The organism is Nocardioides deserti, assembly GCF_014266025.1.
Taxonomy (GTDB): domain Bacteria; phylum Actinomycetota; class Actinomycetes; order Propionibacteriales; family Nocardioidaceae; genus Nocardioides; species Nocardioides deserti.
On record NZ_JACMYC010000021.1, the window covers coordinates 1 to 47,174 of the forward strand.

The following is a 47,174-nucleotide window of genomic DNA, read 5'->3' on the forward strand; positions in this document are numbered from 1 at the left end:
CGGCCGGCGCAGTCCGCGCAGCCGGCCTCGCCGCGCGGCCAGCAGCGGCCCGCCCCAGCGCCTGGCCAGACACCCGGCCCTACACCCGCCACGCCGCCGCCCACGCAGGGACGCGGCGGGCGCGGCTTCCGGTTCCCGCGGCCGCGGGTGCGCTGGGTGTTCCTGCTGCTGCTCGCGTGGATCGCCTACCTGGTCGTCGTGCCGGTGCTGGCGTGGAACGACGTCGACAAGGTCGACTTCGAGCCCGACGGCGACCGTCCGGGCGACCAGCCGGGCACGACGTACCTCCTGGTCGGCAGCGACTCGCGCGGCGACCTGTCCCCGGAGGAGCGCAAGCGGCTCGGCACCGGCGGCGCACAGGGCCAGCGCACCGACACGATCATGCTGCTGCACACCGGCTCCGGGCCGAACCTGCTCATGTCGATCCCGCGCGACTCGATCGTCGAGGTGCCAGGGCACGGCACGACCAAGGTCAACGCGGCGTACGCGTTCGGCGGCCCGAAGCTGCTGGTGCGCACCATCGAGAACGAGACCGGCATCCGGGTCGACGACTACGTCGAGATCGGCATGGGTGGCCTCGCCGGCGTCGTCGACGCGGTCGGCGGCATCGAGATCTGCCCCGAGAACGCGATGAAGGACCCGCAGGCGAAGCTCGACATCGAGGCCGGCTGCCAGGAGGCCGACGGCGCGACCGCGCTCGGCTACGCCCGGTCGCGCAAGACCTACGCCCGCTTCGGCGACACCCAGCGCGCCCAGGCTCAGCGCGAGGTCGTCTCGGCGGTCGGCAAGAAGGTCGTCTCGCCGTGGACGGTGCTCAACCCGTTCCGCTACTGGGACCTCAACCAGTCCGTGCCGGGCTTCTTCGCCTTCGGCGAGGGCACCGGCCCGGTCCGCGCCGGCCTGTGGGCGATGGCGATGACGCGGGTCAACGGCGAGTCCGGGCTGACCTGCGGCGTCCCGATCAGCGACCTCGCGGTGAACTGGGACCCCGAGCGGTCGAAGCAGATGTTCGACGCCATCATCGAGGACGACACCGACTCGATCCCGCGGAAGCTGTGCACGCCGACGGGCCTGCCGAAGGAAGTGACCGGATGACCTCCTACGAGACCCTGCTGTGGGACGTCGACGACCACGGCGTCGCGACGCTCACCCTGCACCGCCCCGACCAGCTCAACGCGTTCAGCGTGACGATGGCCCGCGAGCTCGAGCAGGTCTTCCGGACCGACGCGCTCTCCGACGACGTGCGGGCGGTGGTCGTCACCGGCGCCGGCCGCGCGTTCTGCGCCGGCATGGACCTCTCCGCCGACGGCAACGTGTTCGGTCTCGACGAGTCGCTGCGCCCGGACCCGGCGGAGTTCCGCGCGGCGTACGACCGGGCGCCCTACGACGACGGCGTCCGTGACACCGGCGGCAAGGTCACGCTGGCGATCCACGCGCTGCCCAAGCCCGTCATCGCCGCCATCAACGGCCCCGCGGTCGGCATCGGCGCGACGATGACGCTCGCGATGGACCTGCGGCTGGCCTCGTCGAAGGCGCGCATCGGCTTCGTCTTCGGCAAGCTCGGGATCGTTCCGGAGGCGGCGTCGTCGTACTTCCTGCCCCGCATCGTCGGCATCCAGCAGGCGCTCGAGTGGGTCTACTCCGCCGAGATCCTCACCGCCGACCAGGCGCTCGCCGGCCGGCTGCTGCGCTCGGTGCACGAGCCCGAGGAGCTGCTGCCGGCCGCGCAGGAGCTGGCGCGCTCGTTCGTCGACGGCCGCTCTCCTGTCGCGCTCGCGCTCGCCAAGCAGCTGCTGCACCGCGGCGCGGCCGCCGCCGACCCGCTCGAGGCGCACCTCAACGACTCGCTGGCGATGTACTGGACCTCGCTCGGCGACGGCAAGGAGGGCGTGGCCGCCTTCCGCGAGAAGCGCGCGCCGGAGTTCACCGGCCGGGCCTCGGACCTCCCGCCGGTCTTCTGATGGCCGCCCCCGGCGCCGCGTCGGCCGGTCCCCCGCCCCGCGGGTTCGGGGGTCGCGAGAAGTGGGGTGCGGTCGTGGCCAACCTGGTCCTCGCCCTGCTCGCGGCGGCCGCGGTCGCCGGCGTCCTGGCGGCGGTTCCGCGCGACGTCACCGCCGTCATGCTGCTGGTCGGCTACACGGCGTACGCCGGGTTGCTCACGCTGGGGCTCGCGGTCGCCACGGCGCTGACCGACCGGCTCCCGGTCGTCGGCGCCGGCACGGTCGACGGCGAGCCCGCCGTGGGCGTCCGGGCCCGCCCGGCGGAGTGGTGGTACGCCGTCGCCCTCGACGTGGGACTGCTGGTGCTGGGCTGCGCGCTGGTCGGGGTCGGCCTGGCCGCCGGCGGCGAGTGGGCGCTGTGGTCGCTGCCGATCGGGCTGGTCGGCGCCTGGTTCGGTGTCCGCGCCCTGCTGGCGATCACCGGCCGGCGGCGGGTCGAGGCCCTGTGGCTGACGGCGGACCACGTCGTGCACGACGCCCCCTGGGGCCGCGAGCGCGTCGGCCGGGACCAGGTCAGCGAGGTGCGGCCGATCAGCGGCACGAGCTACGTCCTGGTGCGGGTGGACGGCCCGGTCGAGCGGACGCTGTGCCCGCGCTGGTGGCGCGGTCCGGACCGCCGGGCGCGACCGGCCGACGACACTGGCGGTGGCACCGGGCGCGTCGAGCTCCGCTGCGCGGACGTCGGGCACGAGCCCGCGGACCTCGGGGCGTGGCTGCGCGACGAGCTCGGCCTCGAGGCGGGGCGGAGGCGCACCACGCGCTGAGCCGCGTCCGGGCACTCCTCGGCGGCCCGGGGTTTTCGGGACGGCGCAGCCGGTCAGACTGCCGGGCATGACCACGACACCCGCCGAGGAGCAGCCGTCGCGTCCGACGCTGCCGCCGGTCGTCTACGTGCCAACGACCGACGACCCCGAGCCCACCGCCCGCAGGGTCGTGCTCCACCAGGTCGCCGACGGGCGCACCGCCCTCTACACCTACTCCGCGCTCGACCGGCTGCACGACCACTACCTGCCCGACAGCTCGTGGGTGCTCTGCGACGGGTCGGCGCTCCAGCGCATCCACGAAGCCACGCCCTACGACCTGCTCTTCGTCGACGTGGACCCGGGCCTGCGCGCGGACCGGATGGACGAGGGCCGGGTGGACGGCAGCGGGGCGCCGGCATGAGCGACGTCTACGTCGACCTCGCCGCGCTGGGCAGGATCGCGACCGCCCTGGACAACGGGGCGTCGGGCCTGGAGGACCTGGCCGACAGCGTGCCGAGCGGGATCGACGCCGGCCCCATGACCGGCGTCATCGCGAGCATGATCGCCCAGGTCACCGACAGCGCCGGCGAGGTCTCGACCTCGCTGACCTCGGCCGCCGAGCTGGTGCGTCAGTGCCGCACCTACTACCGCACCGTCGACGAGGACTCCGCCCTCGGCCTGGCCGAGATCCGCGAGGTGATGACGCCGTGAGCGTCGACACCGAGATCCAGGGCTCGCCGGCGTCGATCGAGTCCGCCGAGACCTGGCTGCGCGACCAGCTAGCGACGGCACTGTCCGACGCCTCCGACCGCCTCAACGACGCCCGCCGGGACGCGGAGTCGTCGTGGGACAGCCTCGCGGGCGACCAGTTCGCGACGGCGGTGCGCACCGGGCGCGACACCACCGACGACCTCGAGACCGCCACCAAGAAGATGGCGGACGACCTCGGGGACTTCGCCGAGAAGCTGCGGACCTGCCAGTCCGACATGGCCACCATCCGCACCGACGCGCGGGCGGCCGGCCTGTCGGTCAGCGGGTTCGTCATCGCCGACCCGGGCCCCGGTCCCGCCCGCCCGCCGGACGGGTTCACCGGCACCGAGGCCGAGGTCGCCGCGCACGACCGGGCCGTGGCGGCGTACGACGCGCACCAGGACCTGGTCCGCGCCTACAACCACGCCTCGAGCGAGGCCGACCGCATCGACCGGAAGTACGCCACGGCGTGCCGGGAGCTGCAGGACGAGTACACGGTCGGCCAGCACGCATCGTGGATCGTCACCATGGGTGACGTCCTCGGCGACCTCGCCGCGGGCGTGATCGGCGTCAGCATCGCGCGCAACCAGTCGGCGCTGCACGGCCGCGCCCGCGACCTCCTCGGCGAGGCCGAGCGCGCCATCCGCGACCTCCAGGCGAACCCGGACCGCTACATCAAGCGCAAGTGGTTCTTCTTCCGCACCCTCGACGAGGCCCGGCTCGAGGCGGACCGGCTGGCGATCCAGGGCAAGCTGGACGAGGCCGAGGACCTGCTCCGGCGCGCCGACGACCTCGACGGAGGACGCCTGCCGCGCTACCTCGGACGGGCCGGGAAGGTCCTCGGTCCGCTCGGGCTGGGCCTCGGCGTCTACAACGACTACCAGGAGGGCGAGAGCGCCACGCAGATCGCGGTCTCGCAGGGCGGCTCCCTCCTCGCGGGCGTCGGTGCGGGCGCCGCCGTGGGTGCTGCGGTCGGGTCGGTCGTCCCCGTGGCCGGCACCGCCGTCGGTGCGGCCGTGGGTGCTGTCGTCGGCGCCGGCGTGTCGATCTTCGCCGACGGCGCGATCGACTCGCTGTTCGAGAACGGCCCCGACGTCGGCGAGGCCTTCGAGGAGGGCCTCGACGCGCTCGCCGACACCGGTGACGCGATCGCCGACGGCGTCGGCGGCGCCATCGACACCGTGGGCGGCTGGTTCAGCTGAGGCCGGGGCGCGCGACGCGGCCCGGCAGCGTCGCGGAGGTGCGCGGTCTCAGGCGGCGAGGCTGCGGCGCAGCCGGGCGAGGATCTGGGTGATCAGCCGGGAGACCTGCTCCTGGGTGACGCCGACCTCGTCGCCGATCTGGGTCTGCGTGCGGTTCTCGAAGAACCGCAGCTCGATGATACGTCGCTCCCGCTCGGTCAGCTCCTCCATGAGCGGGCGCAGGGCGAGCCGCGCCTCGGCCGAGGCGAAGGCCGGGTCGAGGTCCCCCATCGACCGGGTCGGGTCGTCCTCGCCGTCGAGCCCCGGCGCGTCGAGCGAGACCGGCGTGAAGCAGCCGGTGGCGTTGAGCGAGTCCAGCACCAGCTGGAGCGGTACGTCGAGGTGCGCGGCGACCTCCGCCGGGCGCGGCGCGCGGCCCAGCCGCTGGGTCAGCTCGCCCTCGGCGGCGGTGACCCGCGCCTGGACCTCCTGCACCGACCGGGGCGGGCGGACCGTCCAGCCGGCGTCGCGGAAGTAGCGGCGGATCTCGCCGCGCAGCGTCGGCACCGCGAAGCTGAGGAAGTCGTCACCGAGGGTCGGGTCGAAGCCGCGCACGGCCTTGACCAGTCCGAGGTAGGCCACCTGGTCGACGTCCTCGTCGGGGATCCCGCGGCCGTGGTAGCGCCGCGCCACGTCGGAGGCGACGCCCATGTTGAGCGCGATGACGTCGTCCTCGTAGCGGGTGCGGAGCTCCCCCTGGCTGGCGCGCGCCCGGGACAGCAGCCGGGCGGTCTCCATCCGCCGGCGGCTGTCGGTCAGGGCGGGCGGGTGCGGTGGGAGCGGCCGCGCGCGCGGCGTCGAGGGCGGCGTCGAGGGCACGGCCGCGTCGAGCGGTCCGCCCTCGTCGTACGTCCACGCGCTTCCGGCCACCACGACTCGTCCTCCGTCATCGGCTGACCCCCCAGCCAACGCCCGCATCGTCCCACGGAGCCGCGGGCACGGCCACCGGATCGGGTGGATCGGTCCAGACGTGCGAGACCGGGGCGCGGACCTCGCGGTCCTCGCCCCGGTCGAGGGGTGCTGTCGGGTGGTGCTGCTGCGCTGCGGTCAGCTCGCGGCGCTGGCCGCCTCCGCCTCGGAGGTCGCACCGGCGGTGCTGAGGTTGCCGGCCTTGTCCTCGAGGTGGGCGCGGACGAACCAGTGGAACAGCTCGATCTGGTTGGTCTGGGAGATGAACATGTCCTCGGTCACCGGGTCGAGCTCTCCGAGCTCCTCGATGCCCTTGCGGTAGTCCCCGATGACGCCGGCGTAGACGAGGTCGAGCGCACCCAGGTGCTCCTGGGTGGTGGCGCGACCGATGCTGTACTCCTCCCAGTGCCGGTTCTCCACCAGCTTGCCGGGGGTGCCGCACGGCGAGCCACCGAGGGTCGCGATCCGCTCGGCCAGCTCGTCGGCGAAGCCACGGACCGCCTCGACCTGCGGGTCGAGCATCTCGTGGACGGCGATGAAGTGCGGACCCACGACGTTCCAGTGGATGTGCTTGAGCGTCAGGTGCAGGTCGTTGGTGGCGTTGAGCCGGCCCTGGAGCAACTCCACGACGCGCTCGGCGTCGGACTCGCTCATGCCGGGAACGGTGTAGCGGAGCTTGTTGGTCATGGCGCGCAGGTACCCACCACCCGCTGGGGTGAATCGCCGTACGCCGTGGTCCGGGGCACGTCCGGACCACGTGCGAGCGCCCGGCCGGTCGAGTGTCCTCGACCGCCCGGGCGCCCTTCCGCCCGCCCTCAGGGGCGGCGGTGCGTCACTTCTTGACGGTGACCTTGACGGTCTTCTTGGCCGTCTTCGTGGAGGCGTTGCCGAGGTACTTCACGACGATCTTCTTGGTGCCCTTGCCGAGCTTCTTGACGGCGAGGGTCGCGCGGCCGCCCTGGAGCTGCTTGGTCGCGACCCGCTTGCCGCCGACGATGGCGACGACCTTGCCGGTGGCGGCCTTGCCGTCCTCGCGGACGACCGCGGTCGCCACCTTGGCGGGCTTGCCCTTCTTGATCGTGGCCTTCTTCGCCTTGGCGGCCATCGCGGCCCTCTGCTTGTTGACCTTGACCGTGCCGACGACCGCGCTCTCGCCGGGCTTGATCTCGCACGGGAGCAGGTCGATGGGCAGGGGCAGGTTCGCCAGCGGCGACATGCTGAAGGCGCTCGGCAGCTTGACGTCGTACACGCCGGCCTTGGCCGGGGTCCTGAAGCCGCCGAGGTTGCCCGCGAGGCCGGCGACATCGGACAGAGCACCCAGGGGCGCGGCGAGGTTGTCCAGCGGCAGCGGCAGGTTGCCGAGCAGCAGGTCGAAGCCGGGCAGGTTCGCGCCCAGCTGGTTGACGCCGGGGATCAGGTTGAGCAGGCCGAGCAGGCCGCCCACCTGGAGGTCACCGACGATCGGCAGGCCGGCGGGAACCTCGAAGTCGGCCAGCAGGTCGGTCGGCAGGTCGGCGCCCGACAGCGACAGCGGCACGTCGATCGCGCCGACGATCGGCAGCGTGCAGCTGAACGTCGCGCCGCCGCCGATCGCCTTGGCCGAGGCCGGCGTCGCGGCGCCGGCGGAGCCGGCACCGCCGGCGACGAGCGCGCCGGTGGTCAGGACGGTCGCGAGGCCGGTGGCGGCCAGGCGCTTGGTGACAGCAGAAGTCGTCATGTGTAGAGCTCCCTCCCAGAAGCAGACGGCGCTGCCTCCCTGCAGCGGCCACCGAGAAACGTAGGGGGCTGTGGCCTGGCTCGCAGCGGATTGGGGCAACCGGTCGGTCAGGCTCCGGTGGTTCACTGGGGCCATGACCAGCTGGCAGGATCCCGAGGCCGTCCGGTTCATGCTCGACGACTGCGAGACGTGGGCGGTGGTGGGCCTCTCCGGCGACCCCGGCCGCACGGCGTACCAGATCGCGCAGCTGCTCCAGCAGCGCGGCAAGCGCATCGTCCCCGTCCACCCTTCGGCCGAGACCGTGCTCGGCGAGCAGGGCTACGCGACGCTCGCGGACGTGCCGTTCCCCATCGACGTCGTCGACGTCTTCCGCCGCTCCGAGGCTGCCGGCGAGTTCGCCGACCAGGCCGTCGCCGTCGGCGCGAAGGCGGTGTGGTTCCAGCTCGGCGTCGTCGACGAGGCCGCCTTCGAGCGCACCACCGCCGCCGGCGTCCCCATAGTCATGGACACCTGTCCCGCCATCGAGTGGCGCCGCCGCTGACCCCCGTCCCCGCTGTGGTCGCGGCGAAGGCAGCCTGCGTCTCGGCTGGTTGAGGAGGGCCGCCGGGCCCGTCTCGAAACCCGCCGAGCAGCTCCTCAACTGGTTGTCCCGAATGGTGGTCTGACCTGGGGAAACAGCAGCCTCACAGTCGGTGGTCACTGCTTGAGTAGACCCATGGCCAAGGACTCCCGACACAGCGCACACCCGGTGTGCCGCGCGGTCGCGAAGTCCCGCAAGAAGACCCGCTCGGCATGCAGCTCCCAGCTGTGGCAGATGTCCGACGACGAGGTCTCGGACACCCTCCTCGAAGCCACGCGACTGCGTGCCCAAAGGTCGAGGCGCTCGAGCTGCGTCTCGCCGCCGAGGCCGACCGCCGGACGGTCGGGGACCGGGTCGGCGCGACCGACACAGCGTCCTGGTGGAGCCACGAGACCCGCCAGGACAAGCCGGCTGCCAAGCGCCGGATGCGGCTCGCCGAGTCCCTCGACCGCCACACGCCGACCTCGGCGGCTCTGGCGGAGGGCGCGATCAGCGTCGACCACGCGCGTGTCATCACCGACTGCGTCGATCGGCTCCCGGGCGACCTTCCCGACCCGTCGATCCCAGAGCGGGCCGAGAAGCACCTGCTGACCGAGGCGCTCGACCTGGACCCCAGGTCGTTGGCGATCCTCGCGAAGCACGTCCTCACCGTGGTCGCCCCCGAGATCGGCGAGGATCGAGACGCCCGAGCGCTGGAGCGCGAGGAGCGCGAAGCACGGGCCAACGCGTGGCTCACCATGTGCCCGGACGGGAAGGGCAGCTACCGCGGGAAGTTCTCCATCCCGACCATGCAGGGCGCCATGCTGCGCAAGATGCTGCTCGCGTTCGCCGCGCCCAAGCACCAAGCCGCCACCAAGGACGGCGACGCGGAGCAGGATCAGGTCGAGCGACGGCCCTCACCGGAACGCATGGGGGACGCGTTCTGCGAGCTCATCGAACGCCTCCCCGCCCACGAGCTCCCGAAGCTCGGCGGGCTCAACGCCTCCATCATCGTCCTGCTCGACTTCACCGGCCTCAAGAGCGACATCGGCCGCGCGGTCCTCGAGACCGGCGAACCCATCTCCGCCTCCCTGGCCCGACGCATGGCTTGCGAGGCCGGCCTGATCCCCGCCGTCCTGGGCAGCCGGTCCGAGCTGCTCGACCTCGGCCGCACCGCCCGCCCGTTCAACGGCGCACAACGCCTCGGCCTCGTCCTCACCCAACGGGTCTGCACCGCCATCGGCTGTGACTGGCCGGCACACCTGTGCCACGCCCACCACGACGACAGCTGGCTCTCCGGCGGCGAGACCAACATGGACAAGGCCCGGCTGCTGTGTCCCCGCCACCACGCCCGGATCCACGACCCACGGTTCGAGACCATGATCCACCCCGACAACCAGGTCACCTTCCACATGTGGACATGACGCTGGTCGGGCAAGGAGGCTCGGATCACCGGGTCTCGTCGACCCTCGCTTGCGCTCGCTGCTCGACCAACGATCAGGGCGGAGTGGATCGGTGGGCGTGGGTACCGCGTCGCCATGGATGCGGAGATCAGCCTGACCGTGGACGGGGTGCGGCGCACCGTCATGGTCGACACGCGGACCACGCTGCTCGACGCGCTGCGGGAGCGGCTCGGCGTCACGAACCCGAAGAAGGGGTGCGACCACGGGCAGTGCGGGTCGTGCACGGTGCTGCTCGACGGGCGGCGGCACCTGACGTGCCTGTCGCTGGCGGTGGCGAACGACGGCGCTGAGGTGACGACGGCCGGCGGGCTGCGGGGCAGCGACGGTGGGCTGCACCCGGTGCAGCAGGCGTTCCTCGACCAGGACGGCTACCAGTGCGGCTACTGCACCCCAGGCCAGGTGTGCTCGGCGGTCGGCGTGCTCGACGAGATCGAGCAGGGACACGTCAGCCACGTGAGCGACGACCTCGAAGCCGATCCGGAACTCACCGACGACGAGATCCGGGAGCGGATGAGCGGCAACCTGTGCCGCTGCGGGGCGTACGTCGGCATCCTCGGCGCCGTCAGGCAGGCCGCGGCCGCGAGCAGCGAGGGCGGTGCCGCGTGAAGGAGCTGACCTACCACCGGGCCGACGACGCCGCCTCCGCGGTGGCGCTGGTCGCCGGCGACCCGGACGCGCGGTTCCTCGGTGGCGGGACCAACCTCGTCGACCACCTCAAGCTGGGGGTCACCTCCCCCACGACGCTCGTCGACGTCAGCCGGCTGCCGCTCGACGAGGTGACCGAGCTGCCCGACGGCGGCCTGCGCATCGGCACGAACGTCCGCAACAGCGACCTCGCCGCGCACCGGGCGGTACGCCGCGGCTGGCCCGTCGTCGCCCGAGCGCTCCTGGCCGGGGCGAGCGGCCAGATCCGCAACCAGGCGACGACCGGCGGCAACCTCCTGCAGCGGACGCGGTGCGTGTACTTCCAGGACGTCACCACGCCGTGCAACAAGCGCGACCCCGGCACCGGCTGCAGCGCGATCGGCGGCTACGGCCGCTACAACGCCGTGCTCGGCGCCAGCGAGGCCTGCGTGACCACCCACCCCTCCGACCTCGCGGTCGCGCTGGCCGCCGTCGACGCGACCGTGGTCGTGCTCGGCCAGGACGGCGAGCGCCGGGTGCCGATGAGCGACTTCCACCGGCTGCCGGGCGACCGGCCCGAGCAGGACACGACGCTGGCGCACGGCGAGCTGGTGACGGCGGTCGAGCTGCCCGCAACCGGGACCGCCCGCCGCTCGACGTACCGCAAGGCGCGCGACCGGGCGTCGTACGCCTTCGCGCTCGTCTCCGTCGCCGCCGGTCTCGAGCTCGATGACGACGGCCGGGTCCGCGACGTGCGGATCGCCTGGGGCGGCGTGGCGCACAAGCCGTGGCGGGCGGAGGTGGCCGAGGCGGAGCTGCGTGGGCGGTTCGTCAGCGAGGAGTCCGTCCGCGCGGCCGCCGAGGCCGAGCTCGCGGCCGCGGTGACCGACGAGCAGACGGCGTACAAGGTGCCGATGGTCCGCAACCTCACCGCCCTGACCCTCACCGGCCTCGCGGAAGGAGCGACCCGATGACCGCCGACCAGGTCACCCCCGAACCGCTCCGGTCGACCAGCTCGATCGGCACCAGCCTGCTGCGCCGCGACGGCGTCGAGAAGGTCACCGGCGACGCGACGTACGCCGTTGAGCACCCGGTCACCGGACCGGCCGGCGAGCCGCCGCTGCACGCCTGGCTGGTCACCTCGACCGTCGCCCGCGGCCGCGTGGTCGCCGTCGACGCGACCGCCGCGCTCGCCCACGCGGGCGTCGTGTCGGTGGTCGACCACACCAGCGCGCCGCGCCTGGCCGACACCAGCGACCGCGAGCTCGCGATCCTCCAGGACGACGCGATCGCCTTCCGCGGCCAGATCGTCGCGATCGTGCTCGCCGAGACGTCCGAGTCCGCGCGCGAGGGCGCCGCGCTCGTGCACGTCGAGCAGGAGGCCGAGCCGCACGCGGCGGCGTTCCAGGAGGACTCCCCGACCTACGCGCCCGAGTCCGTCAACGGCGGCTCGGAGACCGACACGCTCGACGGCGACCCCGACGAGGCGCTCGCTCGTGCGCTGGTGACCGTCGACGCGACGTACACGACCCCGCACGAGCACAACAACCCGATGGAGCCGCACGCCGCGACCGCGCTGTGGGACGGCGAGCGGCTCACGCTGCACGACTCCACCCAGGGCCCGCGCCCGGTCCGCGGCACGCTCGCGCCGATGCTCGGCCTGGCGGAGGAGCAGGTGCGGGTGCTGGCGCCGTACGTCGGCGGCGGCTTCGGCTCCAAGGGACTCCCCCACGCGCCCGAGATGGCGGTCGCGCTCGCCGCGATGACCGTGCCGGGACAGCCCGTGCGGCTGGCCGTGACGCGGCAGCAGATGTTCGCGCTGACCGGCTACCGGACGCCGACCCGCTCTCACGTCCGGCTCGGCGCCCACCCCGACGGCCGGCTCGAGGCGCTGCGCCACGACGCGGTCACCCAGTCCTCACGGGTCAAGGAGTTCGCGGAGCAGGCGGCGGTGCCGGCGCGGGTCATGTACGCCGCCCCGCACCGCGCGACGACCCACCGGGTCGCCGAGCTCGACGTGCCGGTGCCGTCGTGGATGCGCGCGCCCGGCGAGATGCCGGGTATGTACGCCCAGGAGGTCGCGGTCGACGAGCTCGCGCTCCACGCCGGCCTCGACCCGGTCGCGCTGCGCGTGCGGAACGAGCCCGACGTCGACCCCGACACGGGCAACCCGTGGGGCAACCGGCGGCTGGTCGAGTGCCTGCGCCGCGGCGCCGAACGGTTCGGCTGGGCCGACCGCCCGACCGGGGCGCGGGCGACCGTCGACGGTGAGTGGTGGGTCGGCACGGGCGTCGCCGCGTCGACGTACCCGATGCTCTGGATGCCCGGCAACATCGCCCGGGTCCGCTCGCTCGACGGGGGGCGGTACGCCGTCGCCATCGCCGCGACCGACATCGGCACCGGCGCCCGCACCGTGCTCACCCAGATCGCCGCTGACGCGCTCGGCTGCCCGCCCGAGGCGATCGACCTCGACATGGCCGACAGCGACCTGCCGTTCGGCTCGGTCGCGGGCGGCTCGTCCGGCACCACCTCGTGGGGCACGGCGATCGTCGCGGCCGCGCAGCAGTTCCGCGCCGACCACGGCGAGCACCCCGACCCGGGGGTGGAGACGACGGCCGCGTCGGGGCAGTACGCCGACATGGACGGCCACGCGCTGCACTCCTTCGGCGCGGTCTTCTGCGAGGCGCGGGTGCACCGCTACACCGGTGAGGTGCGCGTGCCGCGCCTGCTCGGCGTCTACTCCGTCGGCCGCGTCGTCAACCCGCGGACCGCCCGCTCCCAGCTGCTCGGCGGCCTGGTCATGGGCCTGTCGGCGGCGCTGCACGAGGAGGGCTGGCGCGACCCGCGGACCGGGCACACCGTGACCCAGGACCTGGCGACGTACCACGTCGCCGCGCACGCGGACGTCCGCGACATCGACGCGGAGTGGCTCGACGACATCGACGAGCTGTCGACGCCGATGGGCTCGCGCGGCATCGGCGAGATCGGCATCGTCGGCACCGCGGCGGCGGTCGCCAACGCGACGTACCACGCCACCGGGGTGCGGGTGCGGGACCTGCCGCTCACCGCCGACCACTTCCTGGAGTAGTCCGCGACGCGAGGCGGGCGTCGACGATCGTTCAATTGCTGGGATATGTCGTGGTGGGAGCGTTCTCATCCGCGACAACCAAACAATTGAACGACTGTCGACGCCGCGGACTGGCAAGCCCCAGCGACGGTAGGCGTCAGGGCGCGTCGTCGACCGCAGGCATCACGGCGGTGGGGTCGAGGGCCTCGCCGGTGCCGGTGCCGGCGTCCGCGTCGGGGGCCGGGGGCGACCCCACCAGCGCTGCCAGGGCGGAGAGCGCGACCCAGGTGAGCACGGCGACGACGGCGTAGCGCACGACCGCGGTCTCGGCCGGCATCGTGCCGACCAGCGCCGACCAGAGCGCCGGCGTGGTGAGGACGGCGGCGCCTCCGAGCACCGGGACGGACACCAGGTTCACGAGCCCGCCTCCACCATCGCCTCGGCCGAGGCGACACCGACCGATCGGACCTGCCCGGCGCCGACGAGCTCCTGGTAGGAGAGCACCGGCAGCCGGTCGACCTGCTGGTGGACCAGCCGGCGGAGCGCGGGGCGGACCTGAGGGGCGCACACGAGCACCGGGCGCACGTCGGCGTTCTCGGCCTCGACGAGGAGCTGGCCGAGGCGGTTCACGACGGCTTGGGCGACGAACGGGTCGAGGAGCAGGACGTTGCCGTCCTCCCCCATCCGCATCGACTCCAGCATCTGCTGCTCCAGCCGCGGCTCCAGGCTGATCACGTGGACGATCCCGTCGCGCAGGTGCGGCGCCACGATGGCGGGGCCCAGTGCCGCGCGGGCGGCCTCGACGAGGGCGTCGTGCTCCTTGGTGTCCGCAGCGCGCAGCGACAACGCCTCGTAGATGCGGACCAGGTCGCGGATCGAGACCCCTTCGTCGAGCAGGGACTGCAGGACCCGCTGCACCTGGCCGAGGCTGAGCAGGGTCGGGGTGAGCTCGTCGACGACCACGGGGTGGGTCCGCTTGACCACGTCGGTGAGCAGCCGGACGTCCTCCCGGCCGAGCAGGCGGCTGGCGTGGGTGTTGACGACGTGGGAGAGGTGCGTGGTCACCACCGCCGTCCGCTCGACGACGGTGGCACCACCGATCTCGGCCTGGTGGGCCAGCTCGGCGGGGATCCACTTCGCGTCCAGGCCGAAGACCGGTTCCCGGGTCGGTTCGCCGGGCAGCGAGGCCAGGTCGTCACCGATCGCCAGGACGGTGCCGCGGGGGGCCTCGCCCCGCGCCACCTCGATGCCGAACAGCTTGATGACGTAGGTGCGCAGCGGCAGGTCGAGGTTGTCCCGGGTGCGCACCGGCGGGATGAGCACCCCCGTCTCCAGCGCCACCTTGCGGCGCAGCGCCTTGACCCGCTCGAGCAGGTCCCCTCCGTGCTCGCGGTCGACGAGGTCGATGAGGTCGGCGGACAGCTCGAGGCTGAGCGGGTCGACCTGGATCTCCGCGGCGAGCAGCTCGGGGGTGTCGCTCGGGGCGGTGGCGAGCTCGACCGCGGCCTCGGGGGCGTCCTTCGCGCCCTCCTCGTCGACGCGGGTCGAGACGAGCAGGAAGGCGCCGCCGGCCAGCAGGAACGGGATCTTCGGCATCCCCGGGATCAGGCACATGGCGAGCGCCGTGCCGCCGGCCACCCGCAGCGGCGTCCGCTGGCGGGTGAGCTGCCGGACGATGTCGGAGCCCATGTCCTCCTCGCCGACGCCTCGCGTCACGACCAGACCGGTGGCGACCGAGAGCAGCAGCGCGGGGATCTGGGAGACCAGGCCGTCGCCCACGGAGAGGAGGCTGTAGGTCTGCACCGCGTCCCCGGCCGACATGCCGCGCTGGAGCATGCCGACGGCGAACCCGCCGAGCAGGTTGACCAGCGTGATGACGATCGCCGCGATGGCGTCGCCCTTGACGAACTTCGAGGCACCGTCCATCGCGCCGTAGAAGTCGGCCTCGGCGTGCACCTCGGCCCGCCTGCGGCGCGCCTGCTCCTCGTCGATGAGCCCGCTGTTGAGGTCCGCGTCGATGGCCATCTGCTTGCCGGGCATCGCGTCGAGGGTGAAGCGGGCGCCGACCTCGGCGACGCGGCCGGCGCCGTTGGTGATGACGACGAACTGGATGACCAGCAGGATCGCGAAGATGATGAGCCCGACGATGAGCGAGCCACCGACCACGAAGTGGCCGAAGGTCTCGATCACCTTGCCGGCGTCGCCGTGGAGCAGCACCAGCCGGGTCGCACTGACGTTCAGCGCGAGGCGGAACAGCGTCATCACCAGGAGCACGGCGGGGAACGCCGCGAAGTCGAGCGGTCGGCTCACGAACATCGCGGTCAGCAGGATCAGCAGCGCGCCGGTGATGTTCAGCGCGATCAGCAGGTCCAGCACCACCGCCGGCAGCGGGATGACCAGCATGACGACGATCAGCACGATGCCGAGCGGCACACCGAGCTGGGTCAGGCGCTTGAGGGACAACGCGGAGGCTCCTCGTCGAGGGGGCTTGCGGGCGCCGTCCCTGGCGCGGGTGCGGGGTCCGTCCTGGTCCCTGCTCACCGGCCTATCGGCCGGGCGCCGGCTCGGCTGAGGAGTTCGCGGCAACGGCCGGCGGTGCGATCGACGGTGCGATCGACGGTGCGACCGGCGTGCGGCGCCGCCCGCGCGGGACCACGGGCAGGTCGACCGGCGGGCGCGGGCTCCGGTGCTCCCCGCCGCGGTGGCCCCGGGACCGGCGGCTGATCACGAACGCGAGCACCTGCGCGACGGCGGCGAACAGCTCGGCCGGGATCTCGCGACCGACGTCCGTGGCGCCGTACAACGCCCGGGCGAGGGGTACGTCGCGCACCAGCGGCACGTCGTTCTCGAGGGCGGTCTCGCGGATCCGCTGGGCGACCACGCCCGCACCCCTGGCCACGACCCGCGGGGCCGGCGACGTCTCGTCGTAGCGCAGCGCCACGGCGACGTGGGTCGGGTTGACCAGCACCACGTCGGCTGTCGGCACGTCGGCCATCATCCGGTTGCGGGAGGCCGCGAGCTGCCGCGACCGGATGGCGCTCTTGACCAGCGGGTCGCCCTCGGTCTGCTTGTGCTCGCGCTTGACCTCGTCCTTCGTCATCCGGGTCTGCTTGCCGATCCGCCGGCGCTGCACGGCGTAGTCGAGCACGGCCATCACCAGGCCCGCGACCGCCACGTTGCGCAGCATCGACAGCGCCTCGCCACCCACGATGTCGAGCACGACGCCGATCGGCACGAACCCCCCGAGGAGCGGCATCATCGCGTCGACGCCGAACCAGACGAGGCCGGCGACGACGGAGCACTTCAGCAGCATCTTCGCCCCCTCCCACCAGGCCTGGGGACCGAAGATCCGCTTGAAGCCCTTGATCGGGTCGAGCTTCTTGAGGTTGGGCTTGACCGTCTTGGTGGCGAGGAAGAAGCCGCCCTGCGCGAGCGCGCCCGCGACACCCACGACCAGGATGCAGCAGCCGAGGACGACGAGGGTCAGCAGGATGTGGCCGCCGGCCTCGCCCAGCAGCTCGAGCGCCATCGGGACGTCGGCACCCTCCGCCGCGGTCAGGCACTGCTTCAGCAGCGCGGACAGCGACGACAGCTCGTGGCGCAGCAGCATCGGCACGACGAGGGAGCCCAGCAGCAGCGCCGACCACGCGCCGAGCTCCTGCGTGCGGGCGACCTGCCCCTCCTTGCGCGCCTCCTTGCGGCGCTTCGGGGTCGGCTTCTCGGTCTTGTCCTCGCTCATCCGACCTCCCTCACGAGGCACCCACGATCGCGGCCATGGCCTTCAGCGCGGCCTCCACGAGGCGGTCCACGACACCGGGCAGCACGGGGAACGAGAGCCCGACGAGGAGCAGGGTCAGACCGATCTTGGCGGGGAAGACCACGTTGATGGCGTTCAGCTGGGGGGCGACCTTGGTCAGCAGCGCCAGCCCGAGGTCGGTGATGAAGAGGACCGCGGCCATCGGCAGCGCGATCTGCACGGCGGTGATGAAGAACAGCTCGAAGACCGAGGTCAGCACCGCCACTCCCCCGGGCAGCTCCGGGCTCTGCCCGATCGGGACGGCTGCGAAGGAGCGCAGCAGTCCCCCGACCACGATGAGGTAGCCGCCGCTCACGAAGAGCAGCACGGTCGCCAGCCACTGGTGCAGGTTGCCGAGCACGGTGCTCGCGTTCATCCCCAGCGGGTCGAACGCCTGCGCGAGCGAGAATCCGCCGAAGACGTCGATCAGCGCGCCGGCCGCCGCGACCGCGGCGAACAGCAGCGACGTGACGTACCCCATGGCCGCCCCCAGGACGACCTGGGTCAGCACCGTCATCACCAGGCCGACGGCGTCGAGCGGCACGGCACCGGCGGCCAGCGACGGGGTCACCGCGAACGCCAGACCGAGGGCCAGCACGACCTTCGCCGGCGCCGGGATCGTGCGCGACGAGAACGGCTGCACCACGGCCAGCCAGGCGATGATGCGCACCGAGGCGAGGAGGTACGTCAGCAGCGGCTCGCCCGCGACGGTCAGCGTCATGACGATCAGCCGAGCAGGGCGGGGATCTGGGCGTACAGCTGCTCGGTGAAGTTCACCAGCGTGTGCAGCATCCAGTTGCCGCTCACGAGCAGCGCGATGCCGATGCCGATCACCTTGGGCACGAAGGAGAGCGTGAACTCCTGGATCTGCGTCATCGACTGGAACAGCGAGATCGTGAAGCCGATGACGAGCGCGGTGACCAGGATCGGGGCGGAGAGCTTGAGCGCGACGACCATGGTCTGCATCGCGATCTCGATGATCTCGGTGTCACTCATCGCTCGCTCACCCGTAGCTCCCCACGAGCGCGGTGATGATCAGCGCCCACCCGTTGACCAGCACGAACAGCAGCAGCTTGAAGGGCAGCGACACCATCGCGGGCGGCATCATCATCATGCCCAGCGCCATCAGTGCCCCGCTCACGACGATGTCGATGACGAGGAACGGGATGAAGATGATGAAGCCGATGATGAACGCCTGCTCGAGCTCGCTCAGCACGAACGCCGGGACCAGCGTCGATATCGGCACGTCCTCCCGGGTCTCCGGCAGGTCGCGGCCCGCGACGTTCGTCAGCAGCTCCAGCTCGTCGTCGTCGGTCTGGGCGAGCATGAAGGTGCGCAGCGGTGCGATGCCGTCGTCCCAGGCCTCGACGCTCGTCTTGTCGCCGTCGAGGTAGGGCTGCAGCCCGGCCTCGTTGATGTCGGAGAGCACCGGGGCCATCACGAAGAGGCTGAGGAAGAGGGCGAGCCCGGCCAGCACCTGGTTCGGCGGCGTCTGCTGCAGCCCCAGCGCGTTGCGGGTCAGTCCCAGCACCACGAGGATCTTGGTGAAGCAGGTGCAGGTCAGCACGATCGCCGGGAGCAGCGACAGCAGCGTCAGGGTCAGCAGCACCGCGATCGACGTGCCAGGCTTGTCGGTCAGTCCCTCGAGGTCGACCGTGACCGACGAGTCCGCCCCGCCAGGGCCGTCCGGACCTTGGGGGCCGCCCGGCGGCAGCGCGTGGGCGTGGCCGGCCGGCAGGAACGACCAGAGGGCGACGGTGAGCAACGCCAGCACCAGGGCAGCGACGAGGAACCGACCCGGGCGGAGCGCGGGCCGGTCGGCGAGCAGGGTCACGAGGCCTGGCCCCGGACCGCCTCGACCGCACGTCGCCAGGTGGTCGGCGAGAGCAGCGACCCGGCGAGCGGGCCCTCGTCGGCGCGGGTGCTCCGGTTGGCACGGCGAGCGCCGGGGGTCCGCGTCGAGCGCGCGGCGGGCGAGGTGCGGGCGAGCTCGGCGGTCTGCTCGCGCAGCACCGCCGCGAAGAACGGCTGCTCGGCTGCGTCGTGCCGGTCCTGCCGGTCCTGCTGGTCCCACCGGTCCTGCTGGTCCTGCTCGCGGCGGGCGGCCGGCAGCGACGCGACCGGGGCGACGCGGGGCGCGGTGGGCTCCGGACCGGCTGCGGACGCGAGGTCCGGCTCGGCCCCCGGGACCGCCACCAGCTCGGCGGCGTCGAGCTCGGTGATCATCCGGACCTGCTGCTCGGTGACGCCCAGCAGGAGGGTCCGTCCTCCGACGGCGACCACCGCGACCGAGGCGTGGCGGCCGACGGCCTGGCGATGGAGGACGGCGAGCGGCGCACCGGCGCGACCACCGAGCCGCCGCTGCGCCACCCGGGCGACGAGCAGCATCAACCCGAGGACGACCGCCAGCGAGAAGACCAGCCGCAGGACGAGCTCGAACACGCCGACTCAGCTCGCGGCCGGGGTCTCGAGGATCTCGGTGACCCGCAGGCCGAAGTCCTCGTCCACGACGACGACCTCGCCGCGGGCGATCAGGTGCCCGTTCACGAGGAGGTCCGCGGGGCTGCCGGCGGCACGGTCCAGCTCGAGGACGTGGCCCGGGCTGAGCGCGAGCAGCTCGCGGAGGGTCATCCGGGTGCGGCCGAGCTCGACCGTCACCTCCATGTCGACCTCGTTGAGCATCTCGATGCCGCGGCGAGGACCGAGCGTGCCGCCCGTCCCCGGCGCGGGGACGGTGAGCGGGTGGGGGGTGCCTGCGGTCGCCGCCCCGGGGATCGCCCCCGCAGCGGCCACGGCAGCGGCCACCGGAGCGGCCACCGGGGTCGCGCCGCCGGTCGGCGTCGAGGGAAGCGGTGCCGTCGATGCCTGGGTGTGGGCGACGAGCGTGTCCCGGGAGACGAGCAGGGCCGCGGCGATCGAGTCGCCGACGAGCGGCACGACGGTGAAGTCCGTCCCCCCGGCGCCCAGCACGGCGGGGACGACGGCGTCCCGGTCGACCTGCCGGGCGGCCTGGACCGAGGCGCCGAGCACGGTGGCCGCCGCGTCGAGGGCCGGCTGGACCGCGGCGGCCAGGTCGAGGCCGCCGATCGGGCTGGAGGACAGGGCCGAGACCAGCTCGTCCGCCACGAGCAGGCCGAGGACGCCGCCAGCCGGACCGCCGAGCTCGGCGACGACGGCACCGGCGAAGAGCGCCGTGACGTCGGGCCCGCCGGCCTGCGCGCCGGCGGCTTCGAGCTCGTCGGCGGCCGGGATCACGGCGGCGACCGCCGCAGCGGCGGCGAGCGCGAGCTGGTCGGCGTCGCGAGGCGTACCGGTCGGGATGGTGGTCACGAGGGTTCCTTCGGGGTGGCGACGATGAGGGCGGCCAGGCGCTGGCCCTGGGTGCCGGCGGTGGCGTGGGCAAAGACGGTGCCGTCCACGGTGACGTCGAGCGGCGCGGAGGCCGGGTGGCCGAGCCGGATCACGTCGCCGGGGCGGAGCCCGGCGAAGACCTGCGGGGTGAGGGTGGTCGGGCGGCATCGGACGGCCACGTCGACCGGGACGTGCTCGAACTGCTGGCGCAGCAGCTCCGCGGCCTGGGCCCGCTGCGCGCGCTCGCGCCCCGACACCGGGGCGGGCGCGGAGGCGGCGGTCAGGTGCGGCAGCAGGCCGACGAAGGGCAGGCAGACCGTCATCCGGTGCGCCCGGTCGTCGATGCGCAGCTCGAGGTCGACCACGACGACCACGTCGGATGCGCCGGCCGCCTGCGCGAACTGCGGGCTGTACTCCACTCCCACGACGTTCGGCTCGATCGGCACGATGGACCCCAGCGAGTAGCGCATCTCGCCGAAGATCCGGTCCATCAGCCCGCTGATGACGCCGCTCTCGATCTCGGTGAGGGGCCGCTGGGGCTGCCGGGCCGAGCCCGGGCCGCCGAGCATGTGGTCGATGCACGCCATCACCGATTCCAGCGGCATCTCGAGGATGCCGCGGCCGGCGACGGGATCGGCGTCGAAGAGCGTGAGGTACGTCGTGCCGGGCAGGGACTGCACGTACTCGGCGTACGTCCGCTGGTCGATGCCGCGCAGGGTGACCGAGCAGACGCTGCGCAGCATCGAGGTGAAGACCGTGGTCACCTGGCGGCCGAACCCGTCGAAGGCGAGCTGCAGCATCCGCTGGTGCTCGCGGCTGAGCTGGAGCGGGCGGGTGAAGTCGTAGGGCACGGCGACGGCTGACGCGGAGCGGGCGCGCCGGCGCGACCGGACGGCCGAGGGCGCGGCGGGGCGCTCGGCTGCGGACGTCGTCGTGCTCACGAAGGCACCCATCGGTCCCGGACGGGCCGACCTGAGCACTTCGCGTGACTCGATCTTCGGTTGTGGGGCGGCTCCTCCCGGGCCGCTCGCCGGAGGGGTGGGGGGTGGCTGGGGTCAGCAGGCGGTCACTGCGTGACGAACTGGGTGAAGTACACGTCCAGGACCTCCCCGTGGTACCGGTGGTCGAGCTCCTCCACCAGCTGCTCCTTGAGGGCGTGCCGGGTCTTGACCTTGACCAGCTCGTCGGGCTCGCGCCCGCTGAACAGCTCGATGGTCGTGTCGAGCGCCTTGCTGCCGTCCGCGTGGGCGGCTCCTTCGACCAGCTGCAGCGCGATGCCAATCGACAGGTAGTGCCCGTCGGCCAGGTTCACCTGCACCGGGTCCATCACCAGGACCTCCCCCGGCTCGGGCTCCGCCTCACCGGACGGCCGCAGGAGGAACCACCAGGCCGAGCCGGCCGCCAGCAGCACCACGACCAGCAGGAGGACCAGCTTCTTCCGGCCACCTCCGGTCTTCGCGTCCTCCTCGGTCGTGGCCGTCGTGGGCAGGGTGGTGGTGCTCATCAGTGACCTCCTGCGGTCGGTCGATCAGTGGAGCCGGCGAGCTCGGGGAGCAGCTGTCGCACGGTGGCGTCGGCCGCGGACAGCACGACGATGTCGACCCGCTTGTTGACGACCTGCGCGCCGGGGCGCTCGGGGTCGACCAGGGGCCGGGTCTGGCCGTACGCCGCGACGGAGAGCCGCGCCGTCTCCACCCCGAGCCGCTCCTCCAGGCGCCGGAGCACGGTGATCGCGCGGGCGGAGGAGAGGTCCCAGTCGGTGGCGTAGTACCTCGGCCGCGCGCCGAGCTGGTTGGTGTTGCCGGAGATCTCGAGCCGGTCGGGCAGCTTGACCAGGACCGGTCCGACCGCGTCGACGACGCGCGCCCCGCGAGGCGAGAGCGTCGCGAGGTTCGAGCGGAAGACCACGTGCTTGGAGACCAGGCTGACCACCAGGCCGCGCTCGTCGTACCCGGTCCGGATGTCGCCCCGGAGCCCGCGGGCCCTGAGTGCCTGTCGGATCCGCTTCTCGATCGCCCGCAGCCGGGCCAGCTCGCGCCGGGCGGCGTTGCGGTCGGCGACGGTCCGCTCCACGTCGTCTCCCGTCGGAGCCGGTCGTCGCGAGACGGGGGTGACCGGCGCGACCGCCCGGGTGCCGGGCTCCTGGAGCAGCGAGGAGCCCCCGGTCAGCACGGTCGCCTCCTGGCCGAAGCCGATGGCCAGGCTGGCCTTGAGCGCCTGGAATTTCTCCGCGTCGGGCTTGCCCATCGCGAAGAGCACGATGAAGAGGACCATCAGCAGGGTCACCATGTCGGCGTACGTGACCAGCCACCGCTCGTGGTTCTCGTGCTCCTCCTCCTCGACGTGCCGCTTGCGGCCCGCCATGTCAGGCCGCCTCCGCCGGCTGCTGGTCGGCCGGCAGCAGCGCGACCAGGCGGTGCTGGACCACCCGCGGGTTCGAGCCGGCCTGGATCGCCGCGACGCCCTCGATGATCAGCTCCATGCGCCCCGCCTCGAGCTCGCTGAGGCGCTTGAGCTTGGCCGCGATCGGCAGCCAGATCACGTTGGCCGACAGCACGCCCCAGAGGGTGGCGAGGAAGGCCGCGGCGATCGAGTGGCCCAGGGTCTCGGGCTGGTCCAGGTTCTCCAGGACGTGGACCAGGCCCATGACCGTGCCGACGATGCCGATGGTCGGCGCGTAGGCGCCGGCGTCGGCGAAGAGCTTGGCGGCCTGCTTGTCGGCCTTCCGCTTGGCGATCACCTCCGACTCGAGGATGTCGCGGACCTCGTCGGGATCGTTGCCGTCGATGGCGAGCGTGACCCCCTTGACCAGGAACGGGTCGTCGAGCTCACGCGTGGCGTCCTCGAGGGCGAGGAGCCCCTCCCGCCGGGCCTTGTCGGCCAACGAGACGACGGTCGGCACGATGTCGCCGCTCGCCGGCACGGGGGCGGTGAAGGCCCGCTTGATCGCCACGACCGAGCTCTTGGCGTCGGCGAGGGTCCCGCCTGCCACGGACACGAAGAGCGTCGCCCCGAAGACGAGCAGCATCGGCGGCAGCAGCAGCATGCTCATCGGGTTGCCGCCCTCGAGGATGTTGGCGGTGATGATGACGGCGAAGGCGCCGCCGACGCCCACGATCGTGGCCTTGTCCATCAGCGGTCCCCCGTCGGCGCGTCCGACGGCTGCGCAGCGGGTTGCACGGCGGGGTGGGCGGCGGGGTGGGCGGTCACGCTGGCGAGCGGCCGCGACCGGGGGTCGTCGGCCGACCGGGTGTCCTCCTCGGCGTCCCGCCCGATCCGGATGACCTCGCTCAGTGCGATGACCTCCGCACGGTGCAGCCGGGTGGCGGCCACCACGGCGCGCAAGCTCTCGACGACGACGTACTTGGCGCCGGTCGTCAGGGTGATCACCGTGTCCGGCGTCTTGTCCACGCGCTCGATCAGGTCGGAGTTGACGACCAGCTCGGCGCCGGAGAGACGGGTCAGCGAGATCATGCGATGCACCATCCTTAGTGCGGTCGAGGCAGCAGCCGTCCTTGGCCGCTGGGCTCCTCTTCGGCCGCGCCGCGCGGTTCCTGAGCGGATCCGCGCGACGCGACCTGGGAGGACGGGTCAGCGCTTGAGGTTGACGAGGTCCTCGAGCACCGAGTCGGACGTGGTGATCACGCGCGAGCTGGCCTGGAAGCCGCGCTGGGCGAGGATGAGGTTGGTGAACTCGGCCGCCAGGTCGACGTTCGACATCTCCAGCGCGCCTGCGACGATCCGGCCGCGGGCGCCCTCCGCCGGCACGCCGAGCTCGACGGCCCCGGAGTTCGCGCTCTCGCGGAACGAGGTCTCGCCGACCTTCTGCAGGCCCATCGGGTTGTTGAAGTCAGCGATCGCCAGCTGCGCGATCTCGCGGTTGACCCCGTCGTCGAAGGAGCCGATCAGCTTGCCGTCGCTGCCGATGCTGTACGACGTCATCTGGGCCGTGCCGATGGCAGGCGTCACGGCGGTGCTGTTGAGGTTGATGTCGATGAGTCCGCCGGTGCGGTTGCCGGCGGCGTCCAGCGCGTAGCCCTGCACCCGGCCGCCGCCGGGCGAGACCAGGTCACCGGTCTCGTCGAAGGTGAAGGCACCGGCCCGGGTGTAGAGCTGCTCACCACCGGCGCGGACGACGAAGAAGCCGTCGCCGGAGATCATCAGGTCGGTGTTGCGGCCGGTGGTCTGCGCGGAGCCCTGCCCGACGTTCATGGCGGTCGCGGCGAGCTGGACGCCGAGACCGATCTGGATGGGGTTGGTGCCGCCCCGGGCGGCGTTCTCGCCGGAGGCGCCGGTGAGCATCTGGCTGAGCGTGTCCTGGAAGACGGTGGTGCTCGCCTTGAAGCCGGTGGTGTTGGCGTTGGCGATGTTGTTGCCGGTGACGTCCAGCATCGTCTGGTTGACGCGCAGGCCGCTGATGCCGGCGAAGAGGGAACGCAGCACGGTGGGGGTCCTTTCGAGGGGGTGGAGCTCGGGTGGGGTCGTCCGTCGGTGGCGTCAGTCGGTGGCGTCGGTCGGGGAGCCCGGCGCGATCGGCGCGGCGGTGTCGCGGACCTGCTGGACGAGGCTGAGCGGCACCTCGGTGCCGTCCACGTCGAGCACGGGGCCGCCGGCGCCGAAGGTGACACCGGTGACCGTGCCGGTGCCGGTCGTGCCGTCCTCGTGGCCGTAGGTGACCGTCCGGCCGACCATCCCGCTGGCACCGAAGGCCAGGGAGGCACCGAGGAGGAGGGCGGTCTGGTCGGCGACCTCCTGCATCTTCTCCAGCGCCGTGAACTGCGCGGTCTGGGAGAGGAACTGGGAGGAGTCCGTGGGGTTCATCGGGTCCTGGTATTTCATCTGCGCGACCATCAGCTGCAGGAACATGTCCTTGTCGGCGCTCGAGCCGGTGCTCGTCGCCTGCTGCGGCGCGAAGACGGACGTCGGCGCGACGCCCTCGGTGGGGGTGATGCTCATGGGGCTCCTCACAGGGCCAGGTCGACGCCCGCGGACGTCCACCCGGTCGGGTCGTGCTGCGCGTTCCGGAGGGCTCCGGCGCGGAGGGTCGTGGTGGGCGCCGGCGGCGCCGAGATCGGACCGGGCTCGCGCCCGTCCTGCTGCGGCCGGCCGTCGGGACGGTCGCCCGGGTCGTGGCCGGCCGCACCAGGCTGCTGGCCCTGCTGCTGGTCCGGCTGCTGCCCCGTCTGCTGGCCGGGCTGTTGCCCGGGCGCGAGGTCGCGGACGGTGACGCGCACGTCGGCGGGTCCCGAGGTCTGCAGCAGCCGGAGGAGCTCGTCGGCGCCCTCGCCGAGCGACGACAACGCCTCGTGGCCGGCGGCCAGGTGCACCTGCAGGCCGCCGTCGCGGACGACCAGGTGGATCCGGACCTCGCCCAACGAGCCGGGGTCGAGGCGCAGCGTCATCCGGTGCGTGCCCTCCCCCGACCGCGCGAGCTGCTGCACGGTGTCGGCGAGCTGACGGCTCACCGGGGCGGGAGCCGCCCCCTCCGCACGGGCGCTGCCGACGGCCGGCGCCGGGGCCGCGGTCACCGCGCCGCCGGTGGCGGGAGCGAGGCCCGCGGCCGAGGCTCCGTCGGCGCCGGCGGTGGCGGGCACCGGCGTCCGTTCCGTGCCGACGCTCGTCGGTCGTGCGGTGTCCGTGTGCGCGGCACCGGCCGGCGTGGTCGGACCGGCCGGTGCCGAGCGGACGACGTCCGGCCCGGCGACCGGCCCGGCGGTCAGAGCCACGGCCCGACCGAGGGCAGGGCTGTCCGGGACCTCGGCGGGCGGGTCGGACGCGGCGGCGGGCTCACCATCGGCCGTCGGGGGCGCCGGCACGGCCGGCACCGGGGGCATCGCCGCCGGGGTCTGCGGGATGGTCGCCGCCGGCGCGAGCACCAGCGAGGCCTGCAGGGCGACCAGGGCCGGGTCGCCGGCCGGCCGGTCCGCCTCGTCGGTCCCGGCCTCCGGCGGCGTACCTCCGTCGACGCCGGCCGGGTCGGCTGCCGGGCCGGCATCGGACGCGCCCAGCGTGGCGAGCAATCCGGCGAGCACGTCGGTGAAGCCGGCCTGCTCCCCCGGTCCGCCGTCGTCCGCGGCGCGTCCGTCCACGGCTCGGACTGCAGCGGCGGGGACCGCGGGCGGCAGGACGGGGGCCGCGGGAACGGCGGACATGGTGCTCACAGGTCTCCTCCGACCATGGCCAGGACGGACCTGACGTAGTTCTGGGTCTCCGGGTAGGGCGGGATGCCGTCGTAGCGCAGGACGGCACCCGGCCCGGCGTTGTACGCCGCGAGCGCGAGGTCCGTGCGCCCGAACCGGTCGAGCAGGTCGCGCACCAACCGGGCGGCGCCGTCCACGGCCTGGGCGGGGTCGAAGCTGTCGGTGACGCCCAGCCCCCGGGCGGTGGCCGGCATGAGCTGCATCAACCCCTGCGCCCCGGCGGGGCTGACCGCGCCGGGCCGGTAGCCCGACTCCTGCCGCGCGATGGCCGACAGCAGCGTCGCGTCGACGCCGTACGTCGCTGCGGCTCGGTTGAAGAGGTCGGCGTAGGGCACGGAGGAGACCTGCGTCGAGGCGCGTCCCGCGACGCCCGGGGCGGACTCGGGCAGCACCCGTCGGATCGCCGTCAGGTCGCCGTCCACCGCGGTGAGGCGCACCGCGAGCCCGGGCCGGGGCGCCTCGATCATCATGCCGTCGCCGGCGTAGATCGCGATGTGGCTGACCGGGGAGTTGAACGCGAGCAGGTCCCCCGGCTGCGCCTCCGCGAGCGAGGCGACGGGCCGGCCGGCCTGCGCCTGGTCGCGGGAGACGCGAGGCAGGTCGATGCCGAGGTTGCGGTAGACGAGCTGCACCAGGCCGGAGCAGTCGAGCCCGGAGTCGGGGTCCGTGCCGCCCCAGACGTAGGGCACGCCGAGGTACTTCTCGGCCTCGGCCACCACCCGGGCCCCGCCCGGGGACGACCCCGCGGCGGCTCCGCTCGTGGCGGCGGTCGCGGTGGCGGTGGCGGCTAGCGCGCCGTCGAGGGAGGTCCGGAAGGCGGCACCGCTCGAACCGGTGGCGCGACCCGCACCGAGCTGGGCCAGGACGCCCTGGATCTCCGCGACGCGGCTGGTGACCGCGGCGACGCTCATCGGCCCTCCTCCGCACGACGGGCCGCGACCGCGCGCCGCAGCCACTGACGGCCGGCGGCGTCGTCGAGCTCCTTGGCCTCGGCGTGCACCGCCTCGGCACGGCGGACCTCGGCCCGCCCCTCGAGCAGGCCCTCCACCGCGGACAGGCGGGTGTGGTCGGACTGCCAGTGGGCGTCGGCCGCGGCGCGGACGACCTCAGCGGACGCGAGACGGCCACGAGCCCCGCCCACGGCCAGGCCGAGCGACTGCAGGCCCGCCCGCTGCGCGACGTACGCCGCGGTGTCGGCCGGTGCCGGCCCGCCGGCACGCGCGGCCAGCTCGTCCTCGAGCGAGGCGAGCGCGGCGGCCCGCTCCTGCTGCTCCTCCACGGCGCGCTGGAGCCCGAGGCGGCTGTCGCGCTCGCGCACCTCGCGGACGCGCGCCACCGCGTGCAGGCCGCGGTCGCGGGGACTCACGGGGCCACCAGCTCGTGCAGGGCGGTGCGGGTCTCGTCGAGCGGCGTGCTCTCGGACATCCCCTGCCGCAGGAAGGCGTCGATGCGCGGCATCCGGGCGATGGCGGCGTCGGCGTCGGCGTCGCTGCCGGCGACGTACGCGCCGATCTCGACGAGCTCCTTGACGTCGCGGTGCGCGGCCAGCATCCGGCGCAGGCGGGTGGCGTCCTCCTGGTGGGCGCCGCTGGTGACGGCCGAGGTGACGCGCGAGATCGACTCGAGCACGTCGATGCTCGGGAAGTGCCCGGAAGTCGCCAACCGCCGCGAGAGCACGACGTGGCCGTCGAGGATCGAGCGGGCGGTGTCGCCGACCGGGTCCTGCAGGTCGTCACCCTCCACGAGGACCGTGTAGAGGCCGGTGATCGAGCCCGACGGGGACGTGCCGGCGCGCTCGAGGAGCCGAGGCAGCAGGCCGAAGACACTGGGCGGGTAGCCGCGGGTCGCGGGCGGCTCGCCCGCCGACAGGCCGATCTCGCGCTGGGCCATCGCGACCCGCGTGAGGCTGTCCATCATCAGCACGACGTGGCGGCCGGCGTCGCGGAACCACTCCGCGATCCGGGTCGCGACGAAGGCCGCGCGCAGCCGCTCGACCGGCGGCGCGTCGGACGTGGCGACCACGACGACGGACCGCGCCAGGCCCTCGGGGCCGAGGTCGTTCTCGAGGAACTCCCGCACCTCGCGGCCGCGCTCGCCGACCAGGGCGATGACGGACACCTCGGCGTCGGTGCCGCGGGCAATCATCGACAGCAGGCTGGACTTGCCGACGCCGGAGCCCGCCATGATGCCGAGCCGCTGGCCGCGCCCGCACGGGACCAGCGCGTCGAGCGCCCGGACGCCGAGGCGCAGCTGGTGATCGATCCGCGGCCGCGACAGCGCGTCGGGGGCGTCCTGGTCGACGGTGACCTGGGCGAGCCCTCGTAGGTCCGGTCCGCCGTCGACCGGTCGACCGAGGCCGTCCAGCACGCGACCGGTGAGCTGCTCCCCCACCCGGATGCGCAGCGGGCCTCCCGTGTGCCGGACGACCGCACCGATGCCGAGCCCGCGGGTGTCGCCCAGCGGGAGGCAGGTGAGTGCCTGGGTGCTGCTCGCAGCGACCTCGGCGAGCAACGGGCGTGGGCCGAGCACCTCGACCAGGTCGCCGACCGCCGCGCGCAGGCCCGTGACCCGCAGGTGCAGCCCGAGCATCTCGTCGACGCGGCCCAGCACCTCGGGCCGGGCCGCGGCGAGCGCCCGGTCCCGCAGGTCGTCGAGCGACGGGCGGGTCGAGGCCTGCCGGGTGGCCGCGCTCACGACAGCACCTCGCGGACGCGCTCGAGCCGGCGGGCCACCCGCAGGTCGACGACGCTGCCGTCGACCTCCACCATCGCGTCGTCGGGCCCGAGCCGGTCGTCCTCGACGACGCTGACGCCGGCCGCGGCCAGCGCCGTGGTCGTGTCGCGGTCGAGCAAGCCTGGGTGCAGCCGGGCCACGACGGGCCGGTCGTCCGAGCGCTCGGCCAGCACCCGGCGTACGACGTCGTCGGCGCGGTCGGGGCTGCTGCGCAGCTCGTGGCCGACGAGCGCCTCGGTGAGCTCGCGCGCCAGCGTCAGCGCGTGCGCGTGGACGTGGTCCTCGACCGCGGCCACCGCGGCCGCCAGCTGCTCGGCAGCCCGGCGCAGGCCGGCCAGCGCCTGCTGGTGCTCCTCCTCGCGGCGACGGTCCTCGACCGCCCGGTCGGCCTCGCGGCGCCGGGCGGCCTCGCGGGCGACCTCGGCCGCCTCGCGCCTGCCCTCGGCCCAGCCGACGGCGTACCCCTGGGAGCGCGCGGCGCGGCGTGCGGTCTCGGCGAGCCCGCCGAGGGTCTCCTCGGTGACCTCGTCGCCGAGGACCGAGCCGGAGCCGAAGCGCGTCCAGGCGCCGGTGCGGAGCTCGGGCGTGCTGGCGGTGCGGACGGCGGAGGCGTCGACGCCACGCAGCACGGTGGCGTCACTCGACGAACTCATCGTCGCCTCCTCGCCGGACCATGATCTGGCCCTGCTCCTCGAGGTCCCGGATGGTCCGGATGACGGCCTGCTGGGCCTCTTCGACCTGGGCCAGGCGGACCGCACCGAGCAGGTCGATGTCCTCGGTGAGGGTCGCGGCGGCGCGCTCGGACATGTTGCGCAGGATCTTGTCCCGCACCGCCGGCGCGACGCCCTTGAGCGCGAGCGCCAGCTGGGAACCGTCGACCTGGCGCAGGACCTGCTGCACCGACCGGTCGTCGAGGGTGACGACGTCCTCGAACATGAACATCCGGCTGCGGACCTCGTCGGCCAGCTCCGCGTCGAGCGCCTCGAGGCCCTCGACGATCTGCCGCTCCGTGGCGCGGTCGGACCGGTTGATGATGTTGACCAGGGGGTCGACGCCCCCGACCTTCGACACCGTCGAGGGCTGCAGCATCGAGGAGAGCTTGCGCTCGAGCGTGGCCTCCACCGCCTGGACGATCTCCGGCGACGTGCGGTCCATGACCGCGATCCGGTGCGCGACCTCGGCCTGCTTGTCGGGCGCCAGGCTGGCCAGGAGCATCGAGGCCTTGTCGGCGGTGAGGTGGGCGAGCACGAGCGCGATCACCTGCGGGTGCTCGTCGATGATGAACGAGCGCAGCTGCGCGGGGTCGGCGGCGTGGAGGAACTGGAAGGGCATCTGCACGGCCGCGGCGTTGAGCCGCTCCATGATCTCGGCTGCTCGTTCGGCGCCCAGCGACTCCTCCAGCAGCTTCTGCGCGTAGCCGAGGCCGCCCTGCGCGATGTGGGCGCGAGCGGTCAGCAGGTCGCGGAACTCCTCCATGACCGCCTCGCCCTCGGCGCTGCTGATCGAGTCCAGGCGCGCGATCTCGGCCGAGATGGCCTCCACCTCGGTCTCGCTGAGCTGGGCCAGGACCTGGGCGGCCTTCTCCTTGCCCACCTGGATCAGCAGCACCGCCGCCTTGCGCGCGCCGAGCCCGCTCATGGTCATCGTCATCAGGCACGCTCCGCGAGCCACCCGCGCAGCAGCGCGGCGACGTCGTCGGGCTGGCGCTCGATGAGCTCGGTGAGCTCGTCGCGCAGGTCGTCGGCGCGGGTCGCCTCGGACTCCTCGAGCGCGAGGAGGGCCGGCGAGGGCTCCAGCGCCGCCTGCGCCTGTCGGCGCTCCCGCAGCTGCTCGACGATGTACGTCGTCTCCTGCTCCCGTCGCTGCGCGCGACGGCGGCTGCGGAAGGCGAGGAGGACGAGCGCGGCGACGACGACCACGCCGATGCCGACGTTGCGCAGCATCCGGTTGCGGGCAGCGGCGGCCTCCTCGTCCTCGGCCTCGGCGAGGGCGGCGGCGGCCGCCTCCTCCGCGCTCCGGTCGAAGGGCAGCATCTCCACCGAGATGGTGTCCCCGCGCCTACGGCTGATGCCGGCCGTGGCCGTGACGAGGTCGCGGATCTCGGCCTCGCTGGCCTGCTGGGCGCTCAGCGAGTCGAGGACGACCCCGACGCTGAGCTTCTCGATGGCGCCCGGCGTCGACTCCCGGCGCTCGCTGCGCGAGTTGACCGCGTTGTCGCGGGTCGTCTCGGACTTGCTGTAGCTCCCTGCGCCGCCGGCACCGGCGCCGGCGCCGGCCTCCATCTGGCCGTCGGGGCCGACCACGCCGGCGGGGCCGTCGGCAGCGGCGCCGTCGTAGGTCTCGCTGGACTCGCTCGAGGACATCGGGACGGCGTCCTCCGCCGCCTCGTACTCGACGGTCTCGCTGACGGACCTGTCGAAGTCGAGCTCCGCGCTGACCTGCACCGTGGAGTTCCCCGGCCCGACGACGCGGTCGAGCATCGACTGCAGGCGCGTGCGGTACTCCTCCTGGATGTCGGCGACGAGCTGCGTCCGGGCGGTGCCGTCGGCGCCGGCGACGCCGCCGGGGCTGGAGAGGACCCGGCCGGTCGCGTCCGCGACCGTGACCTGGTCCGGCTCCAGGCCGTCGATGCTGGAGGCGACCAGGTTGACGACCGCCTGCACCTGGCCGGGCTCGAGGGACGAACCCGTGCGGGTGTCGACCAGGACCGAGGCGGTGGTCGGCACCGTCTCCTCCTGGAAGACCTCCTTCTCCGGGATCGCCAGGTGGACGACCGCGGTGTCGACCCCGTCGATCGCCTCGATCGTCGAGGCGAGCTCACCCTCCATCGCGCGCTTGTAGCCGGTGCGCTCCTGGAAGTCGGAGGTGGTCAGGCCCTGGTCGTCGAGCAGGGAGTAGCCCCCGCCGGAGCCGCTCGGCAGCCCCTCGCCCGACAGGTCGATGCGCGTCGCGCGCACGACGTCCCGCGGGACCATGATCGTGGTGCCGTCGCCGGCGAGCTCGTACGGCGTGCCTTGCGCCTCGAGCTGCTCGACCACCGCGCTGGCATCGCTGGAGGACAGGTCGGAGAAGAGCGGCGCCATGCTGGGGCGGGCGGCCCACTGGAAGGCCATGAAGGCGCCGAGCAGCACGGCGACGGTGCCGATCACGGCGACGACCTTCTGGCCGGTGGTGAAGGAGACGAAGCCGTCCCGGGCGCGCTGGAGGGCGCGAGTGACGTTCTGCTTCATCAGACGTGCATCCGCATGATCTCGGTGAACGCCTCGACCGCCTTGTTCCGGACGGCGACGGTCACCTGGGTCGTGACGGCGGCCTCGGACGCGGCGATGGTGTAGTCGTGGATGTGCTGCAGGTCACCGGTGGCGGCCTGCACGGCCAGGTTGTCGGCCGTGCGCTGCACACCGTCGAGGCGGTCGAGGCCGTCGACGAGGAAGCTGGAGAAGGAGGGGCCCTCCGCGCCGTCCGCCCCCTGCGGGCCGCGCGGCCGCTCGGGGCCGAGGACGCCGCCGGGCGACGAGATCGGGTCGGTCGAGCGGACCTGCGCGAGGTCGAGCGGGACGAAGCCCTCGATGCCCGAGACGCTCATCAGCGCGCCCCGATCTGCAGCGCGCTGCTGTAGGCGTCCTGCGCGTACTTCGTCGTCTGGACCGAGGCCTGGTAGCCGCGCTGGGCGATGATCAGCTGCGACATCTGGCTGGCCAGATCGGTGGCCGGGGCACGCACGTAGCCGTCCTCGTCGGCCAACGGGTTGCCCGGGTCGTGCTCCAGCACGCCCTCGGGATCACCGAGCACGATGCCGGCGACGTCCACGCCGCCGGAGGGGTCGGCCGCCGCCACGACCATCTGCGCCTGGAACGCGTCCTGGCCGGTCGGCACGACCGTGTTGACGTTGGCGATGTTGTAGGCGAGCGCGTCCAACCAGGTCTGGTGCATGCCCAGGCTGGAGCCGGCGATGTGCAGGGTGTCGTAGGCGCCCATCAGGAGGCACCCGCCGCGGTCCGGACCAGGTCGTAGCGGTCGCTGAGCGCGCGCGTCATGACCTGGTACTGGTACTGGGTCTGCATGGCGGCCATCGCCTCGTGGCGCAGGTCGACGTTGTTGCCGTCGGCGCCCACCGGGGTGCCGGTCGCGGTGACGCCGAGGTCGATCCCCCGCTCGAGCGTGTCTGTGTCGCCGGCGAGCACCGAGGACCGCAGGGCGGTCTCGAAGTCGACCGTGCTGGCCCGGAAGCCCGGGGTGTCGACGTTCGCGATGTTGTCCGCGATCACGTCGCGCCGCAGCGAGAGTCCGTCCAGGGTGGTGCCGAGCACGGTCGAGACCGCGTCGTGGCCGACGGGCGATAAGGGCACGGCCGTCCTTCCTCAGGTGTGCCAGGTGCCGGTCCGTCGGCGGGGGTGCGAGCGATCCGTGCTCGACCCTGCTCATCGACCGGACGGCCGGCGACCTGAGGAGATCTTGAGGAACGACCCGGTGGCAGCGCGGTCGTAGCGCGGCGGCAGCGCGGCGGGCTCAGGTCAGGACGACCGACAGCCGCCCGCTGCCGTAGCCCGGGACGTCGACCGCGAGGTCCTCGCGGCGGCCCAGCGTCAGCGTGCGCGCGTGCACGTCGGCCGGCAGCGACAGGCCCGCGGGGTGGAGCGCGTGCAGCTTCAGGTGAGGGGCGTCGGGGACGTTGAACAGCGACGCCGCCACGTTGAGCACCTCGTGCAGGTTCTCCGCGAGCGCCTCGTCGAGCGCGCCGGCCTCGATGGAGGCGACGGTGGCGGGCGGCGGCAGGAGGGCGATCGCCGCCGCGGCGTACGCCGAGAGCGGCACGTCGAGGACGACCACGGCGCGCACGACCATCCGCGCATCGACGTACATCCCCACGCTCGCGGGGCGCTTGCGGCTGACGACCAGGGGCGGCGCGGTGCGCAGCTCCACCTCGCGGCCGAGCAGCCCACCGAGCAGGTCCCGGACCTCCTTCGGACCCGGCAGGTGGGTCTCGACCGGGCCGAGGGTCGCGTGCGTCACGACGCGACCAGGCCGACGCTGCTGAGCGCCTCGTCGAACGCCTCGGGCGTGAACGGCTTCGCGATGAGGAACGCCGCCCCGGCCTGCTCGGCGCGGGCGCGCATCTCGTCGGAGCCCTCGGAGGTGACGAAGCCGAACGGAACGGCGTTGCCCGCGCCGCGCAGGGTGAGCAGCGCGTCGATGCCGGACATCTCCGGCATGTTCCAGTCCGAGAGCACGAGGTCGGGCGCCTCCGTCTGGACGAGCTCGACGGCCTGGCGGCCGTTCTCGGCCTCCACGACCTCGTGGCCGCCGTGACCGGCCTGCCGCAGGGTGCGGATCACGATCTGGCGCATCACGCGGCTGTCGTCGGCGACGAGGATCTTCATGGGTTCGCTCCAGGCGGTGCAGGGGTGACGGTGGTGGTGGTGCTGGCAGTGCGGCGGTGGTTCAGGCCGGGGTGGCGGTCAGGACCCGCACCCGGACGGGGGCGCCCTGCCAGGTGAGGTGCAGGGCGGTGGCCTCCGTCATCTCCGAGGGCAGCTCCACGGGGCCGTGCGAGACGACCGGGAGGGAGAGCGTGCTGGGACCGGGCATGAGGCTCTTGACGTTCCCGCCGACGACGTTGACGAGCTCGCCGACCGCGTCGGCGCAGGAGGCCGCGTCGGGGTCCTCGTCGTCGCCGAAGCCCAGCATCCCGCGGGTGACCGCGAGCACCGCCGGCTCGGCGAGGTCGACGGTGACCATGCCGCGCCACTCCCCCGTCACCGTGACCGTCGCCGACCACAGCGGCACGTCCTCGGCGGGCGGCGCCGCGGGCAGGAGCAGCTCGGGGGCGCCGACGAAGGACGCCCACATGTCGGTGACGAGGGCCTCGAGGTCGACGGGAGTGGGGGCGAGGATGCTCATGCGGGGACCTCCTGGTCCAGCAGACCGAGGAGGCCGAGCTTCTCGATGATGGCCTCGCCGGTGAACGGCTTGATGACGTACTCGTGGGCGCCCGCGGCCAGCGCCCGCACGATCTGCCCGTGCTCGCTCTCGGTCGTGACCATCATCAGCGTCACGTCGCGCCAGCGCGGCTCGGCGCGGACCCGCTGGACGAACGTGTAGCCGTCCATCACGGGCATGTTCCAGTCGATGAGGCACAGGTCCGGGGTGTGCCCGCCCTCGAGCAGGTCGAGGGCCTCCTGGCCGTTGCCCGCCTCCGCGGTGCTCCAGCCGAGGTCGGTGACGATCCGGCGCAGGATCGACCGCATCGCGCGGGAGTCGTCGATGATCAGCGCTTGCATGCGGGCTCCAGGCGGTCGTGTTCGGTCTCGGGCTGTTCCGGGGCTGTTCTCGGGCGGGTTCTCGGGCTGCGACGGGTGGTTCCCCGGTCGCGGCGTCAGGCGGTCAGGTCGATGTAGGCGGCCCGCGGTTCGGGGGTCTGCGCGGCGCGGCCGATGGAGTCCACGACCGCACGCTGCCGCAGGGTGGTGGCCATCCGCTCCCGCAGCGTCTCGATGACCGACCGCTGACGGGCGAGGAGCTCCTCGGCGCGCGTGCGCAGCTCGCCGGGCAGCGGTCCGTACCTCGACGGGACCTCCCAGCAGGTGCCGTCGTCGACGAAGTCGCCGACACCCAGGGCGCGCTCGATGCGGACCAGGTCGAGCTCGAGGCGGTCGAGCGCGATCTCCCACGCCTCGCGGTCGCCGTGGTCGACGATGGGCAGGCCGCCACGGTCGACCCGCTGCTCGGTCATCCCACCGCAGCCACTGCCGGCGCGTGCTGCGTCGACTGGGCGGCTGCCTCGCGCCACGTCGCGGCGAGGTCCGTCGCGAGGCGCAGGCACTCCTCGGTGACCACGGGCTCGCGGCCGATGTTCGCGGCGACCAGCTGCCGGTGGAGGTAGTCGTAGAGCGAGGCCAGGCCGGCCGCGCCGTCCCACACGTCCATCCGGAGGCTCGTGCGCAGCTCCACCACGATGTCCTGGGCGTGGAGCAGCTGGCCGCTCGCCGTCTGGTGGTCGCCGCCGCGCTGCGCCTCCAGCGCGCGAGTGACGTCCAGGACGAGGCGGTCGAGGAGCATGACGAGGAGCCGGGCGGGGTCCGCGGTGGACACGGAGGCGCCGAGGTAGGTGTCGCGGGCGTTGGGCATGAGGTGCCTTCCTTCGGGACCGGGCGGTCAGCTCGCGGAGGAGCCGAGGGCGGAGATCTGGCTGGCCAGCCAGCTGGACTGGCTGTTCATCGTGCTGAGCGCCGTCTCCAGCGCGGTGAACTGGCGGGAGAGTGCGGTGCGCCGCAGCTCCAGCCGCAGGTCCCACGCCTCGACGCTGTCGTTGAGCCGCTCGATGCCCGCCTTGCGCCCGGTGATCGAGGCGGTGAGCAGGCCGGTGTCCTTGTTGCTGGCGGCGTCCGCGGTCGTCTCGACGCGCGTCGCGAAGCCGCTGCTGATCCCGGCGGCCACGCCGGCCGGGTCCGCGGCGTACGCCTTCCCAAAGGCCGGCTCGTCGAAGGTGAACTTGCCGTACCGGTCGATCTGGATGCCGTACTTCGCGAGAGACTCGCTCGTGCTGCTGCCGAAGGCCGTGCCACGCAGGTCGGCCTGCACCGAGCGGACCGTGGCGTCGCCGGCGAGCATGCCCTTGCCGGTGCCGCCCGTGCCCGTGCCGTACGCCGTCAGGCTGGTCATCTCGCTGAGCACGGAGTTGAGGCCGTCGACGAGGTCCTTGACCAGCTTCGTCGCGCCGGCGGTGTCGCGGGCGACCGTGATGGTGCTCGTGGTGGGGTTGGCGCTGTCCGACGACGCGTTGGCCGCGACGGTCACTGTCACGCCGGGCAGGAGGTCAGTGAACGTGTTCGTGCTCGACTTGACCGTAATGCCGGCGCCGAGGTCGAGCTCGGCGTCCTGACCGATACGCGTGGTGGAGGCGCCGACGACGGCCTCGTCGAGGCCGGTCAGCGTGAACGCCGAGTCCTCTCCGGTGGCGGTCGACTCCACGAGCAGGTGGTACTGGTCCTCCCCGTTGCGGACCAGGCTCGCCCGTACTCCGGTGTCGTTCTCCGGCTTGTTGAGCGCGTCGGCGACCTCCTGCAGGGTCCCGCCGCCCACGCCGATCGCACGACCGTTGAGCTGGATGGACCCTCCGGCCACGACATCCGTCGTCTTGGCAGCCGTCGCGAAGCCAACCTGGTGACTCAGGGCGGTGCCGATGACCTCGATGCTGAGCGACCCCGGCGAGGCGGTGGTGCCGGCGGTGACCGTGATCTTGCTGTCGGTGGACGTCGCCGTGCGGCCTTCCCACTTGGTGAGGTCGGCCGCGGCCTCAGCCTTGGTGACGAGCGAGGCGATCTTGGAGTTGAGGGTCTGCAGCGAGTTGACCTGCAGCTGCTCGTTGGAGGCGCGGCTCTGCAGCCGCTGCTGCGGCGCCCTTTCCAGCTGCATGAGCTGGTCGACGAGGCTGGCGGAGTCGAACCCGCTCAGTCCGCTGACACTGGCCATGTGCTTGTCCTCCGTGGGGTCGGCCCGAGGTGGTGCGCGTCCCGGCGGGGCGGCAGGGGGTTTGGCCACCCCGCCGGGACGCGAGCTGAAGACTCCGCCCGCGGCGAGGACGCCACGGGCGGAGACGGGATCAGCGAAGCAGCGAGAGCACGCCCTGCGGGGCCTGGTTGGCCTGGGCGAGCATCGCGGTGCCGGCCTGCGACAGGATCTGCGAGCGGGTGAAGTTCATCATCTCGCTGGCCATGTCGGTGTCGCGGATCCGGCTCTCGGAGGCCGACAGATTCTCGATGGCCACATTGAGGTTGTTGATGGTGTGCTCGAAGCGGTTCTGCTTCGCACCGAGCTCGGCTCGGGTGGTGGACACCGTCTCGATCGCATCGTCGATGGCGCTGATCGCGGCCTCAGCGCCGGAACCGGCGTTGGAGAAGGTGGCCGTTCCGGTCACGCCCGCGCCAGCGATTGCGAGGTCGCCGGTGGCGGCGCCCGTGGGACCGTTGGCGGTGATCTGGCCGTAGTCGCCGACCTTGACGGTGTAGCCGCTGCTGCCCAGTTCCTTGTCGAAGGCCTTCTGCAGCAGTGCCTGGTTCTTCGACGCGGCGTCAGCCGAACCGGTGGTGTCCCAGCCGGTCACGTCGAGCGTACGAGCGCCGGAGCTCTCGACATCGACGGTGATGACCGGGCCGGCGGTGGCGGCGTAGTCAACGGCACCCGGGTCGAAGGTCCACTGCGGCCCACCCGTGGTGACGTCCACGGTGTCCACACCGAGGCCGCTGGCCGACATCGACGTGCCCACGGCGACGTCGATCGTCTCGGTGACGTTGGCGCCGACCTGGAACTTGCCGGCGTAGCTGCCGTCAAGGAGCTCGGTGCCGTTGAACTTCGTGGTCGTCGCAATCCGGTCCAGCTCTTCGGTGAGCTGGGTGATCTCCTTCTGGATGTTCGACTTGGCGTCCGCGTTCAGGCCACCGTCGTTAGAGGCCTGCACCGACAGGTCGCGCATGCGCTGCAGGATCGAGTGCGTCTCGGTGAGCGCACCCTCCGCGGTCTGCACGACGGAGACACCATCCTGCGTGTTGCGGACGGCGACCTTGAGGCCACCGACCTGCGAGCGCAGCCCCTCGGAGATCGCGAGGCCGGCGGCGTCGTCGGCGGCACGGTTGATGCGGAAGCCGGAGGACAGCTTCTCGAGGGACTTCGACATCTGGCCCTGCGTGACCGACAGGTTGCGGTAGGAGTTGAGGGCGTCGATGTTCTGGTTGATGCGGAGACTCATGGTGGTTCCTTCCTGGGTGAGTCGACCTGCTGGAGCCCGTCCGTGGGCTCCGTCGGACGATGAATCGGCAGCCGGCGCTGCCGGCTGAGCGATTCGTGGGGGAAATGTCCGACGACTTCTCCGCAGCCACACGAGGACGCGGCCGGACAGCCCCACTGATCGGCACGCAGGCGCCCGACCTGAGCAAAACCGGCCAGCATCCGGCCCGCCCGGCTACCGGCGCGAACCGCGCCACCCGAGCATGTAACGCGACGTTCCCCGCTCTATCTGCACGCTGCAGCGTGCAGATAGAGCAGCGGACGGTCCGTTACATCGAACGAGCGCCGCCGGCCCGCCGACCTCCCCCCGAAGGCGGGCCAGCAGGGGCGCCCGGGCCAGGACGCGCTCAGGCGGTGGTGTCGAACGCCGGGAGGGTGGCGCCGACGGCGCGGGCGGCGGCATGCCGCTCGGCGACGGCGGCGACGTACGCGTCGCGGCGCCGGGCGACGCAGCCGTTCGGCTTGGGATGGGGCTGCAGCCGCTCGGGGTCGAGGGCGGCGTTGAGGGCGTCGCGCAGCAGCACGAGCGCCTCGGCGCGGATCTGGGAGATCCGGGACTCGGAGACGCCCAGCTCGGCCGCCAGCTCGGCCATCGGCCGCTCGTCGAGGAAGTAGCCCTGGACGACCGCACGGAGGCGGTCCGGCAGCTCGGCGATGGCCTCCTGGAGGTACTGCAGCCGCTCGGCGACGAGGACCGCCGCCTCGGGGCCGGGATCCTTCGAGACGACCATGTCGGCGACCGCGTCGGACCCGTCGGGACCCCCGCTCAGCGAGAGCACGCTGGCCCGGGCCACGTCGTCGTCGGAGCGCTTGACCTCGGTGACGTCCAGGCCGAGCGCGGCCGCCACGGCGGCGTTGTCGGGCAGGCGGCCCATGGTGGCGGCCAGGCGGGTGCGCGCCTCCTCGATCTCGCGGCTGCGCCGGCGTACCGACCGCGAGGCCCAGTCGACCGAGCGGAGCTCGTCGAGGATCGCTCCCCGGATGCGGGAGGTCGCGTAGCTGCCGAACGGCACGCCCCGGGTGGGGTCGAAGGACCGGGCAGCGGTGACCAGGGCGGCCAGGCCGGCCGACCGCAGGTCGTCGCCGTTGACGTGCGAGGGCACGCGGGTCAGCGTCTCGCGGACGACGTGGGCGACGAGCGGGACGTGGTCGACGGCCATCTGGTCGGCCTCGGTCCTGGAGAGCACGACGACAGGTGTCGCCGGCGCTCCGAGGTCGTGGTGGCTCGCAGAAACCGGCGTGAGCGGGGGGGTCACGGGGAGGATTGACGCACATCGCCGGACCTCTGTGAGGACGGTTCCCGCCGTGTCGCCCTCAAATGGCCTGCTCGGGGGGTGTGGACCATCCGGGACTAGTCACTTCGGACCATCCCCAGGTTGCCGAGAAGCGGTAGCGAATGTGTCGCATCCCTCGAACACCTCAGATGGCGCCTCGCGGCGCCGATGGGCCCCACGTCAGCGGAGCGCCGACCCGCGAGGTCGCGACGCTCCGAGCAACGGAGCAACGAGTGGGCCCGCCCGGTTGAGCCCGGGTGGGCGTGAGGGGCCATGGAGAACCTGTCCGCCACCTTGTGGCACGAGCGCGAGCTCCTGGAGAGCCTGCAGTACCACCTCGAGGTCGAGCAGCTGGTGCTCGCCAGCGGTCGCACGACCTGGCTGATGCGCGCCGCCAAGGACGTCGAGGGCGTCCTCGAGCAGCTGCGCACGGCGGAGGTGCTGCGGTCGGCGGAGGCCGACGGCGTGGCGGACCGGCTCGGCCTCGCCCCCTCCCCCACCCTCCAGCAGCTGGTCGATGCCAGTCCGGAGCCGTGGCGCACGGTCCTGGCCGACCACCGCGACGCGCTGACGTCGATGACGCGGGAGATCACCGCGCTCGCCGACAGCAACCGCGACCTGCTGAGCGCCGGGCACCGCTCGGCCCGCGAGACCCTGCTGGCCATCGGCGGCACGACGCTGAGCTACGACGCCGACGGCAGCGCCGTCACCACCGTCGACGCCCCCACCCTCGTGGACAGGACCTTCTGACATGGCCGGCACCTTCGCGTCGTTCAACACCGGCCTCAGCGCGCTGCGCTACCAGCGCATCGCGATGGACGTCGCCGCCAACAACATCGCGAACGTCACCACCGACGGCTTCGTACGCCGCCGTGCGGACGCGGTCTCGGTCGGCGCGGCCACCCAGGCGGCGCTCTGGTCCCGCTCCGACGACACCGCCGGCGGCGTGGCGCTCGGGAGCCTCGACCGGATGGTCGACCCCTTCCTGGACGCCCGGGCGCGCCGCGAGCACGGGAAGCAGGCCTACCTCGACACCCGCGTGGCCGTGCTCGACAGGGTGGAGAGCGGGATCGGCGAGCCGGGCGACAGCGGCGTCGCCGCGGCGATCGACGACTTCGCGGCCGCCTGGGCAGACCTGGGCAACCACCCCGAGCGCGAGGCCGCCCGCACGGCGGTGCTCGCCGCGGGCGCGACCCTGGCCGACGCCGTCCACGCCCAGGCGGCGAGCATCACCACGGAGATCTCGGACCAGGTCCACCACGCGGTCGACCTGGCCGCGGAGATCGACACGGCCGCGGCCGACCTCGCCCAGGTGAATCGCAGCCTGGCCGCGGCGCAGCTCGACGGCACCGACACCAACGACCTGCTCGACCGCCGCGACCAGCTCGCGGACCGGCTGGTGACGCTCACCGGCGGCGACGTGAACGTCCGCGACGACGGCGGCATGGACGTCTCCGTCGGCGGGGCCTCGCTGGTGTCCGGTGCCACCTCCGGGTCCGTCTCCGTCACCGGCGGCTCTGCGGGCGCCCCCCTGGCCCTGACGGTGGCCGACGCCTCGACCGGCGCCGCCACCCCCGTCGCCGGCTCCAGGTGGGGCGGCGAGCTCGGCGCAGTCGCCGAGCTGGTCACCACGACGCTCCCAGCGCACCTCGCCGGCCTGAACCAGGTCGCGCGCAGCCTGGCGGAGGCGGTCAACACCGCGCACGGGGCCGGCTACGACCTCGACGGCAACCAGGGCGCGGAGTTCTTCGCGTACACCCCCGGCGACGAGGCCGCCAGTCTCGCGGTCGCCGTCACCTCACCGGCCGGGCTCGCCGTCTCCGGGATCCCCGGCGGCAACCTCGACGGCAGCAACGCCACGGCCCTCGCCGGGGCCACCGACGCCGCCGCGTCGTCGTACCAGCGCCTCGTCAACGGCTTCGGCAGCACCGTCCAGTCCGCCACCCGACTCGCCAGCACCCAGCGACTCGTCACCGCGCAGGTGGACGGCTCCCGCGAGCAGCTGACCGGCGTCAACCTCGACGAGGAGACGCTCAACCTGGTCGCGGCGCAGCGTGCCTACGAGGCCGCCGCCCGGGTCATCTCGACCGTCGACGCGGTGCTCGAGACCCTGATCAACCGGACCGGAGTGACCCGCTGATGACCACCTTCCGCGTCACCCAGACGATGCTCGCCAACAGCTCGCTGCGCTCGATGCAGGCCGGCCTCGGCCGGCTCGCCGCGGTCCAGGAGCAGCTGACCACCGGCCGCGTGCTGAACCGGCCGTCGGACTCCCCCACCGACACGACGAGCGCGATGCGCATCCGCTCCTCGCTCGCCCGGGCCGAGCAGCACGCGCGCAACGCCGACGACGCCGAGGGCCGCCTCGGGCTCATCGACAGCACGCTGAGCAGCATGACCAACCAGGTCCGCCGCGCCCGCGAGCTGGTGCTCCAGGGCGCGAACGCCTCCAACGGGGCGAGCTCCCGCCAGGCGCTGGCCACCGAGATCGACCAGCTGCGCGAGAGCCTGCTCGGCGACGCGAACACCAGCTACCTCGAGCGGCCGATCTTCGGCGGCATCACCTCCAAGGACCATGCGTACGACGCGTCCACGGGCGCGTGGGACGGCACCGCCGGCGCGGTCGAGCGCCAGGTCGGACCGGACGTCACGGTGCGGGTCGACCTCGCCGGCCCGGAGGTCTTCGGCCCCGACGGGGCGTCGCTCTTCGACACCCTCGAGGCAGCATCGCTCGCGCTCGTGAGCGGCGACGCGGCGGGCATCGACGGCGCGCTCGACGCCCTGAAGGGCCACCTCGACCGGATCGGGTCCGCCCAGTCGGTCGTGGGCGCTCGCCAGGCACAGGTCGAGCGGGCGGTGCTCGCCGCCGGCGACAGCAAGCTCGCGCTGACCACCCGTCTCGCGGCGGTCGAGAACGTCGACCTCCCGCGGGCGCTCGTCGACCTCAACCTGCAGGAGGTCGCCTACCAGGCGGCGCTCGGCGCGACGGCCCGCGTGACCCAGCCCAGCCTGCTCGACTTCCTCCGGTGAGATCGTGGGAGGCTGCTGACATGTCCGAGATCCCGGTGATCGAGCTCGTGCACCCGCTGCCGGGCTTTCCCGACGCGCGCCGCTTCGCGCTGGTCGAGCTCGACGAGGACGGCGTGCTCTGCGCGCTCCGCTCGCTCGACGACCCCGACCTCCGCTTCCTGGTCGCGCCGGCGACGCCGTTCTTCCCCGACTACGCGCCGGTCGTCGACGACACCGCCGCCGAGGAGCTCGCTCTGACCACGGCCGACGACGCGCTGGTGCTGCTCATCCTCACGCCCGGACCGTCCCTGCAGGAGACGACGGCGAACCTGCGCGCCCCCCTGGTGCTCAACGCCGGCACCCGCCGCGCGTGCCAGGTGATCCTCGACGACGCCGCCCTGTCCGTCGCCACCCCGCTCGTCGCGTAGCCTGTCCGCGTGCTGGTTCTGAGCCGTCGGGTCGGCGAGAGCGTCGTCATCGGCGACTCCGTGACCGTCACCGTCCTCGACGTCCGCGGTGACCTCGTGCGCATCGGCATCGACGCCCCGCGCTCGGTGTCGGTCAACCGCTCCGAGCTCCTCGCCGAGCTCGAGTCGAGCAACCGGGCCGCCGCGTCGCCGGCCGACGAGACCGTCTCGGCGCTCGCCGAGCAGCTGCGTCGGCGGCGCTGACCCGGACGGCGTACGCCGCTCAGGCGACGCCGCTGCGCACCGCCGACCGCGGGCGGTAGATCGAGGCCCGCCCGACCGGCACCCGCTCCCAGGCGTCGTCGACGCCGGTGGTCATCTCGGCCGCGCCGAGGAACAGGTAGCCGTCGGGCGACAGGACCTGCCGGACCCGGCGGAGGATGTCGCGCTTGGTCGGCAGGTCGAAGTAGATGAGCACGTTGCGCAGCATGACCACGTCGAAGGTCCCCATCGGGGGGAAGGGGCGGACCAGGTTGAGCGTGCGGAAGCTGACCCGGGCCGCGACCTCCGGGTCGACCCGCCACCCGACGCCAGCCCGCTGGAAGTACCGCACCAGCGTCGTCGCCGGCAGGCCGCGGTTGACCTCCAGCTGGGAGTACTCTCCCGTCCGCGCACGCTGCACCATCTCCTCGGAGAGGTCGGTGGCGACGATCTCGACGCGGTGCCCGGCGACCGCCGGGGTGTCCTGGACGACCATCGAGACGCTGTACGGCTCCTGGCCGCTCGAGCAGGCGCCGCACCAGACGCGGATCGGCCGCCCGCCGCGACGCGCGGCCAGCTCGGGCAGCACCACCTGCTTGAGGGCCGTGAACGGCTCGGAGTCGCGGAACCAGGAGGTCTCGTTGGTGGTGAGCGCCTCGACCACGGCGCGGGTCGCCCCCGGCGTACGCCGTCGCTCGAGGTCGGCGACGTAGGCGTCGACGTCCGCGTGACCGGCCGCGCGGGCCAGGGGCAGCAGCCGCGACTCGACGAGGTACTCCTTGCCCGCGACCAGCACGATGGCGCTCTCGGCCCGGACGACGTCGGCGACGAAGGAGAACGTGCGAGGACTGATGCTCATCGGGAGGCTCCTGCTACGGGGACGGCGGTGCGCTGCGGGGCGAGCCTGCGCACCAGCTCGGGGGCGATGTCGGCGAGGGGCAGCACCTGCTCGGCCAGGCCGGCGCCGGCGACAGCGCCCGGCATGCCCCACACGACGGAGGTGGCCTGGTCCTGGGCGAGCACGCTGCCACCGGCGTCCACCAGGACCTGGGCGCCGCGGCACCCGTCCTGGCCCATGCCGGTGAGGACCACGCCGAGCGCCGCGCCCCCGACGGCCTCGACCGCCGAGCGGAGGAGCACGTCGACGGCGGGACGGCAGTAGTTCTCGGGCGGCTCCTGGGAGAGCCGGACGGCCAGCCGGCCCGGACGACCGGTCACGTGCAGGTGGTGGTCGCCGGGCGCGATGGCCACGGTGCCGGGCAGCAGCGGCTGGCCGTGCTCGGCCTCCACGACTCGGGCGGCGACGTTGCGGTCGAGCCGGGCGGCGAGCTGGCGGGTGAACAGCGGCGGCATGTGCTGCACGACGACCACGGGCACAGGCAGCGGCGGCAACGCCGCGAGCAGCGTCCCGAGCGCCTCGGGCCCGCCGGTCGAGCTGCCCACGAGCACCAGGCGGTGCCCGCCCGCAGGCGTGGGCCGGGGTGGGCGCAGGGCGATCGGGCGCGCCTCGCGGGTCGGGGCCGCCTGACGCGCGGACGTGCGCGTGCCGGGTCGGCCCTCGGGGCGGGCGGCCTGCGGGACCAGCGACTTGATCCGCGGGATGAGCGCGTCGCGGACCTGCTCCATCGACCGGCCGACGCTCCCGACGTTCGCGGGCTTGGCGACGTAGTCGGAGGCACCGGCGGCGAGGGCGTCGAGGGTCGCTGCGGCGCCGCGCTCGGTGAGGGTGCTGAACATGATGACCGGCACCTTGCTGCCGGTCGCCCGGATGCGGCGCACCGCCTCGATGCCGTCGACCTCGGGCATCTCGATGTCCATCGTGACCAGGTCCGGCTCCAGCGCCGCGACCTTCTCGACGCCGGCGCGGCCGTTCACCGCGGTGCCGACCACCTCGATCTCGGGGTCGGCGGCCAGCAGGTCGCTCACCAGCCGTCGGATCACGACGGAGTCGTCGACGACCAGCACCTTGATCACGTTGCACCCGCTCCTTCGCCCGTCCCGGCCGTCGGCGGGTCCCCCACCTCATCGGCCGGCGCCGGTCGGACCTGAGCGTCGCGCTAGGAGGAGGCGCGCCGGACCTCCTGCCAGGCCCCGAGGAGCACCTCGGCGTCCGCCTCGTCGAGCAGGTCGACGGCGGTCAGCGCCTGGACGGTGCCGGACACCGCGTTCCAGACGCCGTACGCCGCGTCGCGGGCGGTGAGGCCGGCGCGCCGGAACGCGATCGCGGCCGCGAGCTGGGCGTCGGCGGCCGACCGCAGCCGGTCGGTGACGGCGAGCACCCAGGTGGCCCGGTGCATGGCGGGAGCCCACGTGGTCGTGCGTGCCCGCTGACGGTCGACGGCGTCGCGCCACGCGGTGCGCGCTGCGTCGTCGCCGGCGGCCAGCGCCGCCAGCACCTCGTCGACGACGGGCAGGCCGACCGGGGCGGTGTGGTCGCGGACCGGCACGTCCGAGCGCAGGAGCGGAGCCACCATCGCCCGGCGTCGCGGCACCGGGAGCGACTCCTCGAGGTAGCACGCCACCGCCGCGTCGACGAGCACGTCGGCGGCCTCGGTGACGGTGGGGTCCTGGACGGCGAGGTCACCGCTGCGGACCCAGGTCCGCACGAGGGCGTCGTGGCGCAGGAACCGCTCGAGCGCCCGGGCGTCGCCGAGGAGCGAGGTCTCCAGCCGCTGCAACGTGCCGGTCCCGGTGCCGGAGAGCTCGTCGACGGTGCGGGTGCGGCCGGTCGGGACGACGTCGTCCCCCAGCCACGACCCGCGCGCCTCCGAGCCGGGGTGCTGGCGCGCGAGCGCATCGAGCTCGTCGGCGCTGGCGGTGACCGCGGTGCGCAGCACCGCCGCCGCGCGGGCGCCACCGGGCAGCCGCACGAGGTCGAACCCGAGCGCGGACATGCCCACCAGCGTGTAGGTCACCGTTGCCCCTCCTGCGGTGCGGTCGACGCACGGTACCCACCGGACGCCACGAGCCGGCCGGACCCCATGGTCCGGCCGGCTCGGGCCTGTCCGGCCGCCCGCCTCCGTGGAGCGGGCAGGTGGATCAGGCCTTGAAGTAGGCGACCGAGCTGCGCAGCTCGGCGGCCATCCGGGACAGCTCGTCGACGGCCACGCGCGACTGGTTCATCGCCTCGGTGGTCGACACGGCGGCCTGGCTGACGCCTGCGATGTTGCTGGCGATCTCGTTGCCACCCGTCGCAGCCTCCGCCACGTTGCGCGACATCTCGTTCGTCGTCGCCGTCTGCTCCTCCACCGCCGACGCGATCGTCAGCTGGTAGTCGTTGATCGAAG

The 47,174-nt window shown here is 73.3% G+C and carries 56 protein-coding genes and 1 pseudogene; 16 read left to right on the forward strand and 41 right to left on the reverse strand.

Going from position 1 to position 47,174, the window contains the following annotated elements:
- The 6 genes from H7344_RS19040 to H7344_RS19065 all read left to right on the forward strand — a co-directional run.
- Positions 1-1,095 (forward strand): LCP family protein (locus H7344_RS19040; protein ID WP_186347570.1); only part of this gene is annotated, 1,095 nt, incomplete at its 5' end.
- A complete protein-coding gene (locus H7344_RS19045; protein WP_186347571.1) occupies positions 1,092-1,961 on the forward strand; it encodes a crotonase/enoyl-CoA hydratase family protein in 870 nt (289 codons plus the stop codon). The genes H7344_RS19040 and H7344_RS19045, both read left to right, overlap by 4 nt.
- A 74-nt stretch (positions 1,962-2,035) precedes the next feature.
- Positions 2,036-2,764, forward strand: a complete 729-nt coding sequence (locus tag H7344_RS19050; RefSeq protein WP_186347572.1) for a hypothetical protein — start codon at positions 2,036-2,038, stop codon at positions 2,762-2,764.
- A gap of 67 nt (positions 2,765-2,831) precedes the next feature.
- Complete coding sequence (locus tag H7344_RS19055) at positions 2,832-3,164, forward strand: SAV_915 family protein (RefSeq protein WP_186347573.1); 333 nt, start codon at positions 2,832-2,834, stop codon at positions 3,162-3,164.
- Positions 3,161-3,454, forward strand: coding sequence for a hypothetical protein (locus tag H7344_RS19060; protein ID WP_166192422.1), 294 nt, complete (start codon positions 3,161-3,163; stop codon positions 3,452-3,454). Before H7344_RS19055 ends, H7344_RS19060 begins: the two co-directional genes overlap by 4 nt.
- Positions 3,451-4,695 (forward strand): WXG100-like domain-containing protein, encoded by a 1,245-nt coding sequence (locus H7344_RS19065; RefSeq protein WP_186347574.1) that lies wholly within the window; start codon positions 3,451-3,453, stop codon positions 4,693-4,695. The genes H7344_RS19060 and H7344_RS19065 overlap by 4 nt, the downstream gene beginning before the upstream one ends.
- 48 nt (positions 4,696-4,743) lie before the next feature.
- Here H7344_RS19065 and H7344_RS19070 read toward each other — a convergent pair whose 3' ends face one another.
- From H7344_RS19070 to H7344_RS19080, 3 genes are all read right to left on the reverse strand, one after another.
- The gene (locus H7344_RS19070) at positions 4,744-5,607 is read right to left on the reverse strand and encodes a sigma-70 family RNA polymerase sigma factor (RefSeq protein WP_229707162.1); all 864 of its coding nucleotides are present in this window, start codon (positions 5,605-5,607) and stop codon (positions 4,744-4,746) included.
- Between the two features lie 174 nt (positions 5,608-5,781).
- The gene (gene dps, locus H7344_RS19075; protein WP_186347575.1) at positions 5,782-6,330 is read right to left on the reverse strand and encodes a DNA starvation/stationary phase protection protein Dps; all 549 of its coding nucleotides are present in this window, start codon (positions 6,328-6,330) and stop codon (positions 5,782-5,784) included.
- A gap of 145 nt (positions 6,331-6,475) precedes the next feature.
- Positions 6,476-7,360 (reverse strand): Ig-like domain repeat protein, encoded by an 885-nt coding sequence (locus tag H7344_RS19080; protein WP_186347576.1) that lies wholly within the window; start codon positions 7,358-7,360, stop codon positions 6,476-6,478.
- 133 nt (positions 7,361-7,493) lie between these two features.
- Between H7344_RS19080 and H7344_RS19085 the strand changes: the two genes are divergently transcribed.
- The 5 genes from H7344_RS19085 to H7344_RS19105 all read left to right on the forward strand — a co-directional run bounded on the left by H7344_RS19085 (position 7,494) and on the right by H7344_RS19105 (position 13,094).
- Entirely contained in the window at positions 7,494-7,901 is a 408-nt protein-coding gene (locus tag H7344_RS19085; protein ID WP_186347577.1) for a CoA-binding protein, read from the forward strand.
- Between the two features lie 251 nt (positions 7,902-8,152).
- Positions 8,153-9,343, forward strand: coding sequence for an HNH endonuclease signature motif containing protein (locus H7344_RS19090; RefSeq protein ID WP_186347578.1), 1,191 nt, complete (start codon positions 8,153-8,155; stop codon positions 9,341-9,343).
- A 114-nt stretch (positions 9,344-9,457) separates the two neighbouring features.
- Positions 9,458-9,988, forward strand: coding sequence for a 2Fe-2S iron-sulfur cluster-binding protein (locus H7344_RS19095; RefSeq protein ID WP_186347579.1), 531 nt, complete (start codon positions 9,458-9,460; stop codon positions 9,986-9,988).
- Positions 9,985-10,980: an FAD binding domain-containing protein gene (locus H7344_RS19100; protein ID WP_186347580.1), complete on the forward strand. Its 996-nt coding sequence runs from the start codon at positions 9,985-9,987 to the stop codon at positions 10,978-10,980. Before H7344_RS19095 ends, H7344_RS19100 begins: the two co-directional genes overlap by 4 nt.
- Entirely contained in the window at positions 10,977-13,094 is a 2,118-nt protein-coding gene (locus H7344_RS19105) for a xanthine dehydrogenase family protein molybdopterin-binding subunit (protein ID WP_186347581.1), read from the forward strand. The genes H7344_RS19100 and H7344_RS19105 overlap by 4 nt, the downstream gene beginning before the upstream one ends.
- Positions 13,095-13,230: 136 nt before the next feature.
- Here H7344_RS19105 and H7344_RS19110 read toward each other — a convergent pair whose 3' ends face one another.
- The 34 genes from H7344_RS19110 to H7344_RS19275 form a co-directional block, all read right to left on the reverse strand.
- Positions 13,231-13,491: a hypothetical protein gene (locus H7344_RS19110; RefSeq protein WP_186347582.1), complete on the reverse strand. Its 261-nt coding sequence runs from the start codon at positions 13,489-13,491 to the stop codon at positions 13,231-13,233.
- Positions 13,488-15,536 carry a flagellar biosynthesis protein FlhA gene (gene flhA / locus H7344_RS19115; protein WP_186347583.1) on the reverse strand — a complete coding sequence of 683 codons (2,049 nt, stop codon included), beginning with the start codon at positions 15,534-15,536 and terminating at the stop codon, positions 13,488-13,490. Before flhA ends, H7344_RS19110 begins: the two co-directional genes overlap by 4 nt.
- 82 nt (positions 15,537-15,618) lie before the next feature.
- Positions 15,619-16,812: an EscU/YscU/HrcU family type III secretion system export apparatus switch protein gene (locus H7344_RS19120; RefSeq protein ID WP_186347584.1), complete on the reverse strand. Its 1,194-nt coding sequence runs from the start codon at positions 16,810-16,812 to the stop codon at positions 15,619-15,621.
- A gap of 10 nt (positions 16,813-16,822) precedes the next feature.
- Entirely contained in the window at positions 16,823-17,590 is a 768-nt protein-coding gene (locus H7344_RS19125) for a flagellar biosynthetic protein FliR (RefSeq protein WP_186347585.1), read from the reverse strand.
- 5 nt (positions 17,591-17,595) lie between these two features.
- A complete protein-coding gene (gene fliQ, locus H7344_RS19130; protein WP_186347586.1) occupies positions 17,596-17,865 on the reverse strand; it encodes a flagellar biosynthesis protein FliQ in 270 nt (89 codons plus the stop codon).
- Positions 17,866-17,872: 7 nt separating this feature from the next.
- Positions 17,873-18,703 carry a flagellar type III secretion system pore protein FliP gene (fliP, locus tag H7344_RS19135; RefSeq protein WP_229707163.1) on the reverse strand — a complete coding sequence of 277 codons (831 nt, stop codon included), beginning with the start codon at positions 18,701-18,703 and terminating at the stop codon, positions 17,873-17,875.
- Positions 18,700-19,311: a FliO/MopB family protein gene (locus tag H7344_RS19140; RefSeq protein ID WP_186347587.1), complete on the reverse strand. Its 612-nt coding sequence runs from the start codon at positions 19,309-19,311 to the stop codon at positions 18,700-18,702. The genes fliP and H7344_RS19140 overlap by 4 nt, the downstream gene beginning before the upstream one ends.
- Before the next feature lie 6 nt (positions 19,312-19,317).
- A complete protein-coding gene (gene fliN / locus H7344_RS21325) occupies positions 19,318-20,199 on the reverse strand; it encodes a flagellar motor switch protein FliN (RefSeq protein ID WP_229707164.1) in 882 nt (293 codons plus the stop codon).
- Positions 20,196-21,161, reverse strand: a complete 966-nt coding sequence (locus H7344_RS19150) for a flagellar motor switch protein FliM (RefSeq protein ID WP_229707165.1) — start codon at positions 21,159-21,161, stop codon at positions 20,196-20,198. Before H7344_RS19150 ends, fliN begins: the two co-directional genes overlap by 4 nt.
- 125 nt (positions 21,162-21,286) lie before the next feature.
- On the reverse strand, positions 21,287-21,724 hold the full coding sequence (locus H7344_RS19155; protein WP_186347589.1) for a flagellar basal body-associated FliL family protein: 438 nt from the start codon (positions 21,722-21,724) through the stop codon (positions 21,287-21,289).
- Positions 21,724-22,584 carry an OmpA/MotB family protein gene (locus H7344_RS19160; RefSeq protein ID WP_186347590.1) on the reverse strand — a complete coding sequence of 287 codons (861 nt, stop codon included), beginning with the start codon at positions 22,582-22,584 and terminating at the stop codon, positions 21,724-21,726. Before H7344_RS19160 ends, H7344_RS19155 begins: the two co-directional genes overlap by 1 nt.
- A 1-nt stretch (position 22,585) precedes the next feature.
- Entirely contained in the window at positions 22,586-23,353 is a 768-nt protein-coding gene (locus H7344_RS19165) for a motility protein A (RefSeq protein ID WP_186347591.1), read from the reverse strand.
- The gene (locus H7344_RS19170; RefSeq protein ID WP_186347592.1) at positions 23,353-23,694 is read right to left on the reverse strand and encodes a flagellar FlbD family protein; all 342 of its coding nucleotides are present in this window, start codon (positions 23,692-23,694) and stop codon (positions 23,353-23,355) included. Before H7344_RS19170 ends, H7344_RS19165 begins: the two co-directional genes overlap by 1 nt.
- Before the next feature lie 117 nt (positions 23,695-23,811).
- Positions 23,812-24,663 (reverse strand): flagellar hook-basal body complex protein, encoded by an 852-nt coding sequence (locus tag H7344_RS19175; RefSeq protein WP_186347593.1) that lies wholly within the window; start codon positions 24,661-24,663, stop codon positions 23,812-23,814.
- Positions 24,664-24,717: 54 nt separating this feature from the next.
- On the reverse strand, positions 24,718-25,176 hold the full coding sequence (locus tag H7344_RS19180) for a flagellar hook assembly protein FlgD (protein ID WP_186347594.1): 459 nt from the start codon (positions 25,174-25,176) through the stop codon (positions 24,718-24,720).
- Between the two features lie 8 nt (positions 25,177-25,184).
- A complete protein-coding gene (locus H7344_RS19185; RefSeq protein WP_186347595.1) occupies positions 25,185-26,309 on the reverse strand; it encodes a flagellar hook-length control protein FliK in 1,125 nt (374 codons plus the stop codon).
- Between the two features lie 68 nt (positions 26,310-26,377).
- Complete coding sequence (locus tag H7344_RS21330) at positions 26,378-27,331, reverse strand: transglycosylase SLT domain-containing protein (protein ID WP_186347596.1); 954 nt, start codon at positions 27,329-27,331, stop codon at positions 26,378-26,380.
- The gene (locus H7344_RS19195) at positions 27,328-27,786 is read right to left on the reverse strand and encodes a flagellar FliJ family protein (protein ID WP_186347597.1); all 459 of its coding nucleotides are present in this window, start codon (positions 27,784-27,786) and stop codon (positions 27,328-27,330) included. Before H7344_RS19195 ends, H7344_RS21330 begins: the two co-directional genes overlap by 4 nt.
- Positions 27,783-29,114 carry a FliI/YscN family ATPase gene (locus H7344_RS19200; protein ID WP_229707166.1) on the reverse strand — a complete coding sequence of 444 codons (1,332 nt, stop codon included), beginning with the start codon at positions 29,112-29,114 and terminating at the stop codon, positions 27,783-27,785. The genes H7344_RS19195 and H7344_RS19200 overlap by 4 nt, the downstream gene beginning before the upstream one ends.
- Positions 29,111-29,806 (reverse strand): FliH/SctL family protein, encoded by a 696-nt coding sequence (locus H7344_RS19205; RefSeq protein ID WP_186347598.1) that lies wholly within the window; start codon positions 29,804-29,806, stop codon positions 29,111-29,113. The genes H7344_RS19200 and H7344_RS19205 overlap by 4 nt, the downstream gene beginning before the upstream one ends.
- The gene (gene fliG / locus H7344_RS19210; RefSeq protein ID WP_222130893.1) at positions 29,790-30,803 is read right to left on the reverse strand and encodes a flagellar motor switch protein FliG; all 1,014 of its coding nucleotides are present in this window, start codon (positions 30,801-30,803) and stop codon (positions 29,790-29,792) included. The genes H7344_RS19205 and fliG overlap by 17 nt, the downstream gene beginning before the upstream one ends.
- Complete coding sequence (gene fliF / locus H7344_RS19215; RefSeq protein ID WP_186347599.1) at positions 30,803-32,383, reverse strand: flagellar basal-body MS-ring/collar protein FliF; 1,581 nt, start codon at positions 32,381-32,383, stop codon at positions 30,803-30,805. The genes fliG and fliF overlap by 1 nt, the downstream gene beginning before the upstream one ends.
- Positions 32,383-32,739: a flagellar hook-basal body complex protein FliE gene (gene fliE / locus H7344_RS19220; RefSeq protein ID WP_186347600.1), complete on the reverse strand. Its 357-nt coding sequence runs from the start codon at positions 32,737-32,739 to the stop codon at positions 32,383-32,385. Before fliE ends, fliF begins: the two co-directional genes overlap by 1 nt.
- Positions 32,739-33,131 carry a flagellar basal body rod protein FlgC gene (locus tag H7344_RS19225; protein ID WP_186347601.1) on the reverse strand — a complete coding sequence of 131 codons (393 nt, stop codon included), beginning with the start codon at positions 33,129-33,131 and terminating at the stop codon, positions 32,739-32,741. The genes fliE and H7344_RS19225 overlap by 1 nt, the downstream gene beginning before the upstream one ends.
- A complete protein-coding gene (gene flgB / locus H7344_RS19230; RefSeq protein ID WP_186347602.1) occupies positions 33,131-33,502 on the reverse strand; it encodes a flagellar basal body rod protein FlgB in 372 nt (123 codons plus the stop codon). Before flgB ends, H7344_RS19225 begins: the two co-directional genes overlap by 1 nt.
- 160 nt (positions 33,503-33,662) lie before the next feature.
- Entirely contained in the window at positions 33,663-34,166 is a 504-nt protein-coding gene (locus H7344_RS19235; RefSeq protein ID WP_186347603.1) for a hypothetical protein, read from the reverse strand.
- Positions 34,163-34,534: a response regulator gene (locus tag H7344_RS19240; protein WP_186347604.1), complete on the reverse strand. Its 372-nt coding sequence runs from the start codon at positions 34,532-34,534 to the stop codon at positions 34,163-34,165. Before H7344_RS19240 ends, H7344_RS19235 begins: the two co-directional genes overlap by 4 nt.
- A gap of 61 nt (positions 34,535-34,595) precedes the next feature.
- A complete protein-coding gene (locus H7344_RS19245; protein ID WP_186347605.1) occupies positions 34,596-35,054 on the reverse strand; it encodes a chemotaxis protein CheX in 459 nt (152 codons plus the stop codon).
- Positions 35,051-35,434, reverse strand: a complete 384-nt coding sequence (locus tag H7344_RS19250; RefSeq protein WP_186347606.1) for a response regulator — start codon at positions 35,432-35,434, stop codon at positions 35,051-35,053. The genes H7344_RS19245 and H7344_RS19250 overlap by 4 nt, the downstream gene beginning before the upstream one ends.
- A gap of 95 nt (positions 35,435-35,529) precedes the next feature.
- Complete coding sequence (locus tag H7344_RS19255) at positions 35,530-35,886, reverse strand: hypothetical protein (RefSeq protein ID WP_186347607.1); 357 nt, start codon at positions 35,884-35,886, stop codon at positions 35,530-35,532.
- Entirely contained in the window at positions 35,883-36,281 is a 399-nt protein-coding gene (fliS, locus tag H7344_RS19260; protein WP_186347608.1) for a flagellar export chaperone FliS, read from the reverse strand. The genes H7344_RS19255 and fliS overlap by 4 nt, the downstream gene beginning before the upstream one ends.
- A gap of 27 nt (positions 36,282-36,308) precedes the next feature.
- Complete coding sequence (gene fliD / locus H7344_RS19265; RefSeq protein WP_186347609.1) at positions 36,309-37,625, reverse strand: flagellar filament capping protein FliD; 1,317 nt, start codon at positions 37,623-37,625, stop codon at positions 36,309-36,311.
- 130 nt (positions 37,626-37,755) lie between these two features.
- Positions 37,756-39,054, reverse strand: a complete 1,299-nt coding sequence (locus tag H7344_RS21335) for a flagellin N-terminal helical domain-containing protein (protein ID WP_308423362.1) — start codon at positions 39,052-39,054, stop codon at positions 37,756-37,758.
- 229 nt (positions 39,055-39,283) lie between these two features.
- On the reverse strand, positions 39,284-40,123 hold the full coding sequence (locus H7344_RS19275; protein WP_229707167.1) for a sigma-70 family RNA polymerase sigma factor: 840 nt from the start codon (positions 40,121-40,123) through the stop codon (positions 39,284-39,286).
- A gap of 360 nt (positions 40,124-40,483) precedes the next feature.
- On the opposite strand from H7344_RS19275, the gene H7344_RS19280 reads away from it, so the two are divergent.
- Genes H7344_RS19280 through csrA form a run of 5 tightly spaced genes read left to right on the forward strand, consistent with a single transcriptional unit; the run spans position 40,484 to position 43,890 of the window.
- Entirely contained in the window at positions 40,484-40,960 is a 477-nt protein-coding gene (locus H7344_RS19280; protein WP_186347610.1) for a flagellar protein FlgN, read from the forward strand.
- Between the two features lies 1 nt (position 40,961).
- Positions 40,962-42,350: a flagellar hook-associated protein FlgK gene (gene flgK, locus H7344_RS19285; RefSeq protein ID WP_186347611.1), complete on the forward strand. Its 1,389-nt coding sequence runs from the start codon at positions 40,962-40,964 to the stop codon at positions 42,348-42,350.
- Entirely contained in the window at positions 42,350-43,240 is an 891-nt protein-coding gene (gene flgL, locus H7344_RS19290) for a flagellar hook-associated protein FlgL (protein WP_186347612.1), read from the forward strand. Before flgK ends, flgL begins: the two co-directional genes overlap by 1 nt.
- A 20-nt stretch (positions 43,241-43,260) precedes the next feature.
- Positions 43,261-43,647 (forward strand): flagellar assembly protein FliW, encoded by a 387-nt coding sequence (gene fliW, locus H7344_RS19295; protein ID WP_186347613.1) that lies wholly within the window; start codon positions 43,261-43,263, stop codon positions 43,645-43,647.
- A gap of 9 nt (positions 43,648-43,656) precedes the next feature.
- Positions 43,657-43,890, forward strand: coding sequence for a carbon storage regulator CsrA (gene csrA, locus H7344_RS19300; protein WP_186347614.1), 234 nt, complete (start codon positions 43,657-43,659; stop codon positions 43,888-43,890).
- A 19-nt stretch (positions 43,891-43,909) separates the two neighbouring features.
- Here csrA and H7344_RS19305 read toward each other — a convergent pair whose 3' ends face one another.
- The 4 genes and pseudogenes from H7344_RS19305 to H7344_RS19320 all read right to left on the reverse strand — a co-directional run.
- Positions 43,910-44,746: a CheR family methyltransferase gene (locus H7344_RS19305; RefSeq protein WP_186347615.1), complete on the reverse strand. Its 837-nt coding sequence runs from the start codon at positions 44,744-44,746 to the stop codon at positions 43,910-43,912.
- Positions 44,743-45,861 (reverse strand): chemotaxis-specific protein-glutamate methyltransferase CheB, encoded by a 1,119-nt coding sequence (gene cheB / locus H7344_RS19310; protein WP_186347616.1) that lies wholly within the window; start codon positions 45,859-45,861, stop codon positions 44,743-44,745. Before cheB ends, H7344_RS19305 begins: the two co-directional genes overlap by 4 nt.
- A gap of 83 nt (positions 45,862-45,944) precedes the next feature.
- Positions 45,945-46,802, reverse strand: a complete 858-nt coding sequence (locus H7344_RS19315; RefSeq protein ID WP_186347617.1) for a hypothetical protein — start codon at positions 46,800-46,802, stop codon at positions 45,945-45,947.
- Between the two features lie 124 nt (positions 46,803-46,926).
- Positions 46,927-47,174 (reverse strand): annotated as a pseudogene (locus H7344_RS19320) (methyl-accepting chemotaxis protein); the annotation flags it as partial.

Coding starts and splice junctions, on each gene's coding strand:
- H7344_RS19045 (WP_186347571.1), top strand. CDS start 1,092: ATGACCTCCTACGAGACCCTGCTGTGGGACGTCGACGACCACGGCGTC.
- H7344_RS19055 (WP_186347573.1), top strand. CDS start 2,832: ATGACCACGACACCCGCCGAGGAGCAGCCGTCGCGTCCGACGCTGCCG.
- H7344_RS19060 (WP_166192422.1), top strand. CDS start 3,161: ATGAGCGACGTCTACGTCGACCTCGCCGCGCTGGGCAGGATCGCGACC.
- dps (WP_186347575.1), bottom strand. CDS start 6,330: ATGACCAACAAGCTCCGCTACACCGTTCCCGGCATGAGCGAGTCCGAC.
- H7344_RS19080 (WP_186347576.1), bottom strand. CDS start 7,360: ATGACGACTTCTGCTGTCACCAAGCGCCTGGCCGCCACCGGCCTCGCG.
- H7344_RS19085 (WP_186347577.1), top strand. CDS start 7,494: ATGACCAGCTGGCAGGATCCCGAGGCCGTCCGGTTCATGCTCGACGAC.
- H7344_RS19090 (WP_186347578.1), top strand. CDS start 8,153: ATGCAGCTCCCAGCTGTGGCAGATGTCCGACGACGAGGTCTCGGACAC.
- H7344_RS19095 (WP_186347579.1), top strand. CDS start 9,458: ATGGATGCGGAGATCAGCCTGACCGTGGACGGGGTGCGGCGCACCGTC.
- H7344_RS19105 (WP_186347581.1), top strand. CDS start 10,977: ATGACCGCCGACCAGGTCACCCCCGAACCGCTCCGGTCGACCAGCTCG.
- H7344_RS19120 (WP_186347584.1), bottom strand. CDS start 16,812: ATGAGCGAGGACAAGACCGAGAAGCCGACCCCGAAGCGCCGCAAGGAG.
- H7344_RS19125 (WP_186347585.1), bottom strand. CDS start 17,590: ATGACGCTGACCGTCGCGGGCGAGCCGCTGCTGACGTACCTCCTCGCC.
- fliQ (WP_186347586.1), bottom strand. CDS start 17,865: ATGAGTGACACCGAGATCATCGAGATCGCGATGCAGACCATGGTCGTC.
- H7344_RS19155 (WP_186347589.1), bottom strand. CDS start 21,724: ATGAGCACCACCACCCTGCCCACGACGGCCACGACCGAGGAGGACGCG.
- H7344_RS19160 (WP_186347590.1), bottom strand. CDS start 22,584: ATGGCGGGCCGCAAGCGGCACGTCGAGGAGGAGGAGCACGAGAACCAC.
- H7344_RS19165 (WP_186347591.1), bottom strand. CDS start 23,353: ATGGACAAGGCCACGATCGTGGGCGTCGGCGGCGCCTTCGCCGTCATC.
- H7344_RS19170 (WP_186347592.1), bottom strand. CDS start 23,694: ATGATCTCGCTGACCCGTCTCTCCGGCGCCGAGCTGGTCGTCAACTCC.
- H7344_RS19180 (WP_186347594.1), bottom strand. CDS start 25,176: ATGAGCATCACCCCCACCGAGGGCGTCGCGCCGACGTCCGTCTTCGCG.
- H7344_RS21330 (WP_186347596.1), bottom strand. CDS start 27,331: ATGAGCGTCGCCGCGGTCACCAGCCGCGTCGCGGAGATCCAGGGCGTC.
- H7344_RS19205 (WP_186347598.1), bottom strand. CDS start 29,806: ATGAGTTCGTCGAGTGACGCCACCGTGCTGCGTGGCGTCGACGCCTCC.
- fliG (WP_222130893.1), bottom strand. CDS start 30,803: ATGACGATGACCATGAGCGGGCTCGGCGCGCGCAAGGCGGCGGTGCTG.
- fliF (WP_186347599.1), bottom strand. CDS start 32,383: ATGAAGCAGAACGTCACTCGCGCCCTCCAGCGCGCCCGGGACGGCTTC.
- fliE (WP_186347600.1), bottom strand. CDS start 32,739: ATGAGCGTCTCGGGCATCGAGGGCTTCGTCCCGCTCGACCTCGCGCAG.
- H7344_RS19225 (WP_186347601.1), bottom strand. CDS start 33,131: ATGGGCGCCTACGACACCCTGCACATCGCCGGCTCCAGCCTGGGCATG.
- H7344_RS19240 (WP_186347604.1), bottom strand. CDS start 34,534: ATGAAGATCCTCGTCGCCGACGACAGCCGCGTGATGCGCCAGATCGTG.
- H7344_RS19245 (WP_186347605.1), bottom strand. CDS start 35,054: ATGAGCATCCTCGCCCCCACTCCCGTCGACCTCGAGGCCCTCGTCACC.
- H7344_RS19250 (WP_186347606.1), bottom strand. CDS start 35,434: ATGCAAGCGCTGATCATCGACGACTCCCGCGCGATGCGGTCGATCCTG.
- H7344_RS19255 (WP_186347607.1), bottom strand. CDS start 35,886: ATGACCGAGCAGCGGGTCGACCGTGGCGGCCTGCCCATCGTCGACCAC.
- fliS (WP_186347608.1), bottom strand. CDS start 36,281: ATGCCCAACGCCCGCGACACCTACCTCGGCGCCTCCGTGTCCACCGCG.
- fliD (WP_186347609.1), bottom strand. CDS start 37,625: ATGGCCAGTGTCAGCGGACTGAGCGGGTTCGACTCCGCCAGCCTCGTC.
- H7344_RS19280 (WP_186347610.1), top strand. CDS start 40,484: ATGGAGAACCTGTCCGCCACCTTGTGGCACGAGCGCGAGCTCCTGGAG.
- flgK (WP_186347611.1), top strand. CDS start 40,962: ATGGCCGGCACCTTCGCGTCGTTCAACACCGGCCTCAGCGCGCTGCGC.
- flgL (WP_186347612.1), top strand. CDS start 42,350: ATGACCACCTTCCGCGTCACCCAGACGATGCTCGCCAACAGCTCGCTG.
- fliW (WP_186347613.1), top strand. CDS start 43,261: ATGTCCGAGATCCCGGTGATCGAGCTCGTGCACCCGCTGCCGGGCTTT.
- H7344_RS19305 (WP_186347615.1), bottom strand. CDS start 44,746: ATGAGCATCAGTCCTCGCACGTTCTCCTTCGTCGCCGACGTCGTCCGG.